The sequence below is a fragment of the Geodermatophilus sp. SYSU D01180 genome, assembly GCF_054050415.1.
Genome location: NZ_JBJGZH010000001.1, coordinates 341638 through 399308, shown reverse-complemented (window position 1 = coordinate 399308; position 57671 = coordinate 341638). Strand labels below are relative to the sequence as shown.

Here is a 57671-nt window from a genome sequence, read left to right as displayed (position 1 = left end):
GCTCTTCGTGCCGCCGCACCCGCCGTACGCGGTGTCCGGCAGCGGCTGCGTCGTCACCGACGCCACCGGGCACCAGGTCGTCGACTGCAACAACAACTACACGGCGCTGATCCACGGTCACGCCCACCCCGAGCTGGTCGCGGTGGCCACCGAGGCGGTCGCCGCCGGGTCGGCCTTCGGGCTGCCGACGGAGTCCGAGGTGGTCTGCGCCGAGCTGCTGCGGGAACGGGTCGGCCTGCCGAGCTGGCGGTTCTGCAACTCCGGCACCGAGGCCGTGATGATGGCGCTGCGCGGCGCCCGCGCGGCCACCGGTCGCGACCTCGTCGTCCGCTTCGCCGGCAGCTACCACGGCACCTACGACGCCGTCGTCGACCCCACCGCACCGGGCGTCCCGGGGAGCGTGGCCGAGGCCGTGGTGACCCTCCCGCAGGGCGACGCCGGGGCCTTCGCCGACCTGATGCGGGCCCGGGGCGGCGAGGTGGCCGCCGTCCTCGTCGACCTCATGCCCAACCGGGCGGGGCTGCGGCCGGCCGACCCGTCGTTCGTCGAGCTGGTGGCCGGGCTCACCCGCCGGGCCGGCGCGCTGCTGGTCGTCGACGAGGTGATCACCCTGCGCCTGGAGGTCGGCGGCCTGCACAGCCGCTACGGCGTCGAGCCCGACCTCGTCACCGTCGGCAAGGTCGTCGGCGGCGGCTTCCCGGTGGGCGGCGTCGGCGGGCGCAGCGAGGTCCTCGACGCCTTCAGCCCGCTCGCCGACGGCGCGGTCAGCTGGGGCGGCACCTTCAGCGCCAACCCGGTCACCATGCGCACCGGCACGGCGGCTCTGCGGCTGTTCGGCGCCGACGAGGTGGCCGCCCTCAACGCCCGCGGCGACCGGCTGCGGGAGGAGCTCGCCGGCCGCGGGGTCCCGGTCAGCGGCTCGGGCTCGCTGGTCCGACTGTTGCTGCCCGACCCGGGCGCCACCTGGTGGCGGCTCTACGAGCGGGGGGTGCTGGCCGGCACCAACGGCCTGCTCGCCCTGTCGACCCCGATGACCGACGACGACGTGGACGCCGTCCGCGGCGCCGTCCTGGCCGCTGTGGAGGTGGCCGCGTGAGCGCCGTCGCGCAGGAACCCGTCGTCGTCCTCGACCGGATCCACAAGCAGTTCGGCGACCTGGTCGTGGTCAAGGACGTCTCGCTGTCGGTGGCCCGGGGGGAGGTCGTGGCGATCATCGGCCCCAGCGGGTCGGGCAAGAGCACGTTGTTGCGCTGCATCAACCTGCTCGAGCGGGCCGACTCCGGCCGCGTCGAGGTGGTGGGCCGGGCGGTCGAGCCCGGTGCCGGCGTCTCCCACCGCGACCTCGCCGCCCTGCGCCGCAACGTCGGCATGGTCTTCCAGTCGTTCAACCTGTTCCCGCACATGACCGTGCTGCGCAACGTCTCCCTCCCGCAGGAGCGGGTGCTCGGCCGCAGCCGCGCCGAGGCCGACGAGCGCTCCCGGCAGCTGCTCGAGCGGGTGGGTCTCGGCGCCAAGGCCGACACCTATCCCTCGCGCTGCTCCGGCGGTCAGCAGCAGCGGGTGGCGATCGCCCGCGCCCTGGCCCTCGACCCGGAGGTCATGCTCTTCGACGAGCCGACCTCCGCGCTCGACCCGGAGCTGGGCCTGGAGGTCCTCGCCGTCATGCGCGAGCTGGCCGCCGACGGCATGACCATGGTCGTCGTCACCCACGAGATCCACTTCGCGGCCGACGTCGCCGACCGCGTCGTCGTCATGGCCGACGGCGCGATCCTCGAGGAGGGCACGCCGGACCAGGTGCTGCGCACGCCGGCCACCGACCGTGCCCGGCGCTTCCTCAGCGCGGTGGTCGACCGCTGATGGACGTCCTCGAGGCAGTGCTGCTCGGGGTGCCGGTCACCCTGCTGGTCACGGTCCTGGCCTTCGCGCTGGGTGCCGTGCTGGCGGTGCCCCTGGCGGCGGCCCGGCGGTCGCGGGTGGTGCCGGTCCGCTGGCTGGGTCGCGTCGTCATCGACGTCGTCCGCGGGATCCCGCCGGTGGTCTGGCTGTTCCTCATCTTCTTCGGCCTCGGCCGGGACCTGATCCGGCTCGAGCCCATCGAGGCCGGGGTGATCGGGCTCGGGATCATCTCCGCCGGCTACCTGGCCGAGATCTACCGCGGCGGGCTCTCCGCGGTGCACCGCGGGCAGTGGGAGGCCGCCTCGGCGCTGGGGATGGGCGGCAGCGACACGCTGGTCCGCATCGTGACACCGCAGGCGTTCCGGGTCTCGCTGCCCGCCGCGACCACCTACGCGATCAGCCTGCTGAAGGACTCCACGATCGTCTCGGCGATCGGCGTCACCGAGATCCTGTTCCGGGCGACGCAGAGCGCCCGGTCGATGGGGGCGGGACTGACCCCGTTCTTCGTCGCCGCGGCGGTCTACGTCCTGCTCAGCGCGCCGCTGGCCTGGCTGTCCCGGGGCCTCGACGCACGACTCCGGGCGCGGGTGGCGCGATGACCGGCCTGCTGTCCTCGTGGGGCGAGTGGCTGCCCCGGCTGCTGGAGGGCCTGCTCACCAGCCTGCAGCTGACCGTGGTGAGCCTGCTGATCGGGGTGCCGCTCGGCCTGGTGCTCGCCCTGCTCAGCTCGGCGCGCAGCCGGGGGGTGCGGTGGTCGGCCATCGGCCTGGTGGAGATCGGCCGCGGCACGCCGGCGCTGGTCATGCTGCAGTTCGTCTACTACGGGCTGCCGTCGGCCGGGCTGTCCCTGACCGCCTTCGTCTCCGCCATCGCGGCGCTGTCGCTCACCACGGCCGGCTACACCAGCGAGATCCTCCGCGGCGGCCTGCAGGCGGTGCCCGCCGGGGAGACCGAGGCGGCCGGCGCCCTGGGGTTGTCGCGCCGGGACACGCTCCGCTACGTGATCGTCCCGCAGGGGGTCCGGATCGCCCTGCCGTCGCTCATGGGCTTCGCGATCCTGATCTTCCAGGCCACCTCGCTGACCTTCACGATCTCGGTCGTCGAGTTGCTCAGCCAGGCCTACTCCATCGGCGCGGCGACCTTCCGCTACCTCGACGTCCTCGTGCTGGCCGGGCTGCTCTACCTGGCCGTGACGATCCCGGCCGGCTGGCTGACCAACGGCACCGAACGCCGGCTGTCCCGCCACCTCTGACGGCACCACCAGCTCCACCCACCGCACCGCAGCGCGACGGCGATCCCGCCGTCGGGCCCGTTCGTCCTGAGGAGACAACCGTGAAGACGCACCGCCTGAGCGCCGCCGTCCTCGCCCTCGGTTCCGCCGTGGCCCTCGTGGGCTGTGGATCGGACCCTGCCAGCGAGGTGGCGGCCGACTGCGAGCCCGCCCACCAGTTCGAGACGGTCGAGGACGGCGTGCTCACCGTCGCCCTGACCAACACCCCGCCCTACTCCTTCGAGGAGAGCGGCCAGGCCGAGGGCATCGACAGCGACATCCTCAAGGGCATCGCCGCCGACGAGTGCCTGACCATCGAGTACGAGGCCTACACCTACGCCACCGCCGTCCCGGCCGTGGAGACCGGCCGGGTCGACGTCGCGGTCGGCGGCTTCTACCGCACCGCGGCGCGCGGCGACGTGGTCACCCTGAGCTCGCCCGTGTACCTCGACGAGCTCACCGTGATGTCGGCCGACGGGGTCTCGACCGTCGACGACCTGATCGGCAAGCAGGTCGGCACCGTGGAGGGCTACCTCTGGGTCGACGCCCTGCGCGAGCTGCTCGGTGACGGCCTCCGGACCTACCCCGACTCGCTCAGCCTCGCCCAGGACCTGACCGCCGGGCGCCTGGACATCGGCCTGGACGGCTACGGCGCCGCGGCGCAGTCGACCGAGGGCACCGACTTCCAGATCGAGGTGCTCGAGACCGACCCGCGGGTCCCCGCCACCGAGGAGCCCTCGCAGACGAGCCTGCTGCTCGACCCGAGCAACGACGCCCTGGCCACGGCGATCGACGAGCACGTCACGCAGATGCGCGCCGACGGGTCCCTGGTGGAGATCCTCGAGGCCAACGGGCTGCCGGCGTCGGCCGCCGAGGTGGGCGACCCCCGGCTGATCTGACCGTCCACCTGCGGGTCCGGGGCCCGTGGTCACGCTCGTGCCGTGACCACGGGCCTCCCGCATGTCCGGTGGGGCCGGCCGCCCGAGGCCGCTCGAGCGACCCGACCACCCCGCCGGCCGAGCACCGTCCCCGATCGGGCTCACGCCGCGGCGACGCACGCCCACACGTGCTTGCGGCCGTCGTCGACCATCCAGCCGTGCGTGCGGCACAGCCGGGCCACGAGGTGCAGGCCCAGACCACCGTCGACCGGGTCACGGTCGACGGTCGGCACCGGAGGGCTCTCGACCGCGGCATCGGTGACGTCGACGAGCCAACCGCCGCTGCCGGCCACGACGCAGACGGTCACCGGCGGCCGCCCGTGGCGCAGGCCGTTGGAGGCCAGCTCCTCGAAGACCAGGAGCAATTCGTCGGCGTCCACCGGCGCGCGGTCCCGCAGCCCCGCCGTGCGCACCGTCGCCTGGAGCTCGTTCCGGCTCACCGTGAGGTCGATGGGCGTGCACAGCTCCCGTCGCCAGACCGCGAGGGCGACGTCGGGCACGGTCGGGAGCGGTCGCTGGGTCCAAGGCACCTGGTCCATCGGTCACCCTCTGCTCGGGGAGGAGCCGAGCCCCGCACCAGGTGGAACGCGTCCACTCGAGGCCTCGGCGGTCGTGCGGGGCGCAGGGCGCCGTGCTCCTTGCGTCCGTTGCCGTTCTGTAATCCGAGCGTAGGTCTGCGGTGGTCGCGGTCGCCCGCCGAACCTCGCGTGCTCTCGGCGAGGCGTGACCGGACACTCTCGGCCCCGCCGCTGTGGTCACGGGGTGCACCAGAAGATGGCCCGTCACGGAAGCCGGGGGACGGGGTCAGGAGACGGAGCTCCTGGCACTCACGGGGCGACCGATGCCCCGGGCGGCGCGGGACCGGGGAGGGCGGACCGCACCGACGGCTGACCGGCCTCCGACGGCTCGGTCGGTACCGGCGACCGAGACCTCGTCGCCAGCGCTGCCGCACGCCGGGGTGTCCCTCCGCCACCCTCGGCGGGACGGTGGAACCGGCCCTCCGAGGAGTCACTCATCGGGGCTCGGGGTCCGGGTCGACGCCCGGGGGTGGCGGCGTCACCAGGTCGCCGGGCACTGCCGGCAGCACCCGGTCGACGTAGTCCCGCACCGCGGCCTGCATCCCGACGTCCCGGCCGGCCGCCTCGGACAGGAACCACCGGTGCTCGAGGACCTCGTGGAAGACCTCGGCGGTGTCCAGCCGGCTGCGCAGGTGCGCGGGGATGGCGGCGATCGTCGGCTGGTAGCTCTCGGTCAGCCAGCGGATGGCGGCCGTGGTCTCGGAGACCGGGCCTCCCACCACCTGTTCGAGCGCGGCCCGGTAGCTCACGATGTCGGCGAGGAGGCGGCGTGCCTGGTTCTCCTGGACGTCCAGCCCGGTCCGGCTGAACAGTGCCCGCCGGCAGTCGCCGGGTTCGGCGACGCGGGTGGTGAGGCGCAGGCGGCTCCCGCCGGCCGGGTCCTCGACGAGCTCCACCTCCCCGACGTCGAACCCCAGGTCCTGGAGCCTGCGGATGCGCCCGGCGACGCGGAACTGCTGCTCCTCGCGCGACACCACCTCCTCGCTGGTCAGCTGGTTCCACAGGTGCTCGTACCGCGCCACCAGGTCGGCCGCCGCCAGCGCCGGGTCGAGGTCCCCGGCGAGGGAGCCGCTCTCCCGCAGGTCCGTCAGTTCGCTGACGACCCGCGCGTAGGCGACGTCCGTGTCGTGGTCCCGCTGGCTCTGGGTGAGCCGCTCGTGCACCTCCCCCGTCTCGGCGTCCACGAGGTAGGCGGCCAGCGTCCCGGCGTCGAACCGGAACAGGGTGTTGGCCAGGGAGCAGTCGCCCCACACGATGCCGGCCAGGTGCAGCCGGACCAGCAGCTCGACCTGCGCGTTCATCACCCGGTCGATCAGGTGCGCGCCCCGGGGGTTGGCGAACAGCGCGAGGAAGGACGACGAGTAGTCCAGGAAGCGGGTGACGAGCACCGCCTGCTGGTCACCGGGCCGGTCGACGACGGCGCCGACGACCTCGACCGCCGGGATGCCGAGCTCGTGCAGTCGGCGCAGCACCTCGTACTCGCGGCGAGCGGGTCGCTCGGGCAGCTCCTTGAGCGCGAACACGCCTCCGGCCTCGGCCACGAACCGGACGACGTGACGGGAGCGCCCGTGCTGCGGGATCTCGACGATCCGGTCGTCGGTCCACTGCGAGAGCGGGACGTCCCAGGGCAGGGTCAGCAGATCGGCCGCCGCCTCAGCGGGAGGACTGAACACGAAGCGCATCCCGGACCTCCGGTTCCCGGACCCGGTCCTCCCGAGGCTAGCGCGCGGCTCCCCGGCTGCCGCACGAGCGGCCGCACACCGGCGCGCAGCCGGTGCCGGCGCCCTGAGGGCGGGCGGGGGCGTGCCGACGACCGTCCAGCGTCGGCTGCGGCACCGCGTGTCCGAGGTGTTCGTCCAGACCGTCGACCGGGCCGGGGGCCACAGCCGTCGGTCGGCGGCCACAGCGAGGTGGTCGGAGACGAGCCCGGCGACGCACCGGCCTCCGAGACGTCGACGGCATGCCCGTCCCGGGGTGAGGCCCTCACACGTGGCCGAGGTGGTCGTGTCCCCAGGGTGCTGCCGCGGCCGCCCCGAGGCCGCGGCAGCACTCCAACGCCTGCGCCGACCCCGTTCGACGTGGACCGAGCACGGCCGCAGACCGAGGACGTGGCGGAGGAGGCGCCGGTCGTCGAGGTGGACGGCTGGTCGGTGGTCCTCGACGAGGAGAACGGCACGCTGCGCGCGGAGCGCACCGCCGGGTAGCCGCAAGTGCCACCGAGGCCGAGGGCCTCGTCCGCTCCCTCCCCAGGATCGGGCGGGACCCTCGTCGTCTTGCCGTCTGCTGACCGACCTCACCCGCCTCGATGACTACCGCCTGTCGACGGACCGCTGTCCCCAACGGCGCAGCCGGACGATCTCATCCGTCCAGCGCCTGCCTCGGGAACCGACGGATTCCCGGCGGCGGTGCGGACCGTCGCCCCCCGGTAGGCCTCCGGCGGATCACGGGGACGATGTACTGGCACCGGGTCTGCGAGAACGACCCGGCGCACCGCTGGCTGCGCGAGCGCCTGAACACGCTCGCCACGGATGTCGGAGCGCGGCCGGCGACGTCGACGGCGAGGACGTGGGCGCCGCCCCTCGCCCTGTTCCGGCGCGGTCCACCACCCTCGGTCCGGCCGGCTACCGGGTCGCGTGTTCGACGGTCAGGAGTCGAGGCGGCTGCTGCCTCCAGCCTGCGGGCTGCGTGTTCAGACGGGCACGGACCGCTGGGGGCCTGCTACGGCCCCATGATCACGCATCGGGAGCCAACCCCTGCTGGCGACACGCGTCTGGATCCCGCCATGTACTCATTCCTCGGTTCGCTTCACCAGCTCCAGGCCATCAGCATCCCGCCGTCGCTGGCGGCCTCGGTGACCACGACCGAACCGCGAGGCCGAGCGCGGCACTCGACCCGACCGCCGCTCCGTGACAGCGGACCGTCGTCCAGGCCGGGCGGCATGTGTGACCCGGCCAGACGTCTACGCCTCCCAGGCCCTCCTGGAGACGCACAAGATCAACTGCCACACGTGTCTTGCGGACCGAGGCGAGCGGCTACAGGCGTCGAGCGGCCCGGAGCTGCTGTGGCCCGCCCGGGTTGGCCGGCGTGGACTCGGGCAGCTCCGGGGACAGCTCGTCACCGGCACCGCGGCGTCGCCGTTCCGGACGCCGTGGACGCAACTCAGGTCGGCGGCGCATGGTCGCCGTCGGAGGGTGCTGGGTTGCGGTGGTGCTGCAACCACGGCACCGAGCGGCAAGGCGGGGAGCACCGGGCGACCGCTGCGACGCCTGACGAGGCGTGACGGAGACCAGCCCCCTGCGGACGTGACCTTCGGCTCAAGAGATGTGCGGCAGCTGTCGAAGTACCTGGCAAGTCGGTTCCGGAACACGACAAGCCGGAGCCCCGACGCCGAAGGTCGGACCTGCCGACCCCGATCCTGGAGAGCCCCGTGACCTCTGAGCCGTTCAGCCCTGCCCAGCCGGAGCAGGCCCCCGTCCAGCCCGCCTACGCGCAGCAGGCCCACCCCGAGCAGGGCTACGCCCAGCCGGGCTACGCGCCCCAGCCCGGGTACGCCCCGCAGCCGGTGATCGTCCAGGCCCCGGCGCAGCCGGGCAACGGTCTCGGGGTGGCCGGCTTCGTGACCGGCCTGCTCGGCCTCATCTTCTGTTGGGTGCCGGCGCTCGGCATCATCCTGGCGCTGCTCGGCGTGATCATGGGCGGTGTCGGCATCGCTACCGGCAAGAAGAAGGGCGCCCCGACCGGCCTGGCCATCGCCGGCCTGGTGCTCGGCATCATCGCCCTGATCCCGGCCATCGTGATCTTCAGTGCCGCGGCGTCGGTGGCCGGCTCGCTGTAAGCGCGTTCCTCGGCAGAGCCGGGGTGGTCGCCGCGCGCGGCCGCCCCGGCTCTCGTCGTTCGTGGGGCCCGCGGCCGGCGACGGGGACACGGTCGCTTCGGCGGGAGCGGCTGCTGCACCCCGTTGCTGTCCTCAGCAGACTCGTGGACCCGGCGCGAGCAGCCACGGCCGTCTCGGTCGTCGCCTCGGTCGAGGCCGCCTCGGTCGTCGACTCCGGCGGGTCGGCTGCCGCCTGGACCGCCGACGGCGTCGTCCCCGCAGGAGGGACGGTCCGCGGCCCCGGGGTCGCCGACCAGCCGTCGCCGACGTCCGACCGCGAGGCGTCGAGCGCCTCGCTGACAGCCCCCGTGCCCGCGGCGACCGAGGGGGTCGGAGGCACGGGCGCCGCCGAGACGGCAACGTCGCGGTCAGCGACGGGTGGGTGCCTGCGGCCCGGTCTCCGGCGGGTGCGGGGCCGGGTCGATGAGGGCCTCGATCCGCCAGGGCAGGCCCACTCGAAGAACCTCCGACCCTGTTCGAGGTCGGTCAGCCGCGTCCCGCTGATTCGCAGCCGGCGGACCACGGTCACGTCGGCGGGGCTCCGGCGGTTGTGGTTGCGGTAGTGCAGCCACTGCTGGGCCAGCAGGGCAACCTCGCGTACCGCCGGAAGGCGATGTCGGATTCCTCGTGCCACCGGGCGGCTGCGGCGTCGGCGTGCTTCGGTTCGTGGTCGAGCAGCGCGTTGCGCAGCTTGCCCCACGGCCAGTCACCGGTACCAGGCTGCATGGAGTTCACCAGCGCTCGCGGTGCTCAGGTCGTTCGGCCCTCGACCGCGTCCTGCGGTACCGGTATGACCCGACGTGACGAGGTCCTGGGGTCCCCTGGGGCACGGCGACGTGGGCTGCCCGCGGCCGAGCCGACGGGGGGGCGCCGCCCAGTGGTTTGTTGGTCGTCGGCCGGGGCTCGGGTCGCCTGCCAGCCCGCTGACCTGCGGTGTTGCTCTCCCGATTGGACTCGAGCCAATGACCCTGCGAGTTGATCTTGACGCCGTTGACCAACACCGGCCGATATTGAAAGTGCAGGTCAGCGACTTGCGTATCGCCGGCCGGCATGGGTCGATAACGGCACTTGACGGTGGTTTGTTGGTCGTAAGTTGGTCGTAAGTTGGTCGCAGCGGCCAGGCGCGGCTCGGCTCCGGCTTGTCCTCCTGTCGTGCTGCCGGCTGGAGCATCACCCTGTCTCTGGTCATACCTCTGACCCTGACGACACTGTCGCTGGCCGATGTGAAGGCACGCCTGTCCAAGCTCGTTGCCCGCGTCAGCGGCGAGCACGAGCGGGTCTACGTGACCGTGCACGGCAAGCCCTCCGCGGTCCTGCTCGCTACCGAGGACCTCGAGGCGCTCGAGGGGACCATCGAGCGCCTCGCCGACGCCGACACCATGCGGCGGCTGCACACCTCCGAGGCTGAGCTCGCCCGCGGGGAGGTCGAGCCGCGAGGACCTGGAGGTGGCCATGGCCCGCCGGCGTAGCCAGCGGCAGTGACCGACGCTCCGGAGTCCCACCGCCTGACCATCACCCTCCGCCCGCCGTCAGCTCACCGATCACCTGCCCGAAGCCGTCGCCACGGCTGCCTACGAGTTCATCGTCGGCCCACTGCTCAACAATCCCCACCGTGTCGGCAAGCGACTGCGCCCGCCGCTCGATGACCGGCACAGCGCCCGCCGGGGGACCTACCGGGTCGTCCACCGCATCGACGACGACAACCGCACCGTCACCGTCCCCCGACGTCGCTCACCGCCGCGACGACCCAGCTGGAGCGCGTTTGCTCCTGCGCCACCGCACTCGGCGGTGCGCATGATTCTGAGGTGGACTGATCCGACGAAAGATCCGTCAGCGGCCGATCGGGTCGACCGGTCGGCGCCAGTGTCGCGTCATGCGCAAGTTGAAGGGGCCTGGAACACGCTGCGGCCCCGACATGAGCGCTGGCCCCTTGCTCATGTCCCGTCCCCCGCTCGTCCGTCCGAGACCAATCGTCGAGTAGTGGGGCGGCCGAAGGGGCGGTGTGGCGGATCCGACACGTGGTCGAAGGTCACGATCACCTCCCCGGGGCCCGGTCACCGCGCTCTCCTCGCCCGGCGCCCGGCGCCCGGTACGGGTCGGGTACCGATGCACGTCCGGGCCGGACCTGGCCTCTGACCCCACCCGCCCCACCGGTCTAGTCGGCCACCGTCAACGCGGGGTCACCGACGCCCGGTCCTGCTCGAGCGCAACAGCCAGCGCGATGACGACGCAGTGACGTGCGGATCCAGTGCCGGCCGGGTGGCCCTGTCATCACGTCCCCGACCCGCTGGACGGGCGCCGGCTGTTCGGGAGCTGCGGCGCTCGAGGCGGCGGACGGTGCTGGGCGGCAGGCGTCACCGCGGCGTCATGGGAGCGGCACCGCCCGCAGACCGCGGCGGGACGATTGCCGGACGCAGCCTTCCACCAGTCGCGTCATCCTCTCGCTCGGATGGACGCCCATCTCCTCGGCGAGGACGACCCGGAACTGCTCGTACGCCCGCAGCGCCTCCGTGAGGTTGCCCTCCGCCAGGTGCACGCGGATCACCACACGGTGAGCGCTCTCCCGCAACGGCTCGGCACGTACCGCGGCGTAGGCGGCCTGCAGTGCATCGCCATACCGCCCGGCGGCGACCAACCGTGCGGCGACCTCCTCCAGCGCGTGCATGCGCAGCTGCCGCAGCCGCTCACGTTCGAGGAGGACCCAGTCGTCGTACCAGCCAGGAAGCAGCTCGCCCCGCAGTCCGACGTCGGGGACGGCGACGTCGCCCAGGCGACAGGCCGGGTCCCGGACCCGCTGGGCCCAGTCCCCCAGCTCCCGCACGTCGACCCGGACGCCCTCGGCGAGCGACAGCATCTCGCCGGACGCGTGCAGCAGCCCGGGTGCGACCTGCTGCAGACGCCACAGAGCCGTGCGGAGACTGCCGCGAGCCTGTGCTTCTGGGACTTCAGGCCATAGATGTCCGACCACAGTGGCCCGCGGTGGACGACCGGACAGACACACGTGGGCCACCAGGCGTTGGACTCCTCGTGGAAGGTACTCGATCGCCCTCTGGCCGACCCCGTCACCGAGGTGGACGGCGAACTCGTCGAGCAGCGATATCCGTGAAGTCGCGACCACAGGCACGGCGGGACACCCCCAGGGGCACCTTCTGGCGGAGGGGCGAAAGAGCAGGAGCCTCGGAACGCCGATGGTCGGAGCCTGCGACTTCTGGTGTCAATCCGTTACGCTTCCGTCACGCAAGAAATCCTGGAGCCAGTCACCGACCGCATCGACGACCTCACGCGGCGATGACGCAAGCGCGAGGGTCCGGTCCTCCTCGGACGTGCCGAGACCGACCGCCGTCACGCGGGCCCGGAAGTGTTCAGTCCCACCCTCCAGCCAGATCCGCACGAGGAGTGCAGCGCTTCGTTCCTCGGTCACGGCCGCCCTTCAACTGGTCGGTCACGCAGCGTGACGGCTGCATGGGGTGAACGGCCAGTTCAGACCACCGACCGGGGGAGATCGATGCTCTCCCCTCACGAGGAGTGAGTGCACTCCCCCGACCTGATGAAGTCAAGGGCGCTGCCGGGTGAACGGTGGAGACACGTTCATCGGCGTGTCGGGCCGCACGGCGGGCAGCGGCACGAACACCGTCGCACGTCCCTCCACCACAACAGCGAAACCCGCGACGGCGCGCGTCAGGTCCTGTTCCGGCGACCCGAGCACGAGGAGGAACCAGGGCCTGTCCCGTAGATCCTCGTGGAGCCGGAGGACGACGGCAGCGAGGACGAGCGAGCAAGGTGGTGGGCGGCTCGTTTGGCGTAACGGGTGGCCGCGCGCGAACTGCTCGAGCCGGGCGAAGCAGCGCTCGACGACGTTGCGACAGGCACCGACCGCCGGATCGCAGGCCAGCGGGCATGGCACGGATCCGCGCTGGGACGCTGTCCTCGCTGACGTCGTCCGGCTGACCGCGTGACACCGATCCTGGGAGCCCCGGCAAGGTCGCCGCGGTCCCTCCCTGTTCCAGCGCGTCGACGGGGCTGAGCGGCGGGTTGGGGAACGCGCCCCCATGAAGGAACCCTACGGCGGCCCGTTCCGGCTCGGCCGACCCCTGGCTCCGCATGCCGACAGTGCCGGCGACGGGGGATCTGAGCCTGCATTCCGCAGGAGGACCACTCTCTCCGCCCGTAGGAAGCAGTACCTCGACCGCTTCCCCGTACTGTCGGCGCGCGCAGCCTCCGACTCCTCGCGCGTCTTCGAGCATCGCTCGGAAGCGGTTCCGCGTGGGGGCTCACGGGTTGACGACCAGGACGTCGACCTGCGGACGGACCGGCCGGTCTCCGGCGACGAGAACCCCCATCAGGAGCTTGCCGGCCTGGGACCACACGTACGCGATGGTCGCCTGCGCCGTGCCCGGGTGTTCGGTCCCGCTCGCGCGCGGATCACCTTACAGGCGACACGAAGACGCGGGAGTCGGCCGTGAAGACCGGGTGCGCCCATCCCAGGACGACGCTGCCCGGCCCGCAGGTCCTCAGGAGACCTTGGCGGTGAACGTCCCCACGGTCGCCGCGAGGTCACGCAGCGCCTCCGCGCCGGCCTCCTCGTCGAGCCACCGGACGTTCCCCCGCCGCCCGCGCATCCGGAGACCGGGGCGGCGGGGAGGTCTCGGCTACCTGGTCCAGGGGCCGGGCTGCGCCGTCCTCACCGAGCACCTCGACGGGCGGACGGATGATCGCCTCGTCCGGCCAGAGCCCCTCGGACTCGTTTCTCTCGTCCGGCGTCGGGGGCATGTGCGCCTCCTACCCGGTCAAGGTCTCCTCCGCCACGACCAGGGGGACGGTGGGCAGCACGACGCCGAACTCCTCGTGGCTGCGCGTCGCCCCGACGGAGGCCAGCAGGCCCATCGCGGCCAACTGCAGGTGACTGGGCAGCTCAAAGGGGTCACAGCCGTCGAGGTCGACGTCATAGCCGAGGTCGGCGAACAAGCCGCCGGTCACCCGGCTCAACGGATTGGGCGGCGAAGAGATGAAACCGGACATCAGCTCGTTGCCGAACACGGTCTCCCGCCAGTGACTGCCGCGCGTGCCCGGGCCGTGCTGGTCCTCGATGGGGACCGGCGTGGGACCGCCGCCGCCGACGGGTTCACCGGTGACGGGGTCGAGCAGCCTGCCGTACTCGGCCATCACCGTCGGCCCCACGAACGCCCACTGCGGCGTGTTCCGCCCGGTGATCAGCCCGCCCTTCCGCTGCCAGATGACGTCGGTGCAACCGATGACGTGACCCATCTCGTGGGTGATGACGTCCAGGAGCGTGCCGCGTTCCTCCATCGACGCGAGATCATCGGTGTCGAACTCCATCTGCCCCTTGATGGTGAGGAACGCGTGCCGCCCGGCGCCCGGAGGGCGTACCAGCCTCGGACCGGCCTGCCCGAGGATCCCGCCGACCCCGTCGATGGGAATGCCCTGCGCATCGATCACCACGTCGTCGATGACCTCACCATCGACCGCTACGGCCGGCAGGTCACCGACGATGACCCGAGCCCAGCGGTCCGCCGCATCCCGGAAGACCTGCTTCTGGGAGTCCGTGAGCCCACCGAGGAACCGGACCTCGATGTGGTAGGGGGAGTCGGTCTGGCCGATCTCCCGCGCCTTCGCCTCGTCTGCCCGTGCGTGGTAGATCTCGTAGTCGGCGCTCCGGAAGCTGGCCGCCGGACGCTCTTCGGTGATGGTCATCGGATCTGTCCCTGCTGAGTTCGGCCTAGGAGCGGCGACAGGCTCGCCCGGCGGACGCGGGTCCGGAGGACGCCCCCACGGGAATCGAGGGCCGCGGCGGTCCACGTGCGACCAGCCCGCGGCGTCAGGCTAGGAATGCCGCGTCACCGGCACGTCACGTGATCGTCACCGAGCCGTAGGCCGGGGTGGCGACCGACGCCGCCCCGGCGGTCGAGGGCCGGGTGTGCGCCGGGTCCTGAACCTCGAGCAAGGCTCTGCTCCGGCGCCCGCGCCGGTCGGCACACGACCGATAGACCCGACGGCACCTGCCGGGCTCGCCGTTCCCGAACGAGACCGACCGGCACACTGCCCTCCGTTCCCGTGCCCCGGACATCAGGGGACATCGCGGATCTGGGCGACCGTGTCGACGGTGAGCTCGGGGGCGTCAGCGAACTCGTGCAACCGCCCGCCGACGTAGGCGTAGTTCCGCCGCGGGCGGTCGTCGCCCTTGGTGAGGTAGCGGTTGTCGAGGAGCGCGAGGACCGCCTGCCCGCCGTCGGCCTCGATGTCGGGGATGAACAGCTTGAACGGCTGAGCGCGGGAGCCGATGTCCACCACCGCCCGGTGCCGGCCCACGCGGGTGTAGCCGGCCAGCTCGGTGAACACCGTGACCTGCGCGCGCTCCGCGGCCAGCTGCCGCAGCTGCTCGTAGTCCAGCCGCGAGTTGAGCAGCGTCGGATCGACGGCGCGCCGCTGCCGGTAGTCGTCGATCAGCGCCGCGCGCAGTGCCCACCACGTGCCCAGCAGGGCGTAGTTGCGCATCTCCGAGCCGTTGACGGTGGCCTGGTCCCAGACCCCGACGTGCGCCGCCTGCGCGGCCCGCTCCGCGGCGACGTACCGATCCCGGTGGTCGTCGAACTCGGCGTGGCCGTACTTGGCGAAGTACGGGCTGTAGCCGCGGCGGATCATGTGCTCCTGGAAGTCCGCGCCGTCGCGGTGCGCGAACACGAGCAGCCGGCCGAAGTTGTCGCGGTACCGCCGCAGGCAGACGTCGAGCTCCTCGGTGCCGGGGAACTCCAGGACGACCGGCTCCCCCACCGGGAAGAACCGCTCGGCCTCCTTCTTCGCCTCCCTCCCCCATGGGGTGATCGGCTTGTCGCTGCCCGCGTTGGACTCCTCGGTGTCCAGGCACAGCAGACGCAGGCGCTCGTCCCGGTCCCCGACCGGTACGACGAGCGTGTCGCCGTCCACGACCCGAGTGATCCGGGTGTCCACGGTCGTGCCTTTGGGCTGGGTCATCGCCGCTCCACTCCGCCGCTCCGCAGCCGGCACGCTATGGAGGCGGCGTCATCCACCCGTCACGGCGGCGTCACCGCGGCAGGATCAGCCGGATGCGCGTGGCCGCCCCGCCGGCTGTCGCCGGAGTTCTCGGGCACCGTGACCGGCGGCCCGGGTGATCGCGACGACGGCCCAGCCGGTCCGGACGTGCGGGCGGACCGGCATCGGCGGTGAGGTGATCAGCTTCTGGTCCGCGCCCAGGGGGCGAAGGCGTTGTCGACGCCCCGGAGCGCCGCCCGCAACTGCGGCAGGTGCCGGAGCAGGACGGTGCGCATGTCGTTGTCCCGGACCCAGGCGAGTCCGGCCGGTGAGTAGATCTCCGGGCGGAAGTCGCGGGTGAAGAACCGGTCGCTGTTCAGCCGCCGCGAGGCCATCAGGATGAAGATCCGGAACGCCGTGTCGCTGAAGGCGAACCCGTCCGGCCGCTTCTCCGCGAACAGGCCGACCAACAGGTCGACCCGCTCCACCTCGCCGTAGAGGTCCGCCAGTTCGGCGGCGAGATCGGCGTCGTCGGTGAGGTCGGCGAACGTGCGGGGTGCCTCGAGGTGCAGCAGCCGGCGGAACTCGCAGTAGCGCGGTACCCCGAGCTCGCGGATGCGCAGGATGTCGGTCGCGGCCAGGTCGACGACCTTGCCGTCGGGCCGCTCGAAGGACTGCAGGAAGCGGGGGAAGTTGCGCAGCACGATCGCCCCGGGGTGCGTGGTCCCGAACGAGTAGAACAGGTCGTGCAGGGCGTGGGTCTCCGCGATCTCCCGGGAGTGCGGACCGGCGAGTGCGGGAAAGGCCAGCTCGGCCAGGGGCCGGTCGCCGTCGACGGCCCGGATGTCGAAGTGGTCCGGCATCAGCGGGTGCATGCGGTAGACGCTGGTGAACTCCTCGGTGAGCGCGAAGGGCACGCCGTAGTGGTGGGTGTCCGCCCCCGGGATGCCACTGACGACCTCGCTGCCGCTGACCCGGCCGAACGCCCGCGCGATCCTCTCCCCCGCGATGCCGAACCAGTTGGCTCGCAGGGAGAAGACCGTGGTGGGGTGGCTGATGACGGCGGGCGTCCACTCGACGGTGTGGATCTTGGCCAGCAGAGCCGCGACCACGAGCCGGGCCCGCTGGAACAGCTCCTCGTCGTCCCAGGACGGGTACTCGGCCTTGAGGCGGTCGCAGACCGCGTTGTGCTCCCGGACGAACAGCGTGGCCAGCATGCCCAGACCGGTCCACCAGCCCGGGACGCGGGTCGGGTCGAGCGCCGGGTCCTCGGGCAGGGGCAGCATCCCGTCCTCGGTCAGGTGGAGCTTGCCGTCGGAGCCGGTCCGCACCCGCCGCTGCTCCTGCAGGGTCGTGCCGTACAGCGAGGAGCCGTCCCACCAGTGGGTCAGCTCGTTGACCGAGGTGACCGGGCCGTCGACGTCGGCCGGCCGGGTGGGATCGGTTCGGGTGCGCGGGATCCGCATCGGGTTCTCCCACCAGTCGTCCCCGGGCTCGAGCGGGATCTCCACCAGGCGGCTGGTGTCCGCCTCCCCGTGGCTGAACCAGTCCCGGATCATGAACTGCAGCCAGGCGGCGGCGAGGGTGTTGACCGACTCCGCCGGCTGGAAGACCTCCCGGGTGAGCAGCCGACGGCTGACCTCCCGGGGGCTCGGCTGCAGCAGCTCCTCGTCGGTCACCGGCCGCACGCTGTCGAGCGGGACGTTGCGGCCGAAGCGGGCACCGGCCCGGCCCATCTCGGGGTGGTCGAGGTCGTTGTGCGTCCCGTCAGGACTCCGGCTGACCAGGTGGTGCGGGGCCCGGGGCGGCACGGGCGGGGCATCGACGATCGGCACCCGCGACGACGGGTCGTGCAGGTTGGACCGGCGCAGGATGTTCCGCAGCCCGATCAGGACGGCCACGCCGAACGGGCGCGGCAGCCGGTCCCAGCCCACCCGGTGGTCGATCCGCTGCGCCACCCCGTCGTAGATCCGCCACGGCAGAGTCTGTCGGTAGCCCGCTCCCGGAACGGGCGCGGAGGCAGGGGCGCGCTCAGCGGGAGTGGGTACCGACGGTCCGCCGGCAGGTCCGGCCTCGGCGCGGGGACGGGGGACGGCGGGCTGAGCCTCCGGAGCCCGCGTGGTGGCATCTGGGCTGTCGGTGGTCATCGGACCTCCTCGGCGACGTGCGGTGGCGGGTGTCTCAGGAGGGGCGCGACCGGGCGCCGAGCGCGGCCGTGCCGGCCAGGACCGTGTTCAGCCCCGAGATCAGCGCGAGCGGCCGGGCCACGGCCCGCTGCAGCTGCCCGCGCCGCCACAGGCCCAGGACCGTGGCCGTGTCGCTCGCGTGCACGAGGACCGCCGCACGCAGCGCGCGGTCCAGCTCGGCTCGCCGGAGGCGGAACAGATCGGCACCGATGAGCACCGTCCGGATGCCGAACAGCCGCAGCCCGTAGACGGCGGCGGCGTTCGACTCGGGCCGGGCGTCGCCCAGCCGCCGGATGATCACCGCGGGTGCCAGCAGCCCGAGCAGGCCGTTGAACACGCGGATCCCGCCCAGCGCGTAGCGGGCGGCGGTGGCGACCGTGTCGACGCGGGGCACGGAGTCCTCCTCGGGGCTACACCCGGGCCGGCGCCGCCGGCCCGGGCCGCAGGGGGTCGGACGACCAGCCGTCGGGCCGGTAGATCGACATGACGTCGGCGATCATCCGGTCGTGGTCGTCGTCGTACCGGCGGACGTCGTAGCAGCCGAGTGGGTCCTCGGGCGCGTGGAAGAGGCAGAGGTTGCAGTAGGTGCAGGGCCGCTCAGGGCGGTCAGCGCCGGCGGCCCACTGCTGCACGAGATCGGGATTGGCCATCAGCGGCCGCGCGATGCTCACGGCGTCGCACCGGCCGGCCCGGATCGCACCGCGCACCACCGAGGCGGTCTGGAAGCCGCCGGTCACGATGACCGGGACCGACACGTGCCGGCGCACCTCCTCGGCGTCCGGCAGCAGCAGGCCCTCCGGGTCGTCGGGGACGGTGCGGGTCCAGACGTAGCGCATCAACGGCCGGGTCAGCCGGAAGCGCCACAGGGCGTAGTTCCGCAGCGCGGCGCGGCCGGAGGACAGCATGGTGTCGTAGGTGCCGATGACGTCGCCCGGGGTGAAGTCGCCCGCCGGGTTGAGCGGGTGCGGGAAGTAGTTCCCGGTGGAGACGTGGATCGCGTGCGCCCCGGCCTCCTCGGCCCACCGGAAGACCTGGATCGACTCCGCCAGCGAGTTGCCCTTCCGACTCCAGGGGAGGAGCGCGTCGGCGTGGTCGACGGCGCTGATCTTGACCTGGAGGTGGAAGTCGGTGCCGGCCTCGCGACGGATCGCCGCCATCACCTCGAGGAGGAAGCGGGCTCGGTTCTCCAAGGGGCCGCCGTACTCGTCGGTGCGGTCGTTGATCGCCGAGCTGAGGAACTGGGTGAACAGGTAGCCGTTGCAGGCGTGCAGCTCCACCCCGTCGAGGCCGGCCTCCCGTGCGCGACGGGCCGCCTGCCCGAACATGGCCACGATCTCGGCGATCTCACCCGTGGAGAGTTCCTGTGCCGGGAGGCCGTGCACGGGATCGGGCCGGTCGGTCGAGCTCAGCGCCGGGCGGTCGGCGTTCTCCACGCCGGGGATGTCCCGCTGCCGCCCGCTGTGGCTCAGCTGCAGGAGGAACGCGCAACCGTGCTCGTGGACTCGCTCGCCGACGACCCGCCAGAACGGGATCTTGTCGTCGGCGTCGATGAGGGCGTAGTTGGGGAGCACCCGGCCGCGCACGTGGACGGGCACGTGGGAGGAGAGGATCGCCCCCACCCCTCCGCGGGCGAACCGCTCCTCCCAGTTGACCCGGGCGACGGTGCCGCTCCCGTCGTAGTTGTCGATGCGGCCCGAGATGTTGCTCCGGAGGACGCGGTTCTTGACGGTGAGCCCGCTGGGGAAGGTCAGCGGCGTGAAGATCGGGTCGGTACCCCCCTGCACGGGGACGGTGGACGTGGTCATCGGGGCCCCCCGGATAGGCGGTCGGGTCGCTGGAGCCGGGTCACGGTCAGCCGGACCGTGCCGGAGTTGTTGCGGTAGAAGCCCCAGGCGTCGTTCGCGAAGGCGTAGAGGTAGCCGGGCCGGGCCACGTCGTGCTCGACGGCTGCGCCGATGCCGATCACCTCGTGCGGCCGAGCACGGCGCGGGGGCGCGTCGGGTGTCTCGTTGGTGACGACGCCCACCAACGACATCCAGGGCCGTCGCTCCTCCCGCCGGGCACCGTAGAACTCCACCGCGGGGTTCCCGCTCAGCCGGCGGAACAGACCCTCCGCGTGGCCGATGACGCTGCCCAGCACCGGCCCCAGAGCGCGTGGCTGCAGCAAGCGGGTGCCTGTCAGGCCGTCCGGGCCCGAACGGACGGCACCGCTGCGCCACTCCCCCTCCGCCGTGAACCGGTGCAGTCCTCGCTCCAGGTAGAGCCCCGTCTCGTTCCAGCCCTCGCGCGCCGAGACCTCGACCGACCCTGACTCCCCGGCGCCGAGCCGCCGGGTGGGCCGATAGCGCCGGCCGTGCCGCGACCAGTTCCGCTGGCGGACGTAGGCGGACTCGTGGACCGAGGGATCGGTTGGTTCCTCGGGGTCGATCAGGGGAACGGCCCGCGGGCGGGGCAGGAAGAGCGCGTCGGCGATCAAGCCGGCGGGCCCGGGCAGGGCGCTGCCGTCCCCGAGGTCGGCGAGCGGGTCGGGTCGGAGCTCGTCCGTCGTGGCCTTGTCGAAGGCGAGCCCGACGGCGTCGCCGGCCTCCCGGATCATCCACAGCAGGGCACCGTCGCTCAGGCCCGTCGCCTGACCGCCGCCGCCGACGTCGCTGTGGTCGCCGGGGAACCAGACCTGCCGGATGTCCTGTCCCTGCGCCGGATCGCTCCACAGCGTGGGAGTGAAGGGACCGCGGAACTCGTCCAGCGCGACGGCCTGGCGGGCGTGCGGGATGTACGGGTTGAGGGTCACGTCGTGGAAGCGGTACCGGGCCGACGGATCGATCACGTTGGCGAACGCCACGTGGTCCGGGATGCCGAGGGAGCCGACCGTGTCCCAGACCCCGACGAACCGGATCGGGATCTGCGCCTCGTCGCGCGGGTCGAACCGGAAGCGGAGTTCCCTCCGCCAGTCCGGGGTCGCCGCGTTGCCGGCCCGGTACTTCTCCCGGTACACGCGTTCCACCAGGCCGCGTGCCTCGGCGTCCGTCGTGCCGCTCAGGTCGAGCAGCCCACAGGCGCTGATCATCCCGCCCAGGCTGCGCACCGTGTACGCGCCCCGGCTGAAGCCGAACAGGGTGATCCGGTCGCCCGGCCGGTACTGGGTCGCCGTCCAGTGGTAGGCCTCCATAACCCTCTGGGACAGACCCGTCCCGGCCACCCCGCCGGCGATCCGCCGCCAGAGGGACCCGGCGACGCCGACCCCCGGGAAGTACTTGCGCTCCTGCCGGTCGCCGTTCAGATCGGTGGGAGCGAGGGCCTCCGACAGACGGTGCACGTTCGTCCGGTTGCCGGGCGTCTGCCACGTGCCGTCGCAACAGACGATGAGATTGCGCATGGTCCCGCCTCGAGGTGGCAGATGAGCGCGCGGTCGCTCCCAGCCGGGTCGACGACGCCCGACGGTACGGCCGGCGCCGTCACCGGACCGTCACGACGACGTCGTGAACCGGTCGGGAGGGACGCCGATCGGAGCCCGGGGGCCGGTCATGTCCTCCTTCGGCTGGAGCGGGTCCCCGGCCGCACGGTGCCGTGCCAAGGCTCGTGACGGGCCGGGCACCGGGCACCGGTCAGGACGCGGGAACCGGTGTGCGTGGCCGGGGTGCCGCGGGTTCCACGCCGACGGCCGGCTGGGGCCGGGGCACCGAGGAGAGCGGGCGCAGCTCTCCGGTGCGCGCGTCATAGGCGACCTTCAGCAGGTCGGTCATGCGGAAGGTGTCCGGGTCCGGTCCCAGGCTCGGCCGGAAGTACGGATCCCGCAGGATGGAGATGCGGCTGCCCTCCATGGCCCGGTGAAAGGTCTCCGCCACGATGCGGCCACCCACGGCGCCCAGCCTGCCGCCGTTCAGCTCTGCCTCGCGCAGGACGTAGAACCACAGCGGCGTGGCCGAGGTCAGCTCGTCGCGCAGTTCCTGGGGGAGGTCGAGGTCGCCGACGATCTGCTCGGCGGTCAGCTCCTCGACGCCCGGCACGCGAGCCTTGATGTGGGCGCACACCTCCTGCCCGGTGGCCAGGCCGACCATGCGGGCGCGCACCAGGTTGCGGAAGGCCAGGTTGCGCTGGATGTCCGGCGGCTTCTGCGGATCCAGGCGTGCGCCGAACGAGCCGAGCGGCAGCGTCGCCAGCGGGTTGGTGAGGTGGGCGTCGATCGGCCGGGCGACGTTGAGCTGGTCCTGCTCCGGCGCCAGGTCCGGAGAGCCGTCCGCGACGAAGTCGTACAGCCGGGTCCAGTCGGCGATCCAGTTGGTGGGGAGTCGTTCGAAGTCCCCGTCGAGCGGATTGTCGAGATCCGACCCGGGGCTCAGGTTGCCGCTGGTCCCGGAGAAGCGGAACAGGTTGTCCAGCGTGCCTCCGTCACCGAAGGGCGCGTCACCCGAGTTGAACACCCTGTTCCAGTCGTAGCTGTCCCGGATCATCGAGTGTCCGAGGCGGAAGGCCGCCACCGAGAACTCGATCGGCATCGTCGGCGTACCGACCGGGTCCACCTCGAAGACCGTGCGGCCGTTGGTGAACACGTCGTCGACGATCTCCGGGTCGACGATCCGCGGCAGGTAGTCGGTGTACAGCATCCACTGGTAGTGCTTCACGACCAGCTCCCGCGCCGTCTGGAACAGCAGGGCGCTGGGCGTGCCGCCCGCGAGGCGGTCGCACACCGCGTTGTGGAAGCGCAGGAACGCGAGGTGGGTCTGCCCGACGGCGAGGTTCTCGTCGTTACGGGGGTCCTTGATCTGCGCCATCCGCGCTTCCAGCGGGTCCGCCGTCGAGGCTCCCTTCCGCGGCAGGTCGAAACCGTCGAGGTCCATCAAGGTCGCCGGGACCTCGCGCGGCCCGGATCTCTGGGTCCTGCCCAGGACGAACCGCACGCCGTCGTCGGCATAGAGGATGCGATCGGCGGCATCCCTGGGGCCCAGGCCGTAGACGGAGTCGAGGTCGAGGGCGGGGCTGCGCCCCTGGGCCAGCTGGTCGGGCGTTGTCACCGGGGTGCCGAGTGGCTTGTCCGTCGTGTCCATCGTCAGGTCGTGGTCGACGAACTGGCCGAGGTACGTGAAGCCGGCGGGGATGTCGCCGTCGACGTCCTCCCCGGGGCTGGTCATGACTTCGGCGAGCCTCTCGAGCAGTGCGTCGGACGGCTCCGGCGTGCTGCCCGGGACGATCTCGGAGAAGCGGAAGGAGCGTTCCCGCTCGCTGAGCGTCGCCGACCGCCTGACTCCTCCCTCACCGCGCATCTCGCGCTTGTCCGCGAGGTAGAAGTACCGCCGTTCGTGCCGCCTCGCCATCATCAGACCTCTCCTCGGTGCGGGGGGCTCCCGCGCTCGTGAGGTCCCGCGGCCGGACGGCGCTCGCGGGCCCCTCCCGGTCGATGGTGGGCCGGCCGCGTCACCGCTTCGTCACCGCGCCGTCACCGGATCGTCGGCGCCCAGCGTTCGGTGACGGAACGGTGACGGGGTCTGCTGATGATCCGCCTGCGCCCGTCGCGGGCCCGGTGGCGGGAGCGCCGGAGGTGGACATGGTGACCGAGCCCGACCAGGCGGCGCACGCTGCGGCCTCGGCGGCCTCGTCCGAGGATCGGAGCCGGAAGAACGAGGACCGGGCCCAGGAGAAGCGGGCCCGTCGAGCCGTACGCGGTTGGACGGAGCAGATCGAGGCCGGCGCGGAGTCCCTCCGGATCAAGCTCCGCATGACGCGCTGCCGTACGCCGCCGAGCGGACTCGCCGACTGCGAGCGGGACTCGATCTGCGACGGGGCGGAGCGTCTCGTCGAGGACGCGCTGCGCGCGGCGCGCGGCCTGGAGCCGCCGCACCGTCGCCTGCTGAGCTGGTGGCGCGGCACCAACCTCGAGGGGGCCTTCCGCAAGCTGCACCAAGCCGAGGCCGAGCTCGCGAAGCTCTACACGGACGCCGAGGTCGGGGCCGAGGTCGCGGCGGTCGTGGCACGCACGGACCTGGCGCTCAACCGGGACGACCCGATGCGCGCGCAGGCTCACGAGCTGCTGCAGCCACTGCCGGCCCGCACCAGTCCCGACCACCGGGCCAGGGCCGCGGCGAGGCGGCTGCTGCTCAGCAAGATGGTGCAGGTCGGCCACGAGGCGGTGGACAGCGCCCACTCGCGGCTGCGGAACCTCCGCAACGTCCTGCTGAGCACGACGGCCTGCATCGCCCTGCTCGTCTCGGTCTTCGTCCTGGTCGTCGCCGTGAATCCGGCGAGTGTCCCGCTGTGTTTCGCGCCCGCGGAGCGGGCGGGCTTCATCGCCTGCCCGGCGGGGGACGGGATCGGCCACGATCCCCAGGCCTGGGACGTGGTCGTGGTGGCGATGCTGGGGCTCCTCGGTGGTTCTCTGGCCGCAGCAGTCTCGATCCGGAACCTGAGGGGGACGTCCACGCCCTACGACATCCCGATCGCCCTGGCCTTGCTCAAGGTGCCGGTGGGCGCGCTCACCGCGATCGGCGCGCTGATCGTGATCCGAGGGGACTTCATCCCCGGGCTGAGCGCACTGGACTCCCAGGAGCAGGTGCTCGCCTACGCCCTGGTCTTCGGTTACGCGCAGCAACTGCTCACCGGACTGATCGACAGGAAGGCCCTCGGCGTGCTGTCGTCCGTTCCCAGCAAGGACGCGAAGCAGGACCGGCCGCCACTGCCCCTTCCGGCAGAACTGCCGTCGGCAGGGCCGCCGCCGGAGCAGCCGTCGACGCCGAGTCCCCGGCCCGCCCCGACACCGGGAGGCGGTCCTGCTCCCCCACAGGCGGAGGAACCCCAGCAACCGGTCCTCACCGGCAGCGGGTCGTCGGAGCGGGCACCGTGACCGGGATGCGGCTCCTGGACCCCGACCGGACCCGCCCGTCGAGAGCGGCCACGGTGACCTGGCCGCAGGAGTCGCCCCCTGCGCAGCCGCAGCTGCGGTCGTCGACGAGCACGCCGGACCGCGCGGACCGAGAGCCGCGTCCAGAGCAGGTGCGGGCCGACACTGCCGCGCACCGCAGGCAACGACCGGGGGTGTCCGGGTGGCCGAGAACGCGATCGAGCGCAACCGCGACTACGCCGCCGTGCGGGCCGACCCCCTTGCGGCCGCCGGGCACTTCGAGCCGCGCGAGCGGCAGGTGCGGTTCCTCCGGCGGCGCGGCGTCGCGGTCCACGAGGACGCCGACGACGAGACCCTGCGCCGGGGGCTGGAGAAGACCTTCGGGACCCGTGACTTCCTGGCCGGCCGCTGGCTGACCGACGGCGCCGCCCGCTCCGACGCGGTGGCCCGGATCGAGATCGGCCGGGAGCACGGCACCGGGTTCCTGGTCTCCCCCTGGCTGCTGCTGACCAACGACCACGTCCTCCCCGACGAGGCGACGGCGGCGGGCGCCGGCGTGACCTTCCGCTACGTCGAGGACGGCCGACAGCGCATCGCGCGTTCGCAGGTGGTCCGGCTCGACCCCGGGCGGTGCTTCGTCACCAGCGACGTGGACCTCCTCGACTACACGCTCGTCGCCGTCGACACGGTGGGCGGCAAGCCGCCCGGGCAGCGTTTCGGCTACGTCCCGCTCGTGGGGTCGACCGGGAAGGTGCTGGTCGGGCAGCCGGTCAACATCATCCAGCACCCCGGTGGCGATCCGCGGCAGATCGCGGTCCGCGAGAACCTGCTCGTGGCGATCTCCGGCGATCACTACCTGGTCTACGAGACGGACACGGAGGGCGGGTCCTCCGGCGCACCGGTGTTCAACGACAGCTGGGAGCTGGTGGCGCTGCACAAGGGCATGGAGTCCGCCCGCGACGACGAGGGCCGTGAGATCGACGTCCACGGCCGTCGCGTCACCGCCGGGACACCCGCCGTGCAGCGCGTCTGGGTCGCCAACCGCGGCGTCCGCGTCTCCGCGATCGTCGGCGACCTGGAGGGGGGCGCCCCCCTCCGGTCCGGGACCGAGGTGAACGAGCTCGTCGACGAGCTCCTGAGGCTGGGAGGCAACCAGTGACCGCACTCCTGCTCGTCCACGGGCGCTCGCAGCAGATGCCCAAGGAGCTGCGCCGCACACCCGAAGCGGTGGCTCGCCACGTCGCCAGGAAGAAGCGGAAGTGGCTCGGCGGCCTGGCGAAGGGGCTCACCTCCGCCGGCGAGGCCGTACCGGACCCGGCGACGGCGTACTTCCCCTTCTACGGCAACCTCCTCGAGGAGCGGATCGCCGCCCACGAGGGCGCCGGCGGGGGCCGCCCCGACCTGGAGAGCACGACCGCCGCCCGCGAGGAGCGGCTCGTGCTCGCCACGGCCGACATGCTCATCGACGCCGCGGAGAGCGCCGGGTTCGTCGCCTCCGAACAGATGCCGGACGAGGCGCAGGAGGACCTCGACGCCGTCCGCGAGGCCGAGGAGGCGCGCCGCCAGGGCAACGAGGCGGGCTGGTCGGACGCGCTCAGGTGGTCGGTCGCCCGCAGCGCACTGCAGTGGCTCGCGGACAAGACCGACACCCCCGAGTGGATCATCGAGCGTCATCTGCGCGACGTCGCCTACTACCTCGAGGACGACGCGATGCGCGACGACGTCCAGAAGACGATCGCGACGAGCCTGGACGAGCTGCGGGCGGACGGGCACGAGGACGTGGTGGTCGTCGGCCACAGCCTCGGCAGCGTCGTCGCCTACGACCTGTGCGATCGCATCCCGGACGGGCTGCGGGTCCGGCTGCTCGTCACGGCCGGTGCACCGCTCGGGCTGCCCGTCGTCCGCCGCAACCTGTGGGGCGGCCCGGAGGGCGACGACACCCGCGGCGTCCCGCGGGTGATCCGGCCGGTCACGCCACCCGCGCGCCGGCGCCGGATCTGGTGGCTCAACGCCTATGACGCCGCCGACGTCGTCGCGATGATCCACCCGCTGGCGCCGCGGTTCACCGACGGCGCGGAGAAGCTGCGCGACGAACGGACGCACAACCGGACCCATCCCCACGCGATCGAGGACTACCTCGCCGACCCCGACGTCGCGGGCCCGATCGCGGTCGCCCTCACCGCCTCCGGCTGACCGCCGAACGCCCGCGCCGCGGCTCGCGGACTCCGTCTCTCCGCGCGGCCCACCGGAAGAGCCCGGGTCCGTGACCGTCACATCCGCCGTGGAGGCGCGATCGAGATGCCCCCGGGCCGTGACCGTCGCCGCTCGGCACGGTGCGGAGTGGCCGCAGGGAGTCCCCGGAGGCACCGGCGGGCCGGCGAAGCGCGGTCGTGACGGAGCGGTGACGCCCCCGGGCGACGCTCGTGCGTCCCGACGACCGCACCGGCGCGAGCGCCGCGATCCGACACCCATCGGAGGCCAGCATGACGCGAGGTGTGTTGCCGCTGCGCGGCGCTGCACGCGGTTCCGTTCGGACAACGGTCATCGACGACCTCACCGGCTCGGTCACCGGATGACCGGCCCCCGGGACCTGCTGGCGCAGGCTCCTCCCGTGACGGTCGCCGACGCTCGCGATGCAGTCGCCCACGCACGGAGCGCAGGCGGCTACCACCCCTCCCCCGCGGACTGGCGGGACGAGGTGCTGTACTTCCTGCTGCCCGATCGCTTCAGTGACGGACGGGAGTCCGGGCGCGAGCTGCTCACCCGCACCGAGATCCGGGAGCTGCGCGGCCAACCCGCGCGGCCCGGGTGGAACTGGCAGGCCTGGGCGGAGTCGGGCAAGCGCTGGCAGGGCGGCACTCTCGACGGCATCCGTGGCCGGCTGGGCTACCTGCAGGCGCTCGGCGTGACCGCCCTGTGGATCGGCCCGGTCTTCCGGCAACGGGTCCGCAAGGACACCTACCACGGGTACGGGATCCAGGACTTCCTGGACGTCGACGAGCGGTTCGGGACGCGCGAGGACCTGGGAGAGCTCGTGGCGGCCGCGCACGCGCACGGCATCCGGGTCGTCCTGGACGTCATCGTCAACCACAGCGGCGACAACTGGGCCTACCTGCGACCCGACGGTTCCGCCGACGAGCACGGCCCGCCCTACCGCAGCTGGCCGAGCTACTACGGGGACCCAGCCGACCCGGCGACCGCCGGCTGGAGCCTCGCGTGGCGGGACCAGTTCGAGCGGCCCACGCTCCCCGCCGCGAGCGCGGGCGGCGGCCCGTACGAGGGGGTCCTCCCGCGCGATCTCCAGAGGCCGGCGGCCTACGCACGAGCCGGCCGCGGCAGCCTCTCGGACGACGACGTGGCCAACGCCCACGCGGAGCACAAGCGCACCGACTTCCTCACACTCAAGGACTTCGCCCTGGACGTCGCGCCGGCTCTGGCCGACCTCGTCACCTGCTACCAGTACGCGATCGCCGCGTTCGACGTCGACGGATTCCGGATCGACACGGTCAAGCACATGGCGCTCGAGGACGCCCGCAACTTCTGCGGTGCCATGGCCGAGTACGCCGAGAGCCTCGGCAAACGCAACTTCCTGCTCGTAGGCGAGATCGCCGGCGGGGACCCCGTCCAGGACTACTTCCTGGACAACCTCGCCGTCCTGCAGCGCAACCTGACCGCAGCCCTGGACATCGGCAACGCCCGAGTGCACCTCGGTGCCGTGGCCAAGGGCTTGGCCCCAGGTCAGGCGTACCTCGGCGGCTTCGACGCGATCGACAGCGGCTTCGGCTCTCACCGGTCCCACGGCAACCGGCACGTCTCGGTGCTCGACGACCACGACCACGTCGTCGGGCGCAAGCTGCGGTTCTCCGCCGAGATCCCCGACGACTCCCCCGTCAAGGACCACCAGGTGTGCGCCGGCGTGGCCCTGCAGCTGTTCACCCTCGGGATCCCGTGCATCTACTACGGCACCGAGCAGGCCTTCGCGGGGCCGGCGCACACAGAACTCCGCTACCTGCTCGCCGAGGGGTGGGGGCAGGGGGACTGGGCCGACCGCTACCTCCGGGAAGCGATGTTCGGCCCGGAGCACCCGCGCGTGTCCCACGACCGGCCACTGGACGAACAGCTCTCGGACGTCGACGCCTCCCTGCCCGGCTTCGGCGCGTTCGGCACCTCCGGGCGGCACGTCTTCGATCCCGCGAGCCCGAGCTATCTCCGCATCGCTGCGCTCTGCGCGGTCCGGGCCGCCCATCCCGCGCTGCGGATCGGCCGCCAGTACCCGCGCCAGGTACGCCTGCCGGGTACCGGCTTCGTGTTCCCCGCGGCCGGGGAGGTGGTCGCCTGGTCCCGGATCCTCGGCGGGCAGGAGGCCGTCGTCGTCCTGAACCCGAACGGAGAGCACGCGCGGGGTGGCGACGTCGTCATCGCCGCCGAGCTGTCGGCCCCCGGTAGCGCGTACGAGGTGCTCGCCAACACCGCGCAAGCCGGCACGCCGGCGGGTTTCACGGGCACGCACGCTGTCGGCTCGACGCTCGTCGCTCGCGGACGCACGTCCCCCGACGAGCCCCTCTACCTGGAGGTCCGGGACATCCCTCCCGCCGAGACCGTCGTCCTGCTCCGGCGACCGTGACCCAACCCTTCCAAGACAGGGCTCCACGGCGGGTCCGCGAGAAGCCGCCCGGCGAGCGCCGCGAACGCCCGTAGTCCTCCAGCGCTCCCCAGCGAGAGACGCACGAGCTGCAGGCCGGCTGGCCGCCGGCGCGAGCGCGATCCGGCAGGACCTGCTCGGCCGGTGACGCTCTCCGCTCAGACGACGTGCGGCCGAACTGGCACTCCGATCCCGTCATCGTTGCGACCATGGCGGGACTCCACCACCTCGACTGCGTTCCTCGAGATCCTCGGGTCCGCTCCGCCCTTGTCAATGGCGTGGACCAGGCCGTGGTCGCGCGGCTACGGCCGGGTCGGCTCGGGCCTCGGCGGGACCGGCGTCGGATCGGCTGCGGGTGGCTGGGCCGTCGGGTCCTCCCCCTCCTGAGGCTCGGCGAAAGCCAGCCAGACGAAGCACAGTCCGACGAGGAACACTCCTCCCGTCGCCATGCCCGCGAGCTGCAGGGGCGTCAAGGCGAACGTGCCCCGTGGCACGAACGCCACTGCCGTCATCGCGGCGTAGAGCACCGGATCCACGCTGCGCAGGATCCTGCTGGGCAGCGCGTCGACTCCTCTTCGAAGCCGCATGAAGGACGCGGCCTCCACGAGACCGATCAGCCCGGCCGTCACGAAGGTGACTCGCCAGACGAGACCGTTCATGACCTCCCCGGCGAGCATCGACGCCAGACTCGCCATCCCGGGCAGGAAGAAGTGCAGGGCGATGTGCAGGCCCGCACGGTGCCGTCGGGGATCGGTGCGCCAGCCGCCGTGGGCGAACTGAGCGACTCCGAACCACAGGCCGAGGAGGGTGAAGCTGATCCCGGCCAGTGCTTGGTAGAAGGCGATCGCCGGGTTCATCGACGTGTCCTCCCATCGGGATGGCCTGGTGCAGTGCCGGCCGCACTCGCGTGCGTCGCCCTGCGCTCCGGCACGGAGGTCGTCTGACAGGACGTCCCGGTGCCGCCCCTGCTGAGACGATGGTCGGGCGTCCGCGTCACGAGGGCATCACCGCCTCGTCACCCGCCCGTCCCGGCGTGCAGGCCAGGCAGAGGTCGTGGAGACCTGGGAGTCAGGCGCCGCGTGGGGAAGGTGACGTCGTGATCCGATGCCCCCTCGACCGGTGCGGTGGGTGATCGCCCACGGCAGAGAGGGTCCGGGTCCCACACGACCACCGGGCCGGGAGGGGCCTCGCGTCCACGGCCGTGAGGTCCAGGCGCACCCCCTGAGCACGCCGCCTTGAGGACGGCGACGTGACGAACCGTGCCGCATGCACTGCCGATGTGGCCCGGCGATCCCCGGCCGATGCCCCCGGCCGACGCGACTCGCGGGGTGGCAGAGCCGGCCGGCTCGGAGCGAGATCGCCCTCCGCCGGTGGGCGCGTAGGTCTTGCCACCGAGCGAGTCCGGGACGGTCTGCGCCAGGTCGGCTCGGCGACGCAGCCACCGACGACCGGGATCTCGCGGCACGAGCGGGCGGGCGACGAGCGTCGGCAACTCAGCCGCGCCGCGATCCACGGTCTCGCCCCGTCGCCTCAGCCCTCCCGTTGCCGGCCTTCAGATCCCACAGCACGTCACTGGCGGATCTTCCCCTCGTGTAGCTGCCTCCCGTCCCTGGGGCCGCCTTCAGCGGACGTGGTGGTGGTGCACGAGATCCACACGCCAGGCCCCCGGCGGCAGGTCGTCCGCCTGGTGCGACCCCGCGGTGAGGCGGGGGTGACGTTGCGGTGACGCCGTCCCATCACCGTTCCTCACGCCACCGGAAGCGATCGCCCGGCCGACCGGCCGGCGTCGACCGACGACCGGATGAGAACCGATGGGGATGGACATGGCACTGGAGCCGGGCAGACTGACCGACCTCGGCGGGCCCAGCAGTCCGGGTGGCCTGGAGTGGTCCGAGGCGGTCGCCACCGCGCACACGACGAACATCACCGCCTCGGGGACCCCCTGTCTGCTCGCGACCGCGGATGTCGACATCACCGACACGGTCGTGCACGTCGACTGGGATGCCTTCCCGGTGCAGGTGTCCACGTGCCTGCGCAGCGACGAGAAGGCGAACCTCCTCCTGGACTGGACGACGGCCGCCGGCGACCAGGGGCGCCTCGTCGGCCACGACGAGTACCTGGAGTGGCGCACCGTCCGCCGCGCTGGCGGCAGGATCACGCGCATCGAGCTCACGACCGAGCTCCAGGACTACTGGCGGGTGCTCGCGCGGCACCGGCCGGAACGGGTCCTGCAGCTCGCGGCCCGGTTCGCCGGTGAACCTGCCGTCGACCCTCGCGACGTCTACGGCCCACTCGACCCCTTCGCGCCCGGCGTGACCCCGGACCGGCTCGGCGACGCGTTCGACTCACTCATGCTGCCCCGCCGAACCGCTCAGGGTCGGGTCCTGCCGCCGCGAAGCCCGTACAACAACGGCCAGAAGGCCATCTGCTTCATGTACAAGGGCATCAACACCCTCAATGCTGCGGTACAGCTCGCCGCCTTCGCCGCCCATCCGTTCGCCCACCTCGTGAACGGGAGCGAACAGCCCCTGACCGGCCGCGAACTGATCAACAGCACGCAGCAGGCGGCGGCCGACTGCCGCAACAGCGATCCCACCATCGTGGAGACCGTCGCCGAGGCGGCCTTCCGCCGCCGGAAGATCGTGTTCGACGACCCGTTCGGGGTCTACATCTCCAACGTCCGGCGCTCGCGCATCCTGCTCCCCGACGGGAGCACCCCGATCCCCGAGCCGTGGTTCACCCTCGAGCGCGGTACCGCCGGGACCGACAAGGACACCGACCCGGACCGCTTCCAGCGCCTGGTGCTCCAGGTGCCGCCGAACCCCGAGGGCATCGAGGTCGCTGACCTGATCTCCGCCGACACCGGTGAACCGATCCGGACGGGTGCGGAGCTTGTCCGGCTGGTCACCGTCAACTTCCTGGTGCGCGTGAGCGAGGCCGACAAGGTGACCGCCGATCGACTCCACGTGGACGTGACACCGCCGGGGAACTGCGCCGACGACCCCGCCTGCGCCGCCGTCAACCGGGCTCTCGCGGAGTTCGAGCAGACGCTCGCCGCACCCGGTCCGCCGAGCGCCGCTCCCGTGTCACGACTCGGCCGTCCGCGGTGACCGGCGTCGCGATCGCCGGCGACCAGTTGCAAGAGGGCATCTACTTCAGGTCCGGCACGTCGCCCGGCCACTGCTACCGGCTCCTGCTCCTGCACGTCATCGCCGGAACCCCCGCCGAGGACGCCCGCCGGGCGGTCTCGTCCCTCTGGCGGATGCTCGCCGACCTCAAGGACGGCGTCGTCGAGGACCTCCGGGCCACCCGCCCCGGCGATCCGCAGCTCACCGGAGCGGCAGGCGGGGGGTTGACGGTCCTGATCGGGTACGGCGCGCGGTTCTTCTCCTCGACCCTCCACTCCCCCCGGCTGACCTCTGCCCGGCGGCCACCCGCACTGCACACGCTGGCCGGTCCCCCGAGCCGGGCCGACCAGCCCGCGCCGTTCCGGCAGCTGCACTGGGCCGCCACGCTCGCGGGCAACGCCGGCGAGGCCGATCTCGCGATGCAGTTCATCGGGGACACCGAGCTGGTCGTCAACCGCGCCGTGGTCGAGGTGCGCAAGCGCATCCGGCGACCGGCCGATCCGCTGCCCCTCTCGCTCGTCACGTTCTTCGCCGGCTTCCACCGCGAGGACCGGCGCAGCTGGATCGACTTCCACGACGGGGTCAACACCCTGACCGAGGCCGAGCGCCGCAGCGCGATGGTGGTCCGCCCGTCCTCGGACACGCCGTGGCTCGACGGCGGCACCTACATGACGTTCCTCAAGATCGCCGTCGATCTCGACGCGTGGCAGCAGCTCGACCGGAGCGAGCAGGAGGTGCTGGTCGGCCGGGACAAGCTGACAGGGTGTCCGGTCGAACGGTTCGACCAGGACGACAAGGGTCGGCCGGTGCCCCGGCTGATCGCCACCTGCCCCGGCACGGCCACCATCCCGCCGAGTCCTCCGCCGGAGTACATCGACCCACCACGCCCCGACGGCCGGCTGGCACAGGGCACCCACATCCATCGGTCGAACCTCAACCGCGGCGATCCCGGCCAGGACGCCAACAACCGGGTCTACCGCCAGGGCTACGAGTTCCTCGACCCCGCGACGCTCGACATCCACGCAGGGCTCAACTTCGTCAGCTTCCAGCGCACCACGAAGTTCATCGAGAACATCCTCGACATCCCGAAGTGGATGGGTGAGGTCAACTTCGGGGGCCCAGCCGAACCGGAGCCGTCCGACCCACGCCCGATCGAGCTCATGTCGCTGCTCGCCGGCGGCTTCTACGCCGTGCCGCCGCAGGGCGATCCCTTCCCCGGCGCGGACCTGTTCGACTCGAGCGGCCAGACCTGACGGCCCGGGTGAGCCTCTCTGCCGAGTCCGCGACCGTGGACTGAACGCGCCGGTCCACGCGACGGCCTCGGCCGCGGTGCGCCCGGACGCGTCGTCCTCCCCGTGCAGGAAGGTGGTGTCGTGGTCGTCGTCGGGGATGCGCAGGTAGTACTGCACGCCGTCACCGGGCCGGAGGGAGGCCGAGGGGACGGTCGCGGAGTGAGACATGTCGTCGTCGGCGGTCGGGAGGAACGTCATCGGGACCGTCGTCCACTCCGGGTCCGAGGTGCGCCGGAAGGACACGGCGCTGCCGGTCTGCAGCTGGTTGCCGGCGTCGCCTCCGCCCTGAACCGGTCGCCCGAGACGACGGTCAGCACGGTTCCCGGGACGATCGCACCGACCGGCTCGCGCATCCGGAGACGGTCGCGGTGCGGTGTCCCCGACGTGTCCTCCGGCTAGCTGCCGTAGATGGCCTGGATGCCGTCGATGTCGTCACGGCTGAGCTCGCGCCGGGGCCCCGCGTAGGAGGCGAACATGACCGCGGCCCGCTCCTTGGAGTGGTCGAGGCCGAGCCCGTGCCCCAGCTCGTGGATGGCGACGGTCAGCAGGTCGACACCGGTCGCAGGGAGGCTGATCGACCAGTCCTCGTGCTCGTCGAAGTGGCAGTCGCCGGCGAACGGTCCGCCCCGCGGCGGCGGGTAGAAGCAGTGCGCCAGCACGTTGCCCGCCAACGAACCGGCATCGTCGAAGGGGTTCGCGTCGCCGTGGTCGCCGGTGAACCAGCCGATCCGCATCTCCGCGGTGGCGCCCGGCTGCACCTCGGTGAAGGTGAGCGGCGTGACCTGCGCCCACCGGTCGAAGGCCTGCCGCAGGGCGTCGCGCACGTCCGCCCTCATCTGGTCGTCGCCCGTGTTGTCGATGCTGTACCGCAGGTCGTCCGTCGCCCAGCGGCTCCCGGCGATGACGAACGGCTGCGGGCCGTCCGCGGTGATGACGTCCGGGTTCCCGCACCGGCGCTCCCGCATGCGAGCGGACGTCTTCGGGCCGACGACGCCGTCGGGCTCCAGGGCGTTCTGCTCCTGGTAGAGGCGGACCGCCTGCTCCATGACCTCGTCGAAGTAGCCGGGGTCGGGGACGTCCTTCTCGACGGCGGGGCGCCACCCCTCCACGTCGGCGAATCTCTGGCTCGGCAGGTAGCCGAATCGCTTCATGTAGTCGTGGACCTGTCGGACGTCCTCGCCCTCGCTGCCACGCGTGAGCTGGTTGGCCTGCGGCTGATCGTCCATGTGAGCTCGTGCCTTCCGCGTGTCCGCCCTCGCTGTCGAAGCTAGGAAGGGCCCGTCACACGTGCATCACCGCTGTGTCACCGAGAACTCGGCGGCACCTCGGACCCGGCGTCGGCCGGAACCGGCTCGAGCATTCCGCGGTCGTGCAACCAGGAGGCGATCCGCATCGCCCGGTCACCCGGCAGAGCGGATTCCCAGCGGCGTACGGCCGCCGCGAGACACGGCGCCGCTGCCAGCTCGTCGACGAGGAGGGCGATGTCGTGTCCGCCCAGGAAGGCCACCGGCCGGTCCAGTTCTGGGGAGACGAGCGCCCGGCGTCGGCCGATCGTGTCCCCGAGGAGGCACGCGGTCTCCTGCAGAGCGCCGGGTGAGCGGAGCCGGACCCGGTGCGGCAGGAGGTCCGCCAGCGGCCCCGGCCCGGTCGCTGCCGCAGGGACGGTGGTCACCGCCGCGCTGCGGCGACGCCAGAACGGCCGGTGCGCGTACACGTCGTGCTCGGCGTACAGCGCGGCCGCGGTCGCACCGTGCCGGGTGACGGCGGTGCGCACCATGTCGGCGTAGTACTCGTGCGCGGCGGACCGGTCGCCCCCACTCAGCACCGTGTGCACGGTGGCCGCTGCAGCCAGCGCGGTCTGGATCGCCGTCTGCACGCCGGAGGACGACAGCGGGTCGATGGCGAAGGCTGCCTCACCCACCCGGATGAGGTCCACGTCGACGGCCGGCGCGACCGTGTACGTCGAGGCGTCGCACACCTCCACACGGCAGCCGGAGGGCAGGGTCGCCAGCAGCGCTGGCCCGTGCGGCGTCGCCGCCACCTGCCGGCGGAACAGCGACCGGGGTCCCTCGGCGCGGATCGAGACGGGGTCGACGAAGACCATCACGCGGCACTCGCCCCCGGGCAGTTGTGCCGCCCACGACCAGGCGTCCGGAAGCGCGGTGACGCGGGTCTGGAGCGCGTCGTGCGGCCAGTCCGCTGGCCACCGCGCGGAGACGGCGACGGTGGGCGGTCCGGTCCGGGCGCGTTCGCCGGCCAGCCGGTGCCGCCGCCCGGTGGCGTCGGCCAGGAACCGGGCGGTGAGGACGCGGTCGCCCACGGGCACGCGCCAGCCGCCCGCCGCGCGTTCAAGACGGCCGGTGCGCACCGGGGCCAGCACCACCGCACCCGCGGCTCGGGCGTGTGCCAGCAGGAGGGCGTCGAACACCGCCCGGTCGACGGTCGCGCCGTCCGCGAGGTCCAGCCGCTCCTCGCGGCCGGTCCTCCAGCACACCCCGGCCTCGCGGACGCGGATCGCACCGGCGCGGATGGCGGCCGACGGCAGCCCGGCGGCCCGGAGCACGGGCCAGATCCCGGGACTGAGCGACTCCCCGACGTGCGGTCGGGGGAACTGGGCCCGCTCCACGGCCGCGACGCGGTACCCCCGTCCGGCGAGCCGGGCGGCCAGCGTCGCCCCGGCCGGCCCGGCGCCGACGACACAGACGTCGAAGTCGGCGGTCATGCCGCGCCGAAGTAGTCCGGCCGCCGGGCCGACAGACGGGCGTAGGCGCCCAGGCACCAGTGCAGCCAGCCGCGGATGTAGTCGCAGGCGGGACGGCCGCGAGCCAGCACCTCATGGTGGCAGCCGCCACCGCACAGGTAACGGGCCCAGCAGCTGCCGCAGGGCGTCTGCCGGTGGACGTGCCGCTCGTCGAGCCAGCGCAGCTGCCGCCGCCGGTCGATCCCCGCTGTCACGGTGCCGAAGGCAGCGTCGGGATCGCCCACGAACCGGTGGCAGGCCGCGAGGTCACCGTCGGCGGAGACGCCGAGGTAGCCGGCGCCCGCGCCGCACGGGTACGGCCGGTGGGTGCCGCGGTGGAGCTCCCGCATCGCCGTCACGGCATTGGTGAACGGGTAGCGCTCCCCCGCCAGCACCTTCCGCTCGAACTCGGCACCGCAGGCCACCATCTCGTCGAGCATCGCGGTGAGATGGGCCGGGTCCATCTCGGCGGCGCCGGTGGGCGAACGGAGCAACGGCGAGAAGCCCACGCCGTGGAAGCCGAGCGCCACGAAGGCGTCCAGCGCCTCACGCAGCCCGAGGTTGAGGGGGGTGACCGTCACGCGGGCCGAGACCTGCATCCGCCGCTGCCGGGCCAGCAGCGGCCGCACCCGCTCGATGATCTGCTCGTAACTGCCGCGGCCACCGAGGTAGGGGCGCAGCCGGTCGTGCGCCGGGCCCGGGCCGTCGAGGCTGACGGTCACCGCGAATGCGTGCTCCTCGAAGAAGTCGCCGTCGTCCTCGGTGAGCCGGGTGCCGTTGGTGGTGATCGAGAAGGTCACGTCCACGCCGCGGTCGGCGGCCAACGCCCGGGCGCGCCCGGTCGCTGCCCGCAGGACTGCTCGGTTGAGCAGTGGCTCGCCGCCCAGGAACGCCAGGTTGACCCGCTCGCCGGAGCCGACGTCGCAGAACAGCAGGTCGACCGCGGCCAGCGCGGTCTCCAGCGGCATGTTCGCCGCCGGTCCGCCGAAGCTGCCGCCGTCGGCATAGCAGTACGTGCAGCCCAAGTTGCACTTCTGCGCGACCGCGAGGGAGAGCGCCCGAACCGGCGCCTCAGTCAGCGGGGTGTCCTGGACGTAGGGTGCGGCATCGACACCGAGGCGGCTCAGGGCGGCGGAGACCGCCTCGTCGTCCCCTGCTCGACGGAGTCCATCGAGCAGGGTGTAGGTGGCGTCGTCGACGTCGTAGAGACGGCTGCCGTTCGGCAGGAACAGGTGCCGGGCGGTGCCCGTGTCGACCAGGTGGACGTCGGGGTGGATCGGCGCAGCCGCGTCACTCACGGTCACGGCCCTCGACGATGAACCGCAGCAGCCCCTGCCAGTCGCGGAAGAGTTCGTCGTAACTGACCTGCTGCTCGTCGGGCACGTCGTAGCGCTTGGGTACGCGGCTGCGAGCCAGCCAGTTGTTGCCCACGCTCGGGCCCTGCGCCGTCGTCTCGACGTTCACGTAGTCCGGCCGGCTGGCCGCCCAGTAGTAGCAGCCGCACTCGCGGTAGTCGTTCTGCCAGGGCGAGCAGAGGCTCTGGGTGAGCTCGCCCGGCTCGGCCACCGCCTCGTCGACGAGCGGGACGACGTCGCCGGTCTCGGCACTGCGGACGAACAGGGGGCGCACCCGCAGCGCGACGGTCTCGGTGGACTGGTCGTCGACGTCGAGGAACACGCAGTCGACCGGCTGCCCCGACGACGCGGCGAGGACACCGGCGAGGGCGTTGGACCACTCGAGCCAGGTGAAGGCGGTCTCGGGGACGCCCGGTCCGAACACCGGCCTCCAGGTCTGCTCTCCGCCGACCTCGAGCAGCAGGCGTCCCGTCAGCCGGGACAGCTCCCCTTCGCCCCGCACCACCAGCCCGCTGGCCTCGTGCAGCTCGATGCCCTCCAGGATCCGGCGCCAGACGTTGCGGAAGTCGAACTCGAGGCCGGGGAAGCAGTTGGAGATCGCGGACTCCGGCAGCGTGCTCGGCGGATTGCCGGTCGCCCGGTGGTGCAACTGGGCGGTGAGGTTGCGCGGCTCGATGCTCACGGTGTCCCTCCGTCGGAGTCCGGGAAGACCGGCCCGCGAGCCAGCGCCCGGATGAGGGCGACCTGGCGGCGGGTGAGCGTGAGGTGCCGGCCGTCCGCTCCGCGCATCAGCGCCGGCATCTTGCGGCGACCCCGGTCGGTGAGGTCGCCGACCTGGTCGTGGTCGCGCAGGACGTCGGCGAACCACGGCGCCGCGCCGCTGCGCAGTGCCATCAGCAGGCTCGTGTGCAGCTGCTCGAGCGCGACGCTGTCGACGAGGGCGCGGGCCATGATCGGGTCCCGCCGCCGGCGCTCCTCCCCGGCGTCGTGGGCGGCCATGCCACCGACGTTCATGGCCGGGGTGTTCATCAGCCGGACGGTCTCGAAGGCACGCCGAACGATCTCCTCCACCTGCTCCGAGGTCGCCTCGCCCGGCGCCGGGTCGGGGCCGAACAGCGCCTGCTCCAGCTCGTCGGCCACGGTGCGGATCGGCAGGCCGTCGGGAGCGTAGGTCGGGGGCCCGGCACCCACTCGGCCGAACGCCGACAGCGTCCGGTCCCCCAGCCTGAGCGTGACCCGCACCAGGCCGTCGCAGCTGTCGTCGAGATAGCCGCGGCTGGCCCGCTGGGCGTCCAGCGCGTAGATCTGGCCCGGCACGGTGGTCAGCGGGCCGGCGTCGCGGTGGCCCTGCCAGCGACCACGGCTGGCGTCGTAGACGACGTCGCGCACGCTCGCGTCGGCGGGAGGACCGGCCGACGGCGCCGTCCGGCTGGCCCCGTACACGAAGCCGCGACCGGGCGTGAAGCGCAGCCGGATCTCCGGATGCGCGGCGGTGGGCCGGATGAACCGCACGGAGCCGAAGGGAGTGGACCTGCCCGGCCAGAAGTGGGCACAGGTCCCCGTGAGGGGATGCGCCGCATGGTCGCTGATGTCGTCGGTGCCGGCGTCGACCTTGTCCGCCTCGTCTCCGGTACGGCGGAAGACCTTGTGGTTGGCCACGTGCACGCGCCACCGCACGTCCGCTTCCGACGCGCCGTCGCCGGTGAGGAGGCCGGTGGTCAGCGGCTCGAGTCGGTCGTCGTCGGTGAGCGCCCACGCCTCGAGGAACGGCGCGACCGGGCGGACGAGACCGTTCTCCGTGAAGGCCACCCGCGCCGGGACGAAGGCCCGGGCGATCTCCCCCGTGTCCTCGTCGACCTCGAGGGTCTCGGCCGGGCGGAGCGCGCGGTAGCCGAGCGGACGCTCGGGGTCGACCGCGACGTCGTAGTTGTCCATCGGCGTCGGCGCGGCGCCGAGGCGGGCGATGACGAGCGGGGGCAGCACCCGCAGTTCACGGATCACGGAGTGCTCCTCCTCCGGTCACCACGGGGACGGCCGGTGCGGCGATCAGCTGCTCCACGTGTCCGCGCTCGATCCCGTCCCACTGCGACAGCGCCGCGAGGTAGTCCGTGCCGTCACCGGGCCCGGTGAGTGTGCGAAGCCGCGAAGTCAGCAGCCCGGCGGCGTCGAGCAGGTCGCGGTGCAGCCGCCACCGGTCGGCCTCCACCGACGGCAGCACGAGCGTGTAGGGCATCTGGAACGGCGGGCCGGCACGGGGACCGTCGGGGTCGTCGGCGGAGACGGGGAGCCGGGTCAGCAACCCCGCGATCGCTCGAAGGTTGTACATCTCGGAGAAGGTGCGGTGGATCAGCGCGCCGCGGGGGGTGAGGGTCGTCCGGTCGGTCGGGTCGTCGGCCAACTCGAAGGCGTGCGACAGGTTCACCAGCAGCTTGCGGTAGCGCAGGTTGAACAGGTGCGCCCAGAGCAGGGCCTCCGGGTGGGTGATCGCCGTCGGGGTGCCCGGATCGTCCGGGTCCCCACCCTCGACCGCACCCGTCGTCGGGTTGGCGGCGACCGGGCGGACGACGGCGCCCACGCCGTCACCGAGGGCCTTGAGAGCCCGGTAGATGGCGAGGAAACGCCGGAAGTGCGACTCGTTCTCGTCGGGCGGGCTGTCGAAGCCCTCCCCCTGTTCGGCGATCTGCCGGAGGGCGCTGAGGGCCGTTGCCCGGGAGTCGACCGGCACGATGAGCAGCTCCGGGGCGGGGAGGTCCAGCCCGCGGATGACCTCGAGGCCACGCTGGCCCTCCCGGTAGCCCCGCCCCCACTCGTCCCAGGACGCCTGGAACGCGACGGTCTGGGCCTGGAACGCCGACTCGGGCACCGTCCCGGGGTCCTCGAGCAGCCGGATGAGCTGGGCGAACAGCTCACCGACGCGGTTGACCGGCTCGCCGGCCCTGACCTCGGCCAGGTCCATGATCTCCCGCGCCTCGGCGTCGTCCCACTCCGCCGGGCTCTCGGCGCACACGTACGTGGCGAGCGAGGACAGGCCGAGCGGCTCCAGCCGGAACCCGAACGGGTAGAGCGGGGTGTCGATGGGGTAGTCGTCGCGCTGGAAGTTGCGCGGGCCGCCCAGGACGGTCAGCAGGTTCTGCACCGTGACGAGGTGGCCCATCTCCTCCTTGGCGATGCCGAGGATCGTCTCCTGCCAGGCCCGGACGTCGCCCGCCCGTTCGGTCGGCACGTCCGGACCGCCGAGCGAGTAGGCGGCGAAGAGGTACTGCGCCATCAGCGAGTGCTCGATCTCGGCGGCGACGCGGAGCAGGAACACCGCGTAGTCGTGGCCGTTGAACTCCGGCGGCACCTGCTCCTCGGTGAGCATCGGAGGTCTCGGCCGACCGACGATCGCCTGGTCGCCGGGCGCGATCGTAGGACGAGCCACTCGTTCGAGGCCGGCCTCGGACGGCATGGGCTCCCCGGCCGACGGCGCGCTGGCGACCACCGACCCCAGATGACGAATGACGCGAGCGCGCACAGGACCCCCTCGTCCCCTCTCGGACAGAACGCAGGCGAGCTCCACTCCACCCCGCGACCGTCACGGGACCGTCACCAGCGCGGCGCAGACCCGACAACCGGCGAACCCGCCGGGCCGCACGTCCAGTGGCTCCCCGTGGCGCTGCCCCCGGCCGGTGCGGTCCGCTCTCCGATGCGCGCGTCAACAGGCGACCTCCAGCGGCTCGGTCATCCGGGAGGTGTCCCCGTCCGGTCCCAGGCTCGGCCGAGAGCGAGGATCCCGGAGGACGGAGATGCGGCTGCCCTCCATCGCCCGGGGGAACCCGATCCGCCATCGGCCGCGTGAGCACATCGGATGGCTGTGGCTGGGAACGGTCAGGCCGGCGGCTGTTGCGGCTCGAACGGTCACGTGATCTGGAGCTCGAGGTTGGCTGCCTCCGCACTGGCGCGGGTGACGTCCCGGATGACGAGGGAGCCGTCCCTCGAGGGAGTGCGAGCATGGTTGCCCGTGTAGGCCGCGGTGTCACCGACGACGTGCCCCACCTCGCCGTTGGCCGGTCGCTGCCGAGGCGGAAGACCGTCGAGCGTGAACTCGTTCGCGGTCATCGCGGTGTGCCGCGCGGCCATCTCCGAGATCACGCCGTCGATCACGTTGCTCGTCACGTGGAAGCTCTCGTACACCGAGGTGATGGGACTCTCCGCGAGGCTCTCGAGGAAATCGATCATGAGATGGCCGAGACTGAGCCGAACGAAACGGTTGTCCCGGAGGTGCGCCTCGCCGGCGATCCCGAAGAGGTCCACCTCCGTGCCGACGTTGGACTCGAGAGACTTCAGGGCGTCGTCGGAGATCTGCCGGAAGATGTCGGTGGGCCCGTAGAAGGTGATGATGCCCGGGACCAGGTTGTCGGCGATGTGCACCGACGCCCTGGCCGCGAACCTGACCTCCTCGTGCTCACGCCCCCCGACCTCCAGCGCGACGCCCGGCCGGGCAGTGAGGGCTGCGTGCACCACCCAGTCGAGCTCGCGGAGCAGCCCCGCCACCGGTTCTTCCGTCCGGATGCTGTCGGTGAGGCGGCGGAAGGCGTCCAGCTCGCCACGGGACAGGTCGTCCGGGGGCCCGCCGAGCCGGCCCAGGAGTTCGGCGACCAAGGCCTGCCGAGGGTCGGGCCCGAGGTCGGCGAGTGCCCGGGCGGTCTTCACGAGGGAGATCCGCAGGTCCTCCTCGTCCACGACGTCCCACGCGGAGGTGAGCGGGTCGAGGCCGTCGAAGAACCGGCGGGGACCGTCCAGCGCGCCGCGGGTCCGGGACACGAGCACGTTGCTGACCACCTGCAGGCGCTCGCAGCCGAACACCCGGACCAGGGCGACCTCGATCGGCATCCCCGAGATCCGGGTCCGGCGCAGCTCCACGTCGCCGACGCGGCTGAAGGTCACGGAGCCTTCGATCGGCAGCAGGACGTCGACGTCGGTCAGGCGCACGCTCGAGAAGTCACGCAACCGCCAGGACCCGTTCATCCGCATCCGGGTTGCCCGGCCACAGCCCCGGACCGACAGGTGCACCCGGCGCTCCGTCTCGACGCCGAAGTCCCCGCCACCGAAGGAGTGGTCCCCCGGCATCAGACAGAGGCAGATGTCGGGCTCCCCACGGCGCAGCAGGTCCCCGAGGGCCTCGTCGAGGGTCGGGTAGTCGCCCCCCGGACCCACCGACAGGCAGCAACCCGCGCGACCACCGGCCGTGTCGCGGTCGATCGTGGCCTGGTAGCGGACGATCTGGTGCGGGATCGGATCACCTGACGGCGCGAGCAGCTGGGCCTCGCAGGCCTGAGCTCCCGAGTCGTCGGCGATGTCCCACTGGCAGGTGACCAGGCCGTTGACGTCGGTGGCGAGATCGACGTCGACACCGGCGCCACCGCCTTCGAGGCGTCCGGCTCCCTGTGTGATGGTGAAGTGGACCATCGCCCCCTCGACCGGAAGACCGCCGTTCGCCACCCGCGCGGAGAGCCGGCCGGGCAGCGGGATGAAGCCACCGACTGCCTCGGTGGGCGAGCCCTCCTGTCCGTCCCCGCCCACGTAGAGCAGGTTTCGCATGGCGGTCACGGGCGGGAACAGGTCGCGGCAGTCCTCGACCTCGACGATCCGGCCCGCCGCGTCGAGGTCGACGTAGCCGAGGACGCAACGGTGCCGCTCGATCCCGAACGGGAAGCGGAGCGCCGGCACCCCGCCGTCCTGCGGCCATTCGATGGTGCCCGAACCGGTGGCGACCTCCGCGGCCCGGGCCGGGAAGGTCCAGTGGTCACCGCGCCGGTAGTGCCCGTCCACGAACCGCACCTGGATGCCGTTCTCCAGGTGGATCCAGGCGGTGCCGTCGGGGTGGAACCGCACGGCTCCCGCCCCGTCCCAGCGCCGTAGCTTCGGATGCCGGGCCGGATCCACGCCGCTCGGGTCGGGGTCCAGCGGATCGGCCGGCGTGCGGAGCACGACGACGCGGCGGGTCGTGTCGACGTCGGCGATCTGGCGCAGCTGCCGGGGCAGGTTCTCCAGCTCGGTGCGGTCGTCGCTGAGCTCGACGAGCTGGCCGACGGCGAACCCCAGGACGTCGTCCGGCCCCAGGTCGTGCACGGTGACCTCGGCCCCGTCGATGGCCTCGACGGTGGTGACCACCGAGCCGTTGTCGCGGGAGACGACGAACGCGGCCTCGGCCCGGCGCGCCCGGGGGGCATCCGTCGGGCCGAACGCGGGCAGGGCGGTCGACAGGGTCAGCGTCGTCCCGTCGATGGCGGTGATGTAGCCGAACGTGGCGTCGACCGGGTCGAAGCCGGGACCGGAGCGGAACACCTCGACCGCGTCGCCCACGGCCAGCGGGCCGAGCGCGGCGACGGTCAGCCGGTTCGGCTGCCCGGCCGGGAACCCCTCGACCGCCACCGTCTCCGGGGCGGCCTGCAGGTCGTACGCGTCGCCGGAGTCGAAGATCTCGACGCGGTAGAACTGGTTCTCCAGACCGGTGTAGCCGGCCTGCGGCGGGATGAGGCAGGGCGAGGTCAGCTCCTCGACCGGCTCGGCCCGCGCGGCCAGCTCCCCCGTCGTCCGTTCCACCTCTGGCAGGTCGTCGGTGCAGTTCCAGTCGTCCGCGACGGCCACGGTGTCGATCTGCCACACCACCCGCTCGCGGGACGACGTGGTGGGGCCGCCGAGCGCCACCTCGCGGATCGAGGCGTCGTCGAGGGCCGTGATCAGTCGGCGCCAGCTGTGCAGGACGACGGCGTGCCGTCCTGCCGCCGGAGGCCAGGTCGGGTCGAAGCGGTCCGGCTGCTCGGGAAAGGCGATCTGGGACTCGTTCTCCAGCAGGGTCCCGTCGGCGTAGTAGCGGCCGGCCCCGATCAACAGCTGGTCGGGGCCGGGCGCGCTGAGCGCGAAGCCGGCGGTCGGCTGCGGCCCCCCGCAGGCCCCGACGACGTCCTCCGTCGCCCGCTCGGTGCGGTGCGTGAGGATGCGGTGCTCCTCCTCGGAGTCCGCGTCCGTCAGGAGCCGACCCTGCTCGACCAGCACGGCGCTGTAGTGCCTGGTCGCGTCGAAGGTCCGACGGCTGAAATCACCCTTCATCGGAGCGCTCCCCGGGAGGTCATGACGCGAAGAAGAACCCGGCCTCGAGGCCGAAGCGGAGGTAGTCGTCGAGGCGCGCCTCGAGGTAGGCCGCGCGCTGGGGCTGGAAGAGGTGGTGGAGAGCTCCCATCTCCGACTCGTCGTCCGCGCCGCGCCAGATCTCGTCCGGTGTGCGGCGGTCGAGCTGCCCGTACGCCGGGTCGGGATAGCGCTCGGAGGTGAACACCGGCCGGACCCGGGCGGCGTGGGCGTCGTCGGTGGGCTGGCACCGGTAGCGCTGCGGCGTGCGCGACGCCGGCGGCACGTAGCTGAACCGGACGCACCCGTCCTGTCGGCGATCAGCCAGCACCGGGCCGGGCCAGGCGTCCGGGTCGTCGCCGGCGGCCACCTCCGCGAGCAGGATCGAGTTGGACACCGTGCCCATGACCCGCGTGTGGACCTTGCCGAGGAGGGTGCAGGCCTCCAGGCCGAGCCGGCCGCCGCCGAGGTCGTCGCCGACGTCCGCGGCGTACGCGATCCCCTCCTGACCGGCGTCGCAGATCGAGTCGGTGAGCTGCGCCTCCGCGTCGACGTGGACGCGGAGCGGGCCGAGGATGCACCGGTCGACCGTCAGCCTGGTGGTGGCCGACTCGACCACCAGGCTGGGCACACCCGGCTGCGCCGGGGACCCGTCCGGGTCGAGGCTCACGCCGGGCACGAGGGTGCAGTGGGTCAGGCGCAGCGCGCGCAGGTTCCGCACCCGGATCGCAGCACCGGTGACGAGCAGGCCGTTGAGGGTCAGCTCCCCCTCGCCGTCACCGTCGATCACCCACTCGTTGTCCAGGACGAGGCAGGGCCGGCGCCCGTTCGCGGCCCGGATCTCGAGCGAGCGGCTGTCGACGGTGAGGTCCGCGACGGGGCCGTAGCGCGCGCTGTCGCCGATCTCGACGGTTCCGCTGCCGGCCAGTTCCCCGAGGCCGTCGTCGATGGTCGTCAGGGCAGCGGGTGGCTGAGAAGCGACGGGGACGACGGGCCCGTCGATCCCGGCGAAGGTCTGCGCGCGGTCGTACTCGCCGCCACCGAGGTCCGCGGGGGACCCGTAGTGGTAGCTGACCCGCGGCGGCTCGTCCTGGTCGTCGCCGAAGGCGATCCGCCCGAGCACCGGGTCGATCGCCACCCGGCCGGCGGCCCGCGGCGTATGCGCCCAACCGGTGACGACGCCCCCGGCGTCGACCAGGTCGGAGAGGTCGCAGACGTCGACGTCGTCGGCCGCCACCCTCGGGACGACGAGGCTGAGGCCGCCGCCGTAGAACGTCGGGATCGCCGCGTCGAACTCGCGCCTGCCGAGCGGGTGCGGCACGTTGATCGGCTCCGCCAGGTGGGTGATCTCGTCCTCGGTCACCGGCAGCGTGAACAGGGGCGCGGCCACGCCCAGGGGGTGCAGGTGGAAGCGGGTCCCGTCGGCCGGGTCGGCGGCGACGGCGGGGGTCGCCGTCAGCGAGTAGGCCCGCAACCGCCAGACGACGATGCCGACGTTCGGGATGTTGTACCGGCCGCGCCGGCTGCGGATCCGGCGCACGTCGACGGTGTGGGTGAGATCCGGCTGCCCCTGGAGCCGCTCGAAGGGTGAGCCCACGAAGCCCATCCGACGCGCGTCGCGGATCGGCGCGAACACCAGGTTCGATGAGCGGACGTGGTGGACGTTCTGGGTGGCCGCGATCAGCTCGAAGAACTCCACCGCGCGGGTCGGCCAGCCCGTGACGTCGCGCGCCACCTGTTCCAGCACAGCGGCGGTGCCCTTGCGCCGCCGGTAGCCGATGGTGTTCGCCACCTCGGCCCGGGGCGTCAGGCCGGTCCCCGAGCCCGACGGCAGCCCGCGCAGGCCGATCAGCTCGGCCAGATAGGGCAGCACCCACGACGCGGCCGTCTCGACGAACAGGTCGTCGTAGAGCTGGTCCACGCCGTCGTCGACCACCGCGAGCTCGTCGGTGAGCACGTCGAGCAGCTGGCGCAGCGGGCCGCCCCGTTCCTCGTCCCGCTGCCGGTAGACGGCGGGGAGCAGGTTGTACAGGGCGTCGCGGTCGACGGTCATGGCGCGACCTCCAGCAGGATCCCGTCCGGGTCGACGGTGAGCACCTCTGCCCCCGTGTCCGACGGAGGCCGGCCGGGGACCAGGGCGCGGGCCACGAGGGTCGGGTTCCGGACCGCCGTGGCGCCCGTCCGGTGCAGCCGCCCGACCAGGACGCCCACCACACCGCGCACCCCGTGCAGCACCTCGTCGACCTCGCTCAGGGAGACGGTCTGCCCGAACGCCCGGCGGTCGAAGGAGAACCTGTCGAGCAGGGCGGCGCGGGCGGCCGCGACCACCGGCTCCGGGACGAACGCCGAGTCGAGCACGAGGGTCGCCTCGAGGGTGAACAGTCCGACCTCGGCAGGGCGGATGACCAGCGGCACCCGTGGGTTCCCGGCGGCCAGGATCGCGGCGGTCAGGTCGCGCATCAGCCGGCCGTCGTCCTCGATGACCTCGCCCCCGATGCCCGAGACGGTGAGGACGACCCCGCGGACGACGCCGTCCCAGGTCCAGGTGGCGGCCGCCTTGCCGATCGAGCCGAAGCCGGCGGCGAAGTCCTCGTAGTCGCGCAGGGACACGATCCGGTCGAGGGTGAGCACCGTCCGCGGGGCGTTCTCGGCGGCGTCGGCGCCGGATTGGGGATCCTGGGCGCCGATGGCGGGCAGCGGATTGCGGACTCCCCGCACCCCGAGCGGACGGGTCATCAACAACGAGAGCTGGTCGGCCCCGGCCAGCCCGTCGAGGCCGACACCCACGCGGTACCGGGCCCTGATGTTGTCGTGCCCGGTCGCGGGCCGGGCGCCCGAGACGCCGTCGCCGAACTGCACCACGGTCCTGCCGTCGTCGGCGGTCGTGGTGGCGAACACCCGGTCCCGCGCTCCGTGGCCGAACAGCGTCGGCGCCTCCTCCCACTCCACGTCGTCGACGAAGATCCGCAGGGTGGACGCGCCCCCGGACACGGTGGACGCCTGGACGTGGGTCAGCGGGGAACGGCGCAGCGAGAAGGTCTGGAAGGCGCGGGCGGCGTCCCCGCCGCCGAGCACCTCGTCGACCACCGATTCGCCGTGCGTCGCGGTGGCGACGTTGCCCCAGATCTCGACCGTGCGGCCGGCCACGGTGAAGCGGTCGTAGACCTCGCCGAGCGATTCGGCGAGGAGCAGCGTCGAGCCGTCGACCGCTTCGACCAGCGCGGTCTCGGCGAGGACGGGCTCGTCCTCGTGGCCGGGCAGGAAGACGAACGCAGTGGCCGCAGCCGTGATGGTCCCCGTCCTGCCGTCGGCCGTGGACACCCGTACAACCCACGCGTCGGGGTCGTCGGCGTCGATGGTCAGGACCGTCAGGTCGAGATTCGTGGCGAGGGCGTCGGGCCCGCCGTCGTCGAATCTCACGAAGGCCTCGGCGGTGAGTGCGGTGCGCACGTGCGCCCTCCGGCCCCGGACCACCACACGTCTGGGGCCCTGGACAGGGGTGGGCGGGACGGCGAGGTCGATGGCGTCGCCGAAGACGGGGGCGGTCACCGGCACCTCGGCCACCGCCAGTTCCTCTGCGCGAACGAGCAGGACGGTGCTCCGCGTCGCGAACCCACCGAAGTCCTCCACGTCGTCCGCGGTGGTGTCGAGGGCCAGCCGGGTCACCTTCGCGCTGATCCCGAAAGCCGTGCGCGCGACCTCACTGACGCCGTCGATCGGCGCCCGAGCCTGCTCGCTGCCGTTCAGCAGGACGACCGGGCTGTCGACGGTGACTGCCTCGTAGAGCGCGTCGAGGTCGACCGCGGCAGGGTCAAGCGCCGGGAAGGCCCACTCCTCGTCGTCGTCGGTCAGGGCCGCGCCCAACGCGGTCTTGACGTCGTCGACGAACAGGACGGGGCTGGGCGCGTTGAAGCCGAAGAGGGCCGCACGCTGACGCATGGCGAACACCCGGACGGACTGCCCCTCCCCCAGCCGGTCCAGCAGCGGCGAGAACGTGACGGCGGTTCGCTGCTGATCCGCGTCGCGGCTGACCGACGTCACCCGCACGACCGAGAAGCCGGTGTCGTGGGTCGCGTTCGCGGCCGTGAAGAGCAGGGTGTCGCCGCGGCCGACGCCGGTGGCCACGCCGGCGAGCAGCACCGCGTCGTCCCCGTTCCGCGGCACCCGCGGCGCGGTCCGCCTGGCCCCGAGCAGGTTCCAGTCGGCCAGGGCGACGAGGTCCTCGACGGTCTCGAACGTCTGCGGCAGCTCCCCCGGCCCGGGGAGCGTCTGCACCCGGGCGCCCCTGGCGATCGGAACCGCGGTCGGCGAGCCGGGCGAGGTGTCCAGGGTGAATGCCAGCTCGGTCTGGGCGGCGACGCCGGGGCCGAGCCGGTAGCCGATCAGCCCGACGATCCCCGTGACCGACCGGCGCTCGGTGGCGGTGCCCAGGTAGTGCTCGTTCGCGATCCGCTCGGTGTAGAAGGTCAGCACGTCCGCGGCGACCGCCCACGCGTCGATCAGTGCGACCGAGAAGTCGGCGGGGTCCCGGGTCCGCAGGTCCGCGAGCGCCGGGCGGTCGCTGCGGGTCAGCCCGGCGATCATGCTCTGCCGGAAGGTGGCGTACCTGCCGGTCCGGTAGGCGATCTCGCGCAGCCCCGGCCGGTTGACCACGCGCGCGGGGGTCAGGTCGGCGATGCCGGTGCAGCAGCCGCAGGAGCACCCGGCGGTGGTCATCGGCCGCCCTCCATCTCCAGTCGCAGCGTTCCCCGGTCGGCGAAGTTGGGGTCGTTGTCCAGCCGCGGGATCTCCAGCGGCGCGAAGGTCAGCACCCCGGACTCGAGCCCGGAGGAGGCAGGGACGCCGAGCCGCTGGAAGGTCAGCGGTCCGGCGTACCGCACGCCCTCGACCGCCTGGACGGCGGCGAGCAGCGCGCTCAGGAAGACGGGTGTGCCGAAGGTCAGGTTGTCGGGATGGAAGAACTGGGCCGTCCCCTCCGGCGTGCGGCCCGACCCCAGCGCGGCGAGCACGTCCTGCTCGACGTCGGCGCGGTAGTAGTCGGGCAGGACGCAGACGGAGACCACGACCTCGAGCGCGACCTGGCTGGGCGGCGCGATTTCCAGGTCGTGGCCGGCCATGCGGAATCGCTCGAGGTGGGCCCGGATCTCGGCCTCGAAGTCCGCGTCGACGGGCAGACCGCCGGCGCGGTCGACGGTGAGGAACATCGTGTACCAGCTCCCCGTCCAGCGTTCGGTGCAGGTGGCCTGCTGCACCTCCCGGTGCCGGAGGGTCACCGCCGCGTAGTCGGCGGGGGTGACCGCCCGCTCCGGCACCCGGAAGGCGACCGGGGCGTCCTGCCGCACCCGGTCGAGCGGCTCGGGATCGGTGCCGCCGCGGGCCGGCAGCGGATTGCGGATCGACGAGATCCCGCCGAAGGAGGTGACGACGTGCCACAGCGTGTCCGCCCCGACGTTGCCTGCCGTTCCGTTGCCGGTCCGGTACCGCGCCGTCAGCCGGCTCCTCGGGCGCGGCCGCAGCCCGTACTCGCCGTCACCGAACCGCACCCGGGCGAGCCCTCCGGTCTCCGTCTCGACCACGAACTCGGGGGCGAAGGCGTCGCTGGCGAGCAGGTCGCGGCGGGGCACCCACTCCTGGCCGGTGTCCTGGTCGACGAACTCGGCGTCCGGGAGCACGTGCCGGGGCTGCCACACGAAGGCGGCGCTCGCCGGGGCCGCCGGGTCGAAGCGGGCGGGCCGGCGTTGGTCCTCGCCCTGCAGCGCCCGGCCGAGGGTGCCGGTCATGCTCGGCTCCGGTTCCCGGAGGGCCGGCGCGAAGCGCGCCGGGCGGCCCTCGTCGCGTCCGGGCTCGCAGGCCACCGGCTCCGGCGGGTAGGCCAGGCGGGGGTCCGCGTCCGGTACCTCCGGGAGGTGCTCGGACCGGGATCGGCCGTGGTCGGCCAGCACGATGTTGCCGAGGGCGACGCTGATGTCGCCGTGGAAGGCCCCGTTCTCGTCCGTCGCCGAGATGCACAGGGAGAACGGCAGCGCGTCCTCCGCCGCCCACGCGATGTCGGTGACGGCCTGACGCATGCCCGGCTCATCGGGGTCGTCGAACAAGGGGTCGGTGGTGAACGCGGGGTCCTCGTCCAGCCGGACGGCGTGCCGGTGTTCCAGGTCGGCGTCGGCGGGGTTCCCCGAGCGTGGGCCGCGCTGTTCGATGAAGACCAGCACGTCGCCCTTGCGGAGGTCCTCGTGTCGGCCGCGCAGGCTGGCCGAGGTCGCCCCGGCCGGCAGGCAGCACTCGCGGTCGCCCCACGCGTAGAGCTCGAACCGGTTGAGGGTGTCGCGGACGGTCCGCTCCTCCATCGTCTCGAAGACCGCCGGCGCCGCCGCGAGCGCCGCGGTGTACTCGGGCGACGGGGCGACGAGCCGGTGCGGCAGGGTCGGCACGCGGGTGAGCAGCTGGGTGTGCTGGGGCAGGGTGACGCCGCCCGCGCCGTCGGCGACTTCGACGTGCACCCAGGTCCGGGCGTTGGAGCCGTCGTGCATCCGGTAGTCGACCAGGCGCGCGTGCCGGCGAACGGAGGAGCGCCGCCGGGCCGTGGCGAGCGAGGCCTCCATCCCGGTCGCGTCGAGTTGGTAGCCCACGTGGTCGGCCGCGTACGCCAGCAGCTCGACGAGCGCGACGCCGAGGTCGGCGGGGTTGCGCTCGCGCCACCCCGGCGCGGTGACCGCCATCCGGTCGAGCATCAGTTGCCGGAAGCTGGTGAAGTCGAGTGCCAGGTAGTCGATCTCCGGCTCGTCGACGGGCTCGGGCGCGCACCGGCACTCCGTCGTGCAGTCGAAGCCGCCCGGGCACTCGACCTTGAAGGAGAACTCGACCGCGTCGAGCACCGGGTCGAGGTCGGTGACGGGTGCGCCGCCCGGCTCGCCGAGGGTGAGCGTGTAGCGGGAGAAGTCGCCGGGCCGGTCGACGCCGACCACCAGCACGTCGCCGTCGAAGGCCACGGACACCACCCGGATCCCGGTGACCCGGATCCCGCCGGTGATCCGCACCTGGTCCGCCGCGATCGCCTGGAGGGCCGGGCTCGGCGCGCGGACGAAGTGCACTCTGAGCAGCCGCTGCCGGTCGGCCTCCGGGACGCCGGGCCCGTCCGCCACCTCGAGGAACTCGATGCCGTTGCCGATCCCCTCGTCCCGGACGGCTTCCCGGCGGCGCTCGTCGCAGCAGAAGTGGCGGATCACGGTGCACCTGCGCTGCGGACGCGCTCGACCCGGCGCTCCTGGGTGGCCCGGACGACATAGGCGACGGTGACCGCCAGGGTCGACTCCTCGGCCCGCACCTGCACGCTCTCGACCTGGATCACGTCGGCCAGCCACAGCTGCAGAGCGCCGTCCACCCGGGCCTGGGTGGCGGCGGCGAGGGCGCCGGCGTTGGGCTCGAAGACCAGGCCGAGCAGCCCGCTGCCGAACTGCGGTCGGTTCACCCGCTCGCCGGGAGCGGTGAAGAGCACCTGCTCGACCAGGTCGCGGACGTGGTCCTCGCGGTCGGCCGACCGGGTCCGGCCGGTGGCGTCGAAGCCGAACGGGAAGTCGACGTCGGCCATGGTCAGGCCGCCTTGACCCGGATCTGGGTGACGGTGATCGTCACCGGGGTGCCGTTGGGGGCGCACACCGCCTGGCTGTCCTGCAGCAGCAGCGGCGCGCCGTCGGAGCGCACGCGGGTCGCCCCGACCGTCCACTGCGCCGTCACGCACGGCAGCGAGCCGGCCGCCGTGGCGAACGGGCAGGCAGCGACCGTGTACGGACCGGACAGCGTGGTGGCCGGCTGTCCGCCGACCTTCACCCGGGGGCTGGGGACCGTCGGTGCGGCCTGGCCGCCGTGGGCGCAGAGCACCGTGGCGCCGGAGTGGAGGACGTAGCCGGGCATCACAGCACCTCCAGCGCGCCGTTGTTCAGCGACACCTGGGGGCCCTGCAGGGTGATCTTGGCGCCCATCCCGTCGTCGATCTCGACCCCTGTCGCGGTGAGCGCGAGCTTCTGGCCGGACGCCGTCTCCAGGGTGATCCCGCCGACGCCGGGGGTGTCGTCGAGCAGGATCGAGTGGCCCGCCCCGGTCCGCAGCATCACCTTCTTCGACGGTGGCGGCGGCGCGAGCAGGGTCGGCGGCATCTCGGCGGCGCTGCCCCACCAACAGCCGACCCAGATCGGATAGTCCGGGTCGCCGTGCTCGAACTCGATCCACACACCGGCCCCCACCTCGGGCACGGCGAAGAAGCCGACCTTGTCGCCACCGAACGGAGCGCACGGGAGCGCCCAGCCGGACTCCCGCTCGCCCATCACGTCCGGCACCCGGGCCCGGACCCGGCCGGTCATCAGCGGGTCCAGGTTGTCGGTGACGACGCCGCGGTACTTGCCGAAGAAGCCGGCGCCGTTCACGGCACGACCGCCGGCAGCGTCGTCCCGGTGCCCTCGCGGCTGATCCGGAAGCGCTGCGTGTACTCGCCGCGCACGAGCTCGTGGGTGACCGACTCGACGCTGTACAGCCCGTCGTAGGAGAGCCCGGCACCGCGGACGCCGACCAGCCGCCGGGCCCGGAGAACGTGCCCGTACCGCAGGGTGTCGAGTTCGCCGTCGCCGCTCACCGCGTTGCCGGTGTTGGTCGCCGCGGCGAGGAGTTCGGTCGCTGCCTTGAGTGGGTTCTGGTTCGCGACGTCGCGGACGATCGTGCGGCGCACGGCCGGGGCCGGGGTGGACGCCAGGGGCGGGATCTTCAGCGAGGGCAGCGGCGGGATGGGGATGCTGAGCTTGAAGAAGGGCTCGACGATCACCCCCGCCGGCGCGGCAGGCAGCAGGGAGTCGTGGGAGAAGTCCAGCGACCGCAGGTTGGTCGCCGCGCCCATGTCCTGGGTGAGCGCCGGCTGCGGGATGCCGAGCCGGTTCTCGGGCCCCCAGTGGGCCCTGTTCACCCCGAAGGTCACCGGCTCGATGTAGAACACGAAGCCGTTGCGCTCCGCGGTGCGGCGGAGGAAGCCGAGGTCGGTCTCCTGCTGGCTGGGCACCCGGTCGGTCTGGATGGGCACGTCCGTGGTGGGGGTGACCTCTGGGATGAGCCCGAACCGCGCGTACTTGGCGATGATCCGGGTCGCTATCACCGAGTCCGGCTGGTTGTCGAAACCGCCGTTCTGCTCCTCCAGGTCCATCTCCGAGGTGATGTCCTTGCCGGTCACGGTCAGCTCGCCGCTGGCACCGCCGGTCACCTTGACCTGGTGATGGGTGATCACGCCGTCGATGAGCACCTCCGGGACGACGCCGAGGACGACGCCGACGATCACCCGGGTGCCGGGACTGAAGGCCGGGTGCTTCAGCAGTCCGTAGTCCAGCGTGCTGTCCTTGCGCAGGGCGACGACGAGCTGGAAACCGTCCCCCGTCTCGTTGTCGTTGGTGACCTCGACCGAGACGAGCGACTGCAGCACCTCGTACGGGGCGGGCACCGGCACGGTCGAGCCCATCCAGAGGATCTGGCGGACGCCGAGCTCGCTGGTCAGTGGCATGGGGTCAGCCCCGCGCCATCGCGATGCGGATGATGCGGTCGACCGTCTCCAGCTCCTCCGGCCGGAGGACGGCGTTGGCATCGCACAGCCGCCAGAAGAGAGTCGGGTCGCCGGCGTAGCGAGCGGTGATGGTGTCCAGCCGGTCGCCTTCGGTGACCCGGTGCTCGGCGAGCGTCGGCAGGTCGTCCTGGGGTGGGATGACCCGTCGTCGCTTGTAGCGCAGCACCCTGTCGTTGCCGTCGGCGTCGGTGACCGTGCGCGTGGCGGTCTCCACGTCGAAGTAGCGGCTGCTGGGGTCGAACGCCATCACGATCCACCGATCCCTGCGACGTTGCCGATGAGGCCGGGCAGGGTGCCCGACGTCCCGATGAGGCCGAGCGCCTCGACGGCGATGTGGTTGGCCAGCGACAGCGCGCCGCCGGGGCTGAGCAGGCCGAGTTCGGCGTAGCTGAGCACCTTGAGGCCGAGGTCGACCTTGGCCTGGAGCGGGTTGAGCGCGAGGTCGAAGGCCTCCTCGGTGACCGAGAACTCGGTGATGGTCACCGGGATGATCCGGCGTACGCCCCAGACGAGCAGCGTGAGCGGCGCCTCCATCGGCAGGATCTCCACGATGCCCGCCCGGGCCAGCACCTCGTTGGCGACGACGACTGCCGACGACGGGTACAGCATCGCCTCCAGTGCGGCGAGGGCCGGCCGGATGCCCAGGCCCTCGGCGACGGGGTCGCCGGCCTCCAGTTGGTCGGTGGCGTCGATCTCCACGCTGAGCTTGACGGTCTCCTCGGGCGGGCCGGCGAAGCGCGGGGCGCTCGTCGGTCCCTCGCCGCCGGTGATCCGGGCGGTCAGGGTGCGGGTCAGCGTCGCCGGGTTGTACTGGAAGACGACGACGCGACCTGCGGGGTTGAGCGCCGACACCGTCGCCAGCGCACCCTTGAACACCGGCGGTGCCACCTGACTCGTCGCCATCACGACCTGCCTGTCTCGCCCGCGGGACACCTGCTCAGGCAACGGTGTCGCCGTTGTCGACCGTCTTGATGGCCGGCGTGCGCATGGTCGGGCCGACGTTCGGCGCCTGACTCCGCGACGAACGCAGGACGAACGGCGGGGCGGAGCCGAGCGATCGCCGTCGCCCTGTCACGCTCGACAGGACACATGGCGCCGTTCATGACTTCCCCGCCTTGGCCTTCTCGGCCTGGACAGCGATGGAGTGAGCCGCAATCGCCAGCTCCCGACCCGCACTCGTCTGCCGGGGCCGAGCCTGGAGCTGGCGTAGGTCCCAGCCGGCCGCTACCAGTGCCCGGAGGTCGTTGAACGTCGTCGCGTCATCCGTGACACGCACGCGACTCAGGTACTCGCGAATGACGGCCGAGGCCGGCCGCCCCAGAGTCTCGGCTATCGCTGTGAGCTCGTCCCGCTGCCGCTGGATCTCCTCCTCCGTCAACCTTTCGGTGGGTTCGTACACCCCGGTCGGGGCGAGAACGAAATCTGCGGCGCTCTTCAGAGCAGGGTCTAGGCGTGTGAGGACGTCGATGAGCAGAGGTGCGCAGCGGAAATAGCACGGTGCTCGGTTGATCGCCAATGCAAGTCGGGGGCGCTTTCCCAGCGCGATCCCGGCCCTGACCACGTCTAGAGCCGCGTCCCACCGGGTGGCAATGAGGTTCTCCTCCGCATGGTGACCCTTTTCGCTCAATGCCACCGTGCCGATCTTGTTTCCGTCGACCGACAAGGCCGCGTGCGTCTCGTTTCGCGGTTGGATCGCGAACAGGAGTTCATCGGGGTCGAGTGGATCGAAGATCTCCTTCCAGGCGATCACACGCTGCTCCGGATCACTGGCGGTCGCGAGGAATCGGCCCTGCAGCGTTGCTTCGTTCGTCACGTCGAACCACAGCGCAGCGAGTCCGCGCGGCTTGAACTCCCGGTGAACGCCATCGATGAGGTCGTTCAGCGCTTCAACGGTCGCGAGCTTGTTCTGAGTGGCGCGGGTGTACGCGGCAGCCAAGGCCGAGACCTTGACCTGCGGGTCAGCCGCCCCTGCAGCCACGGGTGCCGTTGAGTCCTGCTGCCCAGATTGCGTTCCCGCCCTAGCGGCGACACCGTCAGCGGCCGCGCCGGCCCTGCTCCTGCCGGTGAACAGGCCGATGACCCGGGTGATCAGCGCGTCGATCGCCCTGTCGATGAAGGCCTGGACGCGCTGGATGACCTCCCGGACGTCCTCCCCCACGTTGCCGAGGCCGAGCAGCCGGGCGAGCAGGTCGAGCGCTATGGGCACGAGGTCGCCGAGCACCGCCTCGACCTTGGCGGTCGCGGCGGTGAGCACCCCGCGGGCGATGTCGCCGATGCTGTCGACGACCGTCTTCACGAGCCCGGCGATCCGGGCGAGCTGGTCGCGGAGGAACTCGTACAGGTTCCACGCGGTCATCACCAGCTGGACGATCGCGCCGACCGGACCGAAGAGGGCCGGGATCTTCTTGATCACGGCGAGCACGACGCGGTCCAGCAGGAACGACTTGATCCCGTCGAACACCATGTCCGTGAGGCTGCTCAGGTCGGCCTTGATCTTCTCCCAGAGGCCGGACCAGCCCTCGTTCACCAGCGTGGTGATGTAGCCGCCGATGAACTCCAGCCGCGCCACGTTCCGCTCGCCGATGAGCTTGACGGCCTTGGCGCGGATCCGCTCCCACGTGAGCCCGAGGACCTGGCGCGCGAGGTCGAGCATGCCGAACAGGTCGAAGGTCTGCGGCACGGTGATGCCGGCGCTGCCCAGCGTGCCGGTGAGCCAGCCGATCACCCCGTTCCTCAGGTGCTCGCCGAACCTGTCGGCGAACCCCTGGACGCCGCCGACGAAGGCGTCCACGAGGTTGGACAGGAAGCCGAGCGGGTTGTCGACGATGAGTTCGAGGGTCTCCTGGGCCCGGCCGACGAAGGCGTAGAACGCCTCGGGATCGACGCCGACCAGCCCGAGCACCGCCTCGAGGACCTTGCGGGCCACGGCGCCCCAGTCCCCCGTGAGCGCGGCGCCGACCACGCTGAGGGCGAAGCCGATCGCGGCCTCGTAGGCGTCCAGGGCCGCGTTGATGCCGGCCCGCAGCCCCTCGACCAGCGCGCTGATGCCTGCCTTCAGACCCTCGGCGACCACGTCGACGGCGGCCCGGGCGGCGGCGACCGCCGCGTCGATGGCCGCGTTCAGCCGGGCGGCGAGCTCGGGGAAGAACGTCCCGACGAGGGTGTCGATGGCGGACTTCAGGAACTCCCCGAACGCCGCGATCGCGTCCTTGATGAACGTCGCGAGCCGG

45 protein-coding genes (2 of these 45 only partly in view) are annotated in these 57671 nt (G+C 72.5%); 14 read left to right on the top strand and 31 right to left on the bottom strand.

Annotated elements, in window-relative coordinates; all coding sequences use genetic code 11:
* The 5 genes from ACI8AA_RS01765 to ACI8AA_RS01745 form a co-directional block, all read left to right on the top strand.
* A protein-coding gene (locus tag ACI8AA_RS01765) for an aminotransferase class III-fold pyridoxal phosphate-dependent enzyme (protein ID WP_457042797.1) crosses the window boundary here: on the top strand, window positions 1–1096 show its 3' portion. The gene continues 65 nt to the left of window position 1, outside the view; the window shows 1096 of its 1161 coding nt (coding positions 66–1161); its start codon lies beyond the left edge, outside the window; its stop codon occupies window positions 1094–1096.
* Window positions 1093–1857, top strand: a complete 765-nt coding sequence (locus ACI8AA_RS01760; RefSeq protein ID WP_457042796.1) for an amino acid ABC transporter ATP-binding protein — start codon at window positions 1093–1095, stop codon at window positions 1855–1857. The genes ACI8AA_RS01765 and ACI8AA_RS01760 overlap by 4 nt, the downstream gene beginning before the upstream one ends.
* Window positions 1857–2495: an amino acid ABC transporter permease gene (locus tag ACI8AA_RS01755; protein ID WP_457042795.1), complete on the top strand. Its 639-nt coding sequence runs from the start codon at window positions 1857–1859 to the stop codon at window positions 2493–2495. Before ACI8AA_RS01760 ends, ACI8AA_RS01755 begins: the two co-directional genes overlap by 1 nt.
* Window positions 2492–3148: an amino acid ABC transporter permease gene (locus ACI8AA_RS01750; protein WP_457042794.1), complete on the top strand. Its 657-nt coding sequence runs from the start codon at window positions 2492–2494 to the stop codon at window positions 3146–3148. Before ACI8AA_RS01755 ends, ACI8AA_RS01750 begins: the two co-directional genes overlap by 4 nt.
* An 80-nt stretch (window positions 3149–3228) precedes the next feature.
* Window positions 3229–4065, top strand: a complete 837-nt coding sequence (locus tag ACI8AA_RS01745; protein ID WP_457042793.1) for a substrate-binding periplasmic protein — start codon at window positions 3229–3231, stop codon at window positions 4063–4065.
* Between the two features lie 140 nt (window positions 4066–4205).
* On the opposite strand, the gene ACI8AA_RS01740 is transcribed toward ACI8AA_RS01745, so the two are convergent.
* Both ACI8AA_RS01740 and ACI8AA_RS01735 read right to left on the bottom strand, forming a co-directional pair.
* Window positions 4206–4643, bottom strand: coding sequence for an ATP-binding protein (locus tag ACI8AA_RS01740; protein ID WP_457042792.1), 438 nt, complete (start codon window positions 4641–4643; stop codon window positions 4206–4208).
* A 473-nt stretch (window positions 4644–5116) separates the two neighbouring features.
* Window positions 5117–6364, bottom strand: a complete 1248-nt coding sequence (locus ACI8AA_RS01735) for a DUF4032 domain-containing protein (protein WP_457042791.1) — start codon at window positions 6362–6364, stop codon at window positions 5117–5119.
* 396 nt (window positions 6365–6760) lie between these two features.
* On the opposite strand from ACI8AA_RS01735, the gene ACI8AA_RS01730 reads away from it, so the two are divergent.
* From ACI8AA_RS01730 to ACI8AA_RS01720, 3 genes are all read left to right on the top strand, one after another.
* Window positions 6761–6886 (top strand): hypothetical protein, encoded by a 126-nt coding sequence (locus tag ACI8AA_RS01730; RefSeq protein WP_457042790.1) that lies wholly within the window; start codon window positions 6761–6763, stop codon window positions 6884–6886.
* Between the two features lie 1223 nt (window positions 6887–8109).
* Entirely contained in the window at window positions 8110–8517 is a 408-nt protein-coding gene (locus tag ACI8AA_RS01725; protein WP_457042789.1) for a hypothetical protein, read from the top strand.
* Window positions 8518–9695: 1178 nt separating this feature from the next.
* A complete protein-coding gene (locus ACI8AA_RS01720; protein WP_457042788.1) occupies window positions 9696–10025 on the top strand; it encodes a type II toxin-antitoxin system Phd/YefM family antitoxin in 330 nt (109 codons plus the stop codon).
* 43 nt (window positions 10026–10068) lie between these two features.
* Here the strand turns inward: ACI8AA_RS01720 and ACI8AA_RS01715 are convergent, their stop codons facing one another.
* The 11 genes from ACI8AA_RS01715 to ACI8AA_RS01665 form a co-directional block, all read right to left on the bottom strand.
* Window positions 10069–10209 (bottom strand): hypothetical protein, encoded by a 141-nt coding sequence (locus ACI8AA_RS01715; RefSeq protein ID WP_457042787.1) that lies wholly within the window; start codon window positions 10207–10209, stop codon window positions 10069–10071.
* A gap of 712 nt (window positions 10210–10921) precedes the next feature.
* Entirely contained in the window at window positions 10922–11680 is a 759-nt protein-coding gene (locus ACI8AA_RS01710; protein WP_457042786.1) for an AfsR/SARP family transcriptional regulator, read from the bottom strand.
* A 90-nt stretch (window positions 11681–11770) separates the two neighbouring features.
* Entirely contained in the window at window positions 11771–11977 is a 207-nt protein-coding gene (locus tag ACI8AA_RS01705) for a hypothetical protein (protein WP_457042785.1), read from the bottom strand.
* 132 nt (window positions 11978–12109) lie between these two features.
* Window positions 12110–12460, bottom strand: a complete 351-nt coding sequence (locus ACI8AA_RS01700; protein ID WP_457042784.1) for a hypothetical protein — start codon at window positions 12458–12460, stop codon at window positions 12110–12112.
* A gap of 875 nt (window positions 12461–13335) precedes the next feature.
* Window positions 13336–14268 carry a leishmanolysin-related zinc metalloendopeptidase gene (locus ACI8AA_RS01695; protein ID WP_457042783.1) on the bottom strand — a complete coding sequence of 311 codons (933 nt, stop codon included), beginning with the start codon at window positions 14266–14268 and terminating at the stop codon, window positions 13336–13338.
* A 372-nt stretch (window positions 14269–14640) separates the two neighbouring features.
* Complete coding sequence (locus ACI8AA_RS01690; RefSeq protein WP_457042782.1) at window positions 14641–15546, bottom strand: thermonuclease family protein; 906 nt, start codon at window positions 15544–15546, stop codon at window positions 14641–14643.
* 218 nt (window positions 15547–15764) lie between these two features.
* A complete protein-coding gene (locus tag ACI8AA_RS01685) occupies window positions 15765–17522 on the bottom strand; it encodes a peroxidase family protein (protein ID WP_457042781.1) in 1758 nt (585 codons plus the stop codon).
* Between the two features lie 223 nt (window positions 17523–17745).
* On the bottom strand, window positions 17746–18144 hold the full coding sequence (locus tag ACI8AA_RS01680) for a hypothetical protein (RefSeq protein WP_457042780.1): 399 nt from the start codon (window positions 18142–18144) through the stop codon (window positions 17746–17748).
* A 16-nt stretch (window positions 18145–18160) separates the two neighbouring features.
* On the bottom strand, window positions 18161–19555 hold the full coding sequence (locus tag ACI8AA_RS01675) for an NADH:flavin oxidoreductase (RefSeq protein ID WP_457042779.1): 1395 nt from the start codon (window positions 19553–19555) through the stop codon (window positions 18161–18163).
* A complete protein-coding gene (locus ACI8AA_RS01670) occupies window positions 19552–21126 on the bottom strand; it encodes a DUF2235 domain-containing protein (protein WP_457042778.1) in 1575 nt (524 codons plus the stop codon). The genes ACI8AA_RS01675 and ACI8AA_RS01670 overlap by 4 nt, the downstream gene beginning before the upstream one ends.
* A 229-nt stretch (window positions 21127–21355) precedes the next feature.
* A complete protein-coding gene (locus tag ACI8AA_RS01665) occupies window positions 21356–23065 on the bottom strand; it encodes a peroxidase family protein (protein WP_457042777.1) in 1710 nt (569 codons plus the stop codon).
* A gap of 230 nt (window positions 23066–23295) precedes the next feature.
* Between ACI8AA_RS01665 and ACI8AA_RS01660 the strand changes: the two genes are divergently transcribed.
* The 4 genes from ACI8AA_RS01660 (at window position 23296) to ACI8AA_RS01645 (ending at window position 29206) form a co-directional block, all read left to right on the top strand.
* A complete protein-coding gene (locus ACI8AA_RS01660) occupies window positions 23296–24585 on the top strand; it encodes a hypothetical protein (protein ID WP_457042776.1) in 1290 nt (429 codons plus the stop codon).
* A gap of 199 nt (window positions 24586–24784) precedes the next feature.
* The gene (locus ACI8AA_RS01655) at window positions 24785–25741 is read left to right on the top strand and encodes a trypsin-like serine peptidase (protein WP_457042775.1); all 957 of its coding nucleotides are present in this window, start codon (window positions 24785–24787) and stop codon (window positions 25739–25741) included.
* Window positions 25738–26775 carry an alpha/beta fold hydrolase gene (locus ACI8AA_RS01650; RefSeq protein ID WP_457042774.1) on the top strand — a complete coding sequence of 346 codons (1038 nt, stop codon included), beginning with the start codon at window positions 25738–25740 and terminating at the stop codon, window positions 26773–26775. Before ACI8AA_RS01655 ends, ACI8AA_RS01650 begins: the two co-directional genes overlap by 4 nt.
* Before the next feature lie 418 nt (window positions 26776–27193).
* Window positions 27194–29206 (top strand): alpha-amylase family glycosyl hydrolase, encoded by a 2013-nt coding sequence (locus ACI8AA_RS01645; protein ID WP_457042773.1) that lies wholly within the window; start codon window positions 27194–27196, stop codon window positions 29204–29206.
* Between the two features lie 320 nt (window positions 29207–29526).
* Here ACI8AA_RS01645 and ACI8AA_RS01640 read toward each other — a convergent pair whose 3' ends face one another.
* Entirely contained in the window at window positions 29527–30081 is a 555-nt protein-coding gene (locus tag ACI8AA_RS01640; RefSeq protein WP_457042772.1) for a hypothetical protein, read from the bottom strand.
* A 966-nt stretch (window positions 30082–31047) separates the two neighbouring features.
* Between ACI8AA_RS01640 and ACI8AA_RS01635 the strand changes: the two genes are divergently transcribed.
* Together ACI8AA_RS01635 and ACI8AA_RS01630 are read left to right on the top strand one after the other, a co-directional pair.
* Window positions 31048–32334 (top strand): hypothetical protein, encoded by a 1287-nt coding sequence (locus ACI8AA_RS01635; RefSeq protein WP_457042771.1) that lies wholly within the window; start codon window positions 31048–31050, stop codon window positions 32332–32334.
* Entirely contained in the window at window positions 32331–33605 is a 1275-nt protein-coding gene (locus ACI8AA_RS01630) for a Dyp-type peroxidase (RefSeq protein ID WP_457042770.1), read from the top strand. Before ACI8AA_RS01635 ends, ACI8AA_RS01630 begins: the two co-directional genes overlap by 4 nt.
* A 434-nt stretch (window positions 33606–34039) precedes the next feature.
* Here the strand turns inward: ACI8AA_RS01630 and ACI8AA_RS01625 are convergent, their stop codons facing one another.
* The 17 genes from ACI8AA_RS01625 to ACI8AA_RS01545 all read right to left on the bottom strand — a co-directional run.
* Window positions 34040–34870 (bottom strand): matrixin family metalloprotease, encoded by an 831-nt coding sequence (locus ACI8AA_RS01625; RefSeq protein WP_457042769.1) that lies wholly within the window; start codon window positions 34868–34870, stop codon window positions 34040–34042.
* Window positions 34871–34947: 77 nt separating this feature from the next.
* Window positions 34948–36366 carry a flavin-dependent monooxygenase QhpG gene (gene qhpG / locus ACI8AA_RS01620; RefSeq protein WP_457042768.1) on the bottom strand — a complete coding sequence of 473 codons (1419 nt, stop codon included), beginning with the start codon at window positions 36364–36366 and terminating at the stop codon, window positions 34948–34950.
* Window positions 36363–37688 (bottom strand): radical SAM protein, encoded by a 1326-nt coding sequence (locus ACI8AA_RS01615; protein ID WP_457042767.1) that lies wholly within the window; start codon window positions 37686–37688, stop codon window positions 36363–36365. Before ACI8AA_RS01615 ends, qhpG begins: the two co-directional genes overlap by 4 nt.
* Window positions 37675–38421: a hypothetical protein gene (locus tag ACI8AA_RS01610; RefSeq protein WP_457042766.1), complete on the bottom strand. Its 747-nt coding sequence runs from the start codon at window positions 38419–38421 to the stop codon at window positions 37675–37677. The genes ACI8AA_RS01615 and ACI8AA_RS01610 overlap by 14 nt, the downstream gene beginning before the upstream one ends.
* The gene (locus ACI8AA_RS01605) at window positions 38418–39740 is read right to left on the bottom strand and encodes a hypothetical protein (protein WP_457042765.1); all 1323 of its coding nucleotides are present in this window, start codon (window positions 39738–39740) and stop codon (window positions 38418–38420) included. Before ACI8AA_RS01605 ends, ACI8AA_RS01610 begins: the two co-directional genes overlap by 4 nt.
* Entirely contained in the window at window positions 39730–41100 is a 1371-nt protein-coding gene (locus tag ACI8AA_RS01600; protein ID WP_457042764.1) for a ferritin-like domain-containing protein, read from the bottom strand. The genes ACI8AA_RS01605 and ACI8AA_RS01600 overlap by 11 nt, the downstream gene beginning before the upstream one ends.
* A 536-nt stretch (window positions 41101–41636) precedes the next feature.
* Complete coding sequence (locus ACI8AA_RS01595) at window positions 41637–44831, bottom strand: DUF6519 domain-containing protein (protein ID WP_457042763.1); 3195 nt, start codon at window positions 44829–44831, stop codon at window positions 41637–41639.
* A gap of 19 nt (window positions 44832–44850) precedes the next feature.
* Window positions 44851–46902, bottom strand: coding sequence for a hypothetical protein (locus ACI8AA_RS01590; protein ID WP_457042762.1), 2052 nt, complete (start codon window positions 46900–46902; stop codon window positions 44851–44853).
* A complete protein-coding gene (locus tag ACI8AA_RS01585) occupies window positions 46899–49565 on the bottom strand; it encodes a hypothetical protein (protein ID WP_457042761.1) in 2667 nt (888 codons plus the stop codon). Before ACI8AA_RS01585 ends, ACI8AA_RS01590 begins: the two co-directional genes overlap by 4 nt.
* Complete coding sequence (locus ACI8AA_RS01580; protein ID WP_457042760.1) at window positions 49562–52072, bottom strand: putative baseplate assembly protein; 2511 nt, start codon at window positions 52070–52072, stop codon at window positions 49562–49564. The genes ACI8AA_RS01585 and ACI8AA_RS01580 overlap by 4 nt, the downstream gene beginning before the upstream one ends.
* Window positions 52069–52434 carry a GPW/gp25 family protein gene (locus ACI8AA_RS01575; RefSeq protein WP_457042759.1) on the bottom strand — a complete coding sequence of 122 codons (366 nt, stop codon included), beginning with the start codon at window positions 52432–52434 and terminating at the stop codon, window positions 52069–52071. Before ACI8AA_RS01575 ends, ACI8AA_RS01580 begins: the two co-directional genes overlap by 4 nt.
* Window positions 52435–52436: 2 nt before the next feature.
* Window positions 52437–52757, bottom strand: coding sequence for a hypothetical protein (locus tag ACI8AA_RS01570; protein ID WP_457042758.1), 321 nt, complete (start codon window positions 52755–52757; stop codon window positions 52437–52439).
* The gene (locus ACI8AA_RS01565; protein ID WP_457042757.1) at window positions 52757–53266 is read right to left on the bottom strand and encodes a phage baseplate assembly protein V; all 510 of its coding nucleotides are present in this window, start codon (window positions 53264–53266) and stop codon (window positions 52757–52759) included. The genes ACI8AA_RS01570 and ACI8AA_RS01565 overlap by 1 nt, the downstream gene beginning before the upstream one ends.
* Complete coding sequence (locus tag ACI8AA_RS01560) at window positions 53263–54381, bottom strand: hypothetical protein (RefSeq protein WP_457042756.1); 1119 nt, start codon at window positions 54379–54381, stop codon at window positions 53263–53265. Before ACI8AA_RS01560 ends, ACI8AA_RS01565 begins: the two co-directional genes overlap by 4 nt.
* A 4-nt stretch (window positions 54382–54385) precedes the next feature.
* Window positions 54386–54688: a LysM domain-containing protein gene (locus tag ACI8AA_RS01555; protein WP_457042755.1), complete on the bottom strand. Its 303-nt coding sequence runs from the start codon at window positions 54686–54688 to the stop codon at window positions 54386–54388.
* Window positions 54688–55344: a hypothetical protein gene (locus ACI8AA_RS01550; protein WP_457042754.1), complete on the bottom strand. Its 657-nt coding sequence runs from the start codon at window positions 55342–55344 to the stop codon at window positions 54688–54690. The genes ACI8AA_RS01555 and ACI8AA_RS01550 overlap by 1 nt, the downstream gene beginning before the upstream one ends.
* Window positions 55345–55540: 196 nt before the next feature.
* A protein-coding gene (locus ACI8AA_RS01545) for an eCIS core domain-containing protein (RefSeq protein WP_457042753.1) crosses the window boundary here: on the bottom strand, window positions 55541–57671 show its 3' portion. Its footprint extends 2117 nt past the window's final position; only the last 2131 of its 4248 coding nucleotides appear in the window; the start codon falls outside the window, past its right edge; its stop codon occupies window positions 55541–55543.

Excerpts from the sequence above, each read along its gene's own strand:
- ACI8AA_RS01755 (WP_457042795.1), top strand. The coding sequence starts at position 1,857 with ATGGACGTCCTCGAGGCAGTGCTGCTCGGGGTGCCGGTCACCCTGCTG.
- ACI8AA_RS01750 (WP_457042794.1), top strand. The coding sequence starts at position 2,492 with ATGACCGGCCTGCTGTCCTCGTGGGGCGAGTGGCTGCCCCGGCTGCTG.
- ACI8AA_RS01740 (WP_457042792.1), bottom strand. The coding sequence starts at position 4,643 with ATGGACCAGGTGCCTTGGACCCAGCGACCGCTCCCGACCGTGCCCGAC.
- ACI8AA_RS01735 (WP_457042791.1), bottom strand. The coding sequence starts at position 6,364 with ATGCGCTTCGTGTTCAGTCCTCCCGCTGAGGCGGCGGCCGATCTGCTG.
- ACI8AA_RS01695 (WP_457042783.1), bottom strand. The coding sequence starts at position 14,268 with ATGACCATCACCGAAGAGCGTCCGGCGGCCAGCTTCCGGAGCGCCGAC.
- ACI8AA_RS01690 (WP_457042782.1), bottom strand. The coding sequence starts at position 15,546 with ATGACCCAGCCCAAAGGCACGACCGTGGACACCCGGATCACTCGGGTC.
- ACI8AA_RS01675 (WP_457042779.1), bottom strand. The coding sequence starts at position 19,555 with ATGACCACGTCCACCGTCCCCGTGCAGGGGGGTACCGACCCGATCTTC.
- ACI8AA_RS01670 (WP_457042778.1), bottom strand. The coding sequence starts at position 21,126 with ATGCGCAATCTCATCGTCTGTTGCGACGGCACGTGGCAGACGCCCGGC.
- ACI8AA_RS01665 (WP_457042777.1), bottom strand. The coding sequence starts at position 23,065 with ATGATGGCGAGGCGGCACGAACGGCGGTACTTCTACCTCGCGGACAAG.
- ACI8AA_RS01640 (WP_457042772.1), bottom strand. The coding sequence starts at position 30,081 with ATGAACCCGGCGATCGCCTTCTACCAAGCACTGGCCGGGATCAGCTTC.
- ACI8AA_RS01635 (WP_457042771.1), top strand. The coding sequence starts at position 31,048 with ATGGCACTGGAGCCGGGCAGACTGACCGACCTCGGCGGGCCCAGCAGT.
- ACI8AA_RS01625 (WP_457042769.1), bottom strand. The coding sequence starts at position 34,870 with ATGGACGATCAGCCGCAGGCCAACCAGCTCACGCGTGGCAGCGAGGGC.
- qhpG (WP_457042768.1), bottom strand. The coding sequence starts at position 36,366 with ATGACCGCCGACTTCGACGTCTGTGTCGTCGGCGCCGGGCCGGCCGGG.
- ACI8AA_RS01600 (WP_457042764.1), bottom strand. The coding sequence starts at position 41,100 with ATGCTCACCGAGGAGCAGGTGCCGCCGGAGTTCAACGGCCACGACTAC.
- ACI8AA_RS01595 (WP_457042763.1), bottom strand. The coding sequence starts at position 44,831 with ATGAAGGGTGATTTCAGCCGTCGGACCTTCGACGCGACCAGGCACTAC.
- ACI8AA_RS01590 (WP_457042762.1), bottom strand. The coding sequence starts at position 46,902 with ATGACCGTCGACCGCGACGCCCTGTACAACCTGCTCCCCGCCGTCTAC.
- ACI8AA_RS01585 (WP_457042761.1), bottom strand. The coding sequence starts at position 49,565 with ATGACCACCGCCGGGTGCTCCTGCGGCTGCTGCACCGGCATCGCCGAC.
- ACI8AA_RS01575 (WP_457042759.1), bottom strand. The coding sequence starts at position 52,434 with ATGGCCGACGTCGACTTCCCGTTCGGCTTCGACGCCACCGGCCGGACC.
- ACI8AA_RS01570 (WP_457042758.1), bottom strand. The coding sequence starts at position 52,757 with ATGCCCGGCTACGTCCTCCACTCCGGCGCCACGGTGCTCTGCGCCCAC.
- ACI8AA_RS01560 (WP_457042756.1), bottom strand. The coding sequence starts at position 54,381 with ATGCCACTGACCAGCGAGCTCGGCGTCCGCCAGATCCTCTGGATGGGC.
- ACI8AA_RS01555 (WP_457042755.1), bottom strand. The coding sequence starts at position 54,688 with ATGGCGTTCGACCCCAGCAGCCGCTACTTCGACGTGGAGACCGCCACG.
- ACI8AA_RS01550 (WP_457042754.1), bottom strand. The coding sequence starts at position 55,344 with ATGGCGACGAGTCAGGTGGCACCGCCGGTGTTCAAGGGTGCGCTGGCG.